The following is a 57,671-nucleotide window of genomic DNA, read 5'->3' on the forward strand; positions in this document are numbered from 1 at the left end:
CCGCCTAAATTTGGGCGGTTTTTGCATCTAAAGCACTCAGAGTAAGTTACTTAATTTCACCAAAGCGCTCTAGGTAAAGCACGGTTGCTGCAGTACGTGAAGGTACTTTCAGCTTTTTGAGTAGACTCTTCATGTGTACTTTTACCGTCGACTCAGAGATAAACAGGCGATCTGCGATCTGTTTATTACGGAAGCCACGTGCTACCTCTTGCAGGATCTGCGTCTCGCGATCGGTCAGCGAGTCAAACACATCCTCTTGTCCTGAACGCTCGTTCAAGTATTTCGCAACCGCTTGGCTGTAGGCCTTGTCACCTTCATGTGCTTGTTTTAGTAGCTCAACTAATTCATCTGGCTCGGTATCTTTTAGTAAGTATCCGTCTGCTCCGCTACGCACAATCGCTTCAATATCCGCAGGGCTATCAGAAACCGTCAGGATTACAATGCGAGCTTCACAACCATCGGCACGAAGTGCTTTAAGCGTGTCCAACCCAGACATGCCTTTCATATTCAGATCCAGAAGCACCAAATCCAGCTCGAGTTCGTGAGCTTTTGCGACCGCATCCGCACCACTACTGGCCTCTGCGATAACTTCAAAGTCTGACTCAAAACTTAGCAACTGATGAATACCACGTCTCATGAGTGGGTGATCGTCCACCAGCATTACTTTACACACTGTCAATGTTTACTTCCTTACTATGTTGGAATTCTAGTCTCACGATACAACCATCATTTTTTTCTGCCTCTATACTGAGGTCGGCGTGCAATCTTGCAGCACGTTCTTGCATGATACTCATACCATAATGATTTAATTTCTCGTTCTGTTGATCAAAGCCTATACCATCATCGGCTACGGTCACTGTGACTTTCCCACCAGAATCAAGACATTGGATCTTAATATTCTTAGCTTGAGCGTGTTTTATCGCATTTATTGTCGCTTCTCTGATCAACTGTAGTAGATGCACCTGTTGATGCGCGTCTAATTCCGTTGATGAAAGCTTATTATTCAAAGAGATTTCCGCTGTTGTTTGTTCGTCTAACGTCGCGACCATTTCTTGAAGCGCTTGCCCAAAACTGCCTTCTTTGATCGTAAGACGGAAGGTGGTCAAAAGTTCACGTAATTGGGTGTACGCGGCTGACAATCCGGTATCAAGCTCAGCAATCACCTGATTGGTTTGGGCTATCGCTTTCTCATCGGGAATATTCTTCACACTGCGTTTAAGCAACGAGACTTGTATTTTTAAATAAGACAAAGCCTGTGCTAAAGAGTCATGCAACTCTCGGGCAATGGTTGCTCGCTCTTCCATCAACAACAACTGCTCGGCTTGTCGCTGCGCACGATTGTAATATACCGCACGAGATAAGATTTGGACAAAGTTGCCAATCAATGTTTCATTTGGGCAAGGTAATCCGGCTTTCCAATGTAAATAACCAAGATGCTCACCATCTAACGTTAATGTCTCACTGTGACAATCGGTATCACAACCGTGTCGGCACTTTTCCCCTTCAGTCAGTATCCAATTTGGCTCACCAATTTGGTCAATTTCAAGCTTAACTGCACGAATTCCTTCCAAACTTGCAATATGTTGTAAAATCGCCTGAAAATTTTCTTGATGAATACGTGACGCCGTCAGCTCTTTTGACGAATCGTAGAGTACTTGGAGCGACTGATTTGCGTGTTGTAACTTGCGAGTTTTCTCATCAACCGCTTTTTCAAGACCACGATACAAATTGCCTAGATCCATCGCCATCCGATTGAATGTTCGGGTTAAAATGCCCATCTCATTGTCACTTGATACATTGAGAGACACATCAAATGAGCGGTTTTTAATCTGCTCACTTGCCGCTACCAAAGCGCGTAACGGCCTTACCACTTCTAACCGAATAAAATGCACAACAAACATGCTTGCGCACAGAATCCCGCCAAGCCCCAACCCACCAATCCATGCTAGGTTGATGAGTTTTTGCTCAGAATAGTTTTGTAGCTTAAAAACAAAGGCATCAATTTGTTGAACAAAACCAGCGACTAAAACCAAGTATTGAGTCCGATCTTGGCTCTTTAATACCGATTTAAGTTCATGCCAACGCAGAATCAGCCGGTAATAGTCTTTTGTGATGTCTTCGGGCACCGTCCAATGCTGAAGCGCTCTCATAGAATGTGAATAGATTGAAGCTTCAAATAAATCAATGTGTGAAGAATAATCAACAGATTCACTTTGAATATCATGAGCTAACCGATAACTCTGCATTCGCATTGAACCAGCAACGTTTACTGCCTCTGCATCGTTCAAGCTTGATGCTAAAGTGAAAATAGCAAAGCCAGTAGTCGCCACAGAAAGAAGTAAAATCAACATCATGGCAGATGCAATTGTACGTGTTACTGACTTTTTCACATTTTTAAACAACTCTGAACTCCGCTCATTTGATAACCATGTTTGCCTTTATACAACACGTATTATCTTTCAACTTTATCAATATGTGATCACCTGCGTCGGAATTTATTGATCCAAAACAATATTGCATTCGAATTACCCCCTAAGAGGTATTTATAGATATATGTCAAAAACTACAATTTCGTGTACTTAAATGACAGTTTATTAATGAAATTGTGGACTATGCTTAGTTTGGGTTTCAAATTTTGAGGTGACTAAGTGGTAGACCTTTCTCGAAGAAGACTTTTTGCTAGAAAAACGCAACAGGATAATTCCTTACGTCTTCCTTGGATAGCGAAGCCAACGCAGTTTACAGACGACTGCACTCGTTGCGGTAAATGCGTCGAGGCATGTGAAACCAAAATTATAATCAAAAGCGACGGTGGATTTCCTGCGGTCGACTTTTCTATCGATGAATGCACTTTTTGTTATCAATGCGCCAATGTTTGTCCTGAACCCTTGTTCTTATCAGAAACAGAACAGCCATGGCAGGCAAAAGCGAGCATCACCGATAGTTGTTTAGCTAAGCAAAATGTCGAGTGCCGAAGCTGCGGGGACATGTGTGACCCAATGGCAATCCGGTTCAAATTGGAACTGGGCAAGGTGGCACAACCAAATTTAGACCTTGATGAGTGTAACGGCTGCGGCGCATGCGTTTCAGTGTGCCCTACTTCATCCATCAATGTGAGCAATATAACAGCCTGAACCGTCAGTGGTCGGTGAAAGGCAATAAAACGAGAGAGACGTATGTCACTAAACGAAGTGCATATTTCAAGTCTGGTAGTGCATGTTCTGCCTGAACATTTAGCAGAGACGAAAACCCAGATCGAAACATATGAAAATGCGGAAATCTACGGCGACAGTCCTGAAGGCAAAATCATCGTTGTGCTTGAAACAGAGAACCAAGGTTTCATCACAGACACTATCGATGCGATTAATAATTTACCGAATGTCTTGAGCACGGTTTTGGTTTATCACCAAATCGAAACTGGGCTAGAAGAAACGGACGAAAAAGACACTGGAACACAACATTCCCAAATTGAGGGTGAAGTATGAAAATGACAAGACGTGCGTTTGTGAAAGCAAACGCGGCTGCATCAGCTGCTGCTGTCGCAGGTATTACACTACCAGCTTCTGCAACAAACCTGATTGCAAGCTCTGATCAAACCAAAATCACATGGGACAAAGCGCCTTGTCGTTTCTGTGGTACAGGCTGTTCTGTTCTTGTTGGTACTCAAAACGGTAAAGTAGTAGCAACACAGGGTGACCCTGAAGCGCCGGTAAACAAAGGCCTGAACTGTATCAAAGGTTACTTCCTTTCAAAAATCATGTATGGCCAAGATCGTCTGACTACGCCAATGCTGCGTATGACAGATGGTAAATATGATAAGAACGGTGATTTCGCACCGATCTCTTGGGACGCTGCTTTCGACATCATGGCAGAGAAATGGAAAGCATCTCTAGAGAAAAAAGGCCCAACCAGCGTGGGTATGTTCGGTTCTGGTCAATGGACAGTAATGGAAGGTTACGCTGCTGCAAAAATGATGAAAGCAGGTTTCCGCTCTAACAATATCGACCCTAACGCGCGTCACTGTATGGCATCTGCTGTAGTTGGCTTCATGCGTGCATTTGGTATCGATGAGCCAATGGGTTGTTACGATGACTTCGAGAACGCAGACGCATTCGTTCTTTGGGGTTCAAACATGGCAGAAATGCACCCTGTACTTTGGACTCGTATTACTGACCGTCGCCTAAGCCACCCTCACGTTAAAGTGAACGTGCTTTCTACTTACTACCACCGTTCATTTGAGTTGGCAGATCACGGCTACATTTTCAATCCTCAGTCTGACCTAGCGATTGCTAACTTCATCGCAAACTACATCATCGAAAATGATGCAGTGAACTGGGATTTTGTAAACAAGCATACTAACTTCACCCAAGCTGACACTGATATTGGTTACGGTCTACGTGACGACGACCCACTACAAAAGGCAGCGAAGAATCCGAACTCTGGCAAGCTAACTTCTATCTCATTCGAAGAATACAAAAAGTCTGTAGCACCATATACGGTTGAGAAAGCGTCAGAGATCTCTGGCGTTGAAAAAGAAAAACTGATTGAGCTTGCGAAGCAATACGCGGATCCAAACACAAAAGTGATGTCTCTATGGACGATGGGTATGAACCAACATACTCGTGGCGTATGGATGAACAACTTGGTTTACAACATCCACCTACTAACCGGCAAGATTGCGACTCCGGGTAACAGCCCATTCTCACTAACAGGCCAACCATCAGCGTGTGGTACGGCTCGTGAAGTTGGTACATTTGCTCACCGCTTACCAGCAGATATGGTCGTTGCTAACCCTAAACACCGTAAGATTGCAGAAAATATCTGGAAGCTACCGGAAGGCACTATCCCACCGAAACCGGGGTTCCACGCAGTACTGCAAGACCGTATGTTGCATGACGGCGTTCTAAACTGTTACTGGGTTCAATGTAACAACAACATGCAAGCTGGTCCGAACATCAACGCTGAGCGTCTTCCTGGTTACCGTAACCCAGAAAACTTCATCGTCGTATCTGACCCATACCCAACCGCAACCGCGCAAGCTGGAGACCTTATCCTTCCTACCGCGATGTGGATTGAGAAAGAAGGCGCATACGGTAATGCTGAGCGTCGTACTCAAGCATGGTACCAACAAGTTGGTACAATTGGTGATGCGAAGTCTGACCTATGGCAAGTAATGGAATTCTCGAAACGCTTCAAGATGGAAGAAGTGTGGCCAGAAGAGTTACTTGCTAAAGCACCGGAATACCGTGGCAAAACCATGTACGACATGCTGTTCAAGAATGGTCAAGTGGACAAGTTCCCTATCGAAGAAGCGCGTGAGATGAACGATGACGCGCACCACTTCGGTTACTACGTACAGAAAGGTCTGTTCGAAGAGTACGCGACGTTTGGTCGTGGTCACGGTCACGACTTAGCACCATATGATGTTTACCACACAGTACGCGGTCTACGCTGGCCGGTTGTTGATGGCAAAGAAACACAATGGCGCTTTAAAGAAGGCTCTGACCCGTACGCGAAAGCAGGTTCAGGTTGGGACTTCTACGGCAATGCAGATGGCAAAGCGAAGATCATCTCTGCACCATACGAAGCGCCACCAGAAGTGCCTAACGAAGAGTTCGATATGTGGCTATGTACAGGCCGAGTTCTTGAACATTGGCATACAGGTACAATGACGCGCCGTGTTCCAGAGCTATACAAAGCGGTTCCAGATGCGGTGTGTTACATGCACCCTGACGACGCTAAAGCTCGCAACGTTCGCCGCGGGGAAGAAGTTCTGATGGCAAACAAACGTGGTGAAGTACGCGTTCGTGTAGAAACTCGCGGCCGTAACCGTCCGCCAAAAGGCTTGGTATTCGTACCGTTCTTTGATGCTCGTATTTTGATCAACAAGCTGATCCTTGATGCGACGGACCCATTGTCTAAACAGACAGACTTTAAAAAGTGTCCAGTCAAAATCACTAAGATTGCTTAACCGTCAAATAACGAATGCACAGGCCGCCAGCGCGGCGGCCTAGAAAAGAATTTTAGCCTTAAAGGCGGAGATGAAATGATGAAAAAATTACTTGTCGCACTTTTATCTGTAGGTGCTTTGTTGACAGGCGTTGCGCAAGCTGAATTGGACAACCCTGGCGGCACAGGCGGTCTAGACTCGCTACGCGGCACTGCACAGCTTGAAGACACACGTCCTGCGGATGACTTTAAAGATTTTCCAAAAGATCAAATCGTTGAAGACAGCTTTGTTTATCAGCCACCGCTGATCCCACATAGCATTCGTAACTACGAGGTGTCTTTGAACGCAAACAAATGTCTAGCATGTCACAGCTGGAAAAACGCTAAAGACGCAGGCGCTACCAAAATCAGTGTAACGCACTACGTTAACCGAGAAGACGCGGTATTGGCAGACATGTCTCCACGTCGCTACTTCTGTTTGCAATGTCACGTTCCACAAACCAGTGCTACTCCGCTAGTGGAAAACGAGTTTAAGGCAGTCGATTCGCTTCAGTAATTGAAACGCGAGTACTAAGAGGTTACTTATGAAAATACTTAAAGCGTTTTGGAAGAGGCTATCACGCCCAAGTAAAGCTGCCGCTGGTGTTGTTTTATTTCTTGGCTTTGCCGGTGGTCTTCTCTTTTGGGGGGCATTCAACACAGGTATGGAAGCAACCAACACAGAGGAATTCTGTTCTGGCTGTCACGCACCAATCGTTGCTGAAATCCAAGAGACAATCCACTATTCTAACCGCTCTGGCGTTCGTGCTATCTGTTCAGACTGTCACGTACCACATGAATGGACAGATAAGATCGTCCGTAAAGTTCAAGCGTCAAAAGAGTTGTTTGCTCACTACGTGACGAAGACCATCGATACACCAGAGAAATTCCAAGCACGTCGCGAGCACTTAGCAGAACGTGAATGGGCACGAATGAAGAAGAACGACTCTCTTGAGTGTCGTAACTGTCATGAGTTCGATTTCATGGACTACTCACAACAGGGTAAACGTGCAGCAGAACAACACTCAACTGCGCTTGCTTCAGGCGAAAAAACGTGTGTAGATTGCCACAAAGGTATCGCACACAAACTGCCTGACATGCACGGTGTTGAAGGCTGGCAATAAGGAGAAACACAGACAATGAGCAATCTAGAATCCTTTATCTGGCATTTCCTTGGATATAGCGCAATGCCCGTGATTATTCTTTCCGGCTTTGTGGGGGTAGCAGCAGTCTCTCTATGGCTACTTTCACTAGGTAAGGATAAAGAGGTGTAATTTACCTCTAGTCAGTCAACATTTTTGCCTATTTTGTTGACGGAAAACGCCAAGCATTTACTTGGCGTTTTTTCTTTGTAGTTCTGACAATTCAATAGCACTGGCAAAGCTCGAAGAAGTTTTTTCTACCCACAACCGACTCAAACTCTGATTACCACGACTCACGCTTTATAGCTTCACTAAGCCTCCCAAGTTCCCTTAAGGTACGCCAGAAACAAAAAAGGCGACCCTATAGGCCGCCAAATAATACTGCTGTGAGGAGCAGTTTAGGACTCTTTAATAGGCAGAACTTGTCGAACGTATTGACCTGGAGCTTCATCAATAGCCGGATTTTTCTCAGAGCCAACTGGGAAAGGTTCGACCTGCTCTTCTGGGTTGAACTGCATTAACCATTGATGCCAGTGTGTCCACCAAGAACCCTCCTGATGGTTAGCATTGTTAAACCATTCATCAGCAGAATCATCAAGGTTGTCGTTTAACCAGTAGCCATACTTATTTTTAGCAGGATGGTTAACGATCCCCGCGATATGACCAGACTCACCCAACACAAAGGTCTTATTGCCGCCAGTATTGAGTGCACCACGATAGGTTCCTTGCCACAATGCGATATGGTCTTCTTTGGTCGATACAAAGTAGCTCGGGATCTTAATCTTATTCAGATCGATCCAGACGCCACCGATCTTCACGCCCTTGTCTTGAACAAGCTTGTTCTCTAGATAGAGTTCACGCAATAAGAAGTTGTGGGAAGCAGCGCTCACATTGGTGCTGTCGCTGTTCCAGTACAGAAGATCGAAGTCTACAGGGCTGTTGCCTTTGAGGTAATTGTCCACATAGTAGTTCCAGTACAGACTGTTCTCGCGTAATAGGCTGAAGGTAACACTGAGTGAGCGGCCATCCATGTAACCTTTCGCGTTGTTTTGCGTCTCAATTGCACTGATGATGGTATCGTTGATGTACGCCCCTACTTCGCCCGGCTGAGAGAAGTCCAGTAGAGTGGTAAAGAAGCTTGCAGATTTAATGCGTTTCTTCATACGTTTCGCAGCATAGTACGCCACGGTACTGGCCAAGACCGTACCACCAATACAGTAACCAGCCGCATTTATCTGCTCTTGGCCCGTTACGTCTTCGATGGCCGTAACTGCTTTGGCGACGCCTTCCGTCACGTAGTCACCAAACTCAACTTGAGCTTGCTCTTTACCTGGGTTGCGCCACGACATCATAAACACGCTATGACCTTGCTCTAACAACCAACGAACCATTGAGTTCTTCGCGGTTAGATCAAGGATGTAGTATTTGTTGATAAACGGCGGGACGATAAGCAGTGGCGTTGCATTGATTTTTTCTGTCAAAGGACGGTATTGAATGAGCTCAAACAACTCATTTTGAAACACAACATCGCCTGCGGTTGTCGCCACATCATCACCAACACGGAAAGCATTGTTGTTTGTCATTCGTACTTTCAGAATGTCTGCGCTTGACTCTACGTCCTCTTTCAGCTTTTCCAAACCCGTTAGAAGGTTCTCACCATTTTGCTCTAACGTCAGTTTAAGCAGCTCTGGGTTAGTCGCGATAAAGTTTGAAGGAGAGAGTGCATTGATGGCTTGGCGAGAGAAGAAGGTAATACGTTCTTTCGTCTTCTCATCCAACCCTTCTATAGAATCCAGAGTGTCGAGATAAGTCTTACTAAACAATAGGTAGGATTGTTTGATGAAGCTGTACATCGCTTCGTTTTGCCAAGCTTCGTTAGAGAAACGCTTATCGCCCTTCTCTGCTTCGATGATTTGTGCCTGATTACCAGCTAACGCCACGTTCTGCCATATTTGCAGTTGTTGCTCCCACCACTCAGCTTGGAGTTTTAAAATCGCAGCTGGTTGATTGGCGGCTTGTTCGAACAGTTTAGCCGTATCTTCGAAGTTCACTTCTTGCATGGCCTTATTCAAAGGAGAATTCACGACTGCCTTGTTGACTTCGAAATCATGCCACCACTGATGATTGGTTTCTTGAAGCTTAACAAGATAGTCCGAAAAGAAGTGCTGAAACATAGTCTTACTCCTATATTCGGAAAGAATAACGCCGCCCAAGAACTCGGGCGGCGAAAAGTGGACGTATTACGCAGGAGTAACAGTCTTTAGATTTTCCGAAGTCATTTGTTCAACGTCTTCTTTGAATTCTTTTGCGATAGATTGCAACTTGTTGCTGTCATCCATCATTTGTTGAGAAAGCTTTGTAAGCACGCTTAGTTGCTGGCTGTTAAACGCCGTTAAAGAAGTGACGTCTTTGATTTCTGACGCTGCTTTCATTTGGTTTAGGCCAACTTCGCTATATGTGCGGATTGCATTCAGTTGAAGCTCTGTAAGCACTTCTACATTCTTGGTCACTAGCTTGTTGAACTTCAAGTATGGTTCAAGGTTCTTTTCAGTTTGATCGCTAAAAGTTTTGAAGAAATCAGTGTACATGGTTTATCTCCTAGAGAAAGAATTAAAATATCCGTTTAAATAACTACTTAACTGCTTTTACAACCACAGCCGTGCCCATACCGCCGCCTACACAAAGTGAAGCAACACCGTACTGACCGTCTTGTTTGTGAAGTTCGTGTACTAACGTAACCAAAATGCGGTTACCTGATGCACCTAGAGGGTGGCCCAATGCGATTGCACCACCATTAAAGTTGGCTTTGTCTTGAATTGAGCTCACGGGAACTTGGTTGGTTTCTGCCAATTTATGAATCACACCCAAAGCTTGTGCAGCAAAGGCTTCATTCAACTCATAAACGTCAATATCGCTGGTTTTCAGGTCGGCTTTGTTCAACGCTTTGTTTACCGATTCAACCGGACCAAGACCCATAATTTTTGGATCCAGACCAGACTGCGCATAACTTACGATTTCAGCGATTGGCGTTAAGCCGAGTTCCTGAACTGCACTCTCAGAAGCAAGGATAATGGCACTAGCACCGTCATTAATGCCGGAAGCGTTGCCTGCTGTTACCGTACCTTCACGGTCAAAAGCTGGGCGCAGTTTACTCAAGCCTTCCAGTGTTGCGTTTGCTTTAGGGTATTCATCCGTATCAAACACGACGGTTTCACGACGTTGTTTAACTTCGACCGGCACAATTTCGTCTTTGAACTTACCCGCTTCAATCGCAGCGACAGCCTTTTGTTGGCTCGCTAGCGCATATTCGTCTTGCTGTTGGCGCGTCAAACCAACCTCTTTCGCAACATTTTCGGCGGTAACACCCATGTGGTATTGGTTGTAAACGTCCGTCAAACCGTCAGCAATGAGGAGATCTTTCAACTCCATGTTGCCCATCTTATTGCCATCACGTACAACGCTAGGCACGATGAATGGGATTTGTGACATTACCTCGACACCTGCAGCCACAACCACTTGTGCATCGCCACTGCGAATATGAGAAACGCCATCCATGGCAGTTTTCATACCACTGCCGCAAACCATGTTCACGCCATAAGCTGGCACAGACTCGGGAATACCGGCAAACATCGCGGCTTGACGACCAACGCCCATACCTTGCCCTGCTGCGATAACGTTACCAACGATCACTTCATCAACTTTATCGCCCGTTAGTGATGCCGCCTCAAGCGCACCTTTAATTGCAACCGCCGCTAGATTGCCCGCTGACGTGTTTTTTAAGCTTCCGCCAAACGCGCCAATCGGTGTACGTTTCGCTGCAATAACAAATACTTTTTCCATCATCTTCTCCTTAGCTCATGTATAGGCCGCCGTTCACCGAAAGTGTTTCACCGGTGATGTAAGCGCCTGCATCACTCACTAAGAAGCTTACGGATGATGCAATTTCTTCAGGCGTTGCTAAACGCTTCATTGGGATCTGGTTGGTGATAGACTCCAGCACTTCCGGTTTCATTTGTTCAACCATTGGTGTCCCTGTGTAACCCGGAGCAATAACGTTTACCGTTACGCCGGAGCGAGCCCCCTCATATGCTAATGCTTTAGAAAAACCAATCATGCCAGCCTTAGCCGCTGAATAGTTTGCTTGACCAAACTGGCCTTTCAGACCATTAACAGAAGAGATGTTAATAATACGACCACCACCTTTTTCGCACATGGTTGCAAAAAGCGGCTGTGTCACGTTGAACAAGCTATTTAGGTTGGTATTAATGACGTCGTTCCAAGCTTGTGCAGTCATCTTTTTAAACACGCCATCGCGTGTGATTCCTGCATTATTGACGACGACATCAACGGTTCCTTCTTCCTCAAGTAAAAGTGCTAGTTTTTCAGCACATTGAGCGGTGTTAGTTACATCTAGTTCAAAAAGACGTACCTGATCTTTATTGAACCCTTTTTCATTAAACCATTCCAACGCACACTCATAGTTACCAGTAAAGTAAGTAGCAATTACTCGGTAACCATCATTAACTAATTGAGAGGAAATAGCAGAACCAATTCCGCCTTTTGATCCAGTGATCAAAGCGACTTTCTTCATTGAAGACTCCATTCTTAACGGCATTAAAAAGCGAATTAAGACACTGGCGAAATATTTCGCCAACTGACATATAAATTTATTCTTGTGGCAACAAATCCTCTGCTGCCTTTTATTTTAAGTTAACCTAGAAATATTACATTTCAAATAAAAAACTCATTAATTTGCATAAGATTGATTTAGATCTCACTAGCAATGAAATGTTATAGAAAGGTTGAGTGCACTTAAGCAATTGATTCAAAAAGACTTAAATTATAGACAACTTAATCAACAATGATTAAAACCAACATTATTTCAGTCACTTATACGAATTTTTATGTTTATTGCATTTGCAAAGAGTGAAAGATCATCTTTGGTTTCTAAACTAATAATTCTCAATTAAATCATTGGAGTAATAGTTCCAATAGATGACCTTACAAATATTAAATACATCATTTATTTAGATGTCATCTTGCATTAAAACTTAAATTAGCATCAAACCTTTAATGACAATTAAATCAACGTAAAATAAATAAAAATCCTGAAACATTTTCCTTAATATAGGCTTATTTAAAAACCGATTTTTTATAAATGTCACCATTTGGTGCATGCAAGCACTAATATGTCGCAATCATTTAATTACTATTTTATTTTTATTAAATAGTTGAAAGGTAGATGGATGTCCAAGAAGGTAACGACTTTTATCTATGGCATCGAAGAGCACTTTGCACTATCTTTGTTGCCTGACTAGCTAATAATACAATAATCACTAATATGAATACCGCTTTGCTGACCATGTTTATCCCCACCTTTTTCTTTGTTTCTATCACGCCTGGCATGTGTATGACACTCGCGCTCACGTTAGGCATGAGCATCGGCTACCGAAGAACCCTGTGGATGATGGCAGGAGAATTAGTTGGGGTGGCGCTGGTTTCTGTCTCTGCAGTACTTGGTATTGCCGCAATCATGCTCAACTACCCATGGCTGTTTACTGCGCTCAAACTGATTGGCGCTAGCTACCTGCTCTATCTGGGAATTGAAATGTGGCGTTCACGAGGTAAGCTCGCAATCAATGTTGATAGTATTGATGTCCCGACTAGTGGTAACTGGGATTTGGTACTTCAAGGGTTTATTACAGCCATCGCAAATCCAAAGGGGTGGGCGTTCATGATTTCACTTCTCCCTCCGTTTATCGATCAAAGTGCAGCACTCACGCCTCAACTTGTTGTTCTCGTCTCTATTATTTTGCTATTTGAGTTCATCTGTATGTCTCTTTACGCTACTGGTGGCAAAGGACTTAAACGTTTACTAGGCCAATCAAAAAACGTGCGCTTGATGAACCGAATTGCAGGCACTTTGATGATGGGTGTCGGTGTTTGGTTGTTATTGAGCTAATTCAGCAAGCAATGACACACATCTTAGATAAGTTCAAACAGACCATTCGTGAGGCGCTCGATTTTCAGGCTCGCGTGTGGGTAGTAAACGTCTATACGGGAGAGCACAAAGGCGAGTCTTATGTGGTGAATGAGGACAGCTTTTCGGAACCATTACAGTGGATGAAGAAGAAAGGTTATCAAGATGCCATGCTCACCAAAGTTGAATCGATGAAGCGTTCCCAAATCATAGAGTTCGATCTTGGTTCAGTGAAGCATCGCCTAATGCGCGTTAAGTAACACCTTCTTTTATTTTATTTCTCGTTTCTCTAGATAAAAAAGCGCCACTCAAGTTGAGTGGCGCAAGCACTTTTACCTATACCAATCAGGGTAAGTAGATGGTCACATCATCGCGCAAGAAAAATCGCTTAGAGCAAGGCATAGATTGCAGCTAACTAGTTAACCTACCTACAAAATCTATAACGTAGCTATCAGCGATTTTAACCAGCAATGATGACCAAATATCTATTCTGATTGGTTTACACACCAAACATTATGGTGCAGTGTCGATCTCTACTGGTAGGTAGTGTTTTGGTTCTAGCTTCAACCATTCCGGAAGCACCGTACCAATCGAGATAGATGACCACGTACCCGATAGTACGCCGATAAACATTGCTGTTGAGAAACCAGCAAGAGCTGAGCCCCCCATTATCCATAGTGCTCCAACAGTGATAAGCGTTGTACCAGACGTCACCATAGTACGGGAGAACGTCGCCAGTACCGCTTCATCGTTAATTTGTTCCGTTTTCCAACTTTGCTTAGCAACCAGTAACTCACGAATTCGGTCTGCAATGATAATCGAGTCATTCAACGAGTAACCGAGAATAGCGAGAATCGCTGCGAACACCGTTAAATTGAATTCCATTTGGGTAATAGCAAAGAAACCCAGAACGAGAATAACGTCGTGCGCAAGAGCGAACAATGAACCACTTGCTAAACGCCACTCAAAGCGGAAACACAAGTAACCAAGAATTGTCAGTACTGAAACCAGTAGCGCTAAACCACCTTGATCGAACAAATCCTGACCTACTTGAGCCCCTACGATACTGTTACTTACAACTTTCACTTCATGTGAGATCGGCTTAAGCGTCTCTGCCACACTTGGTAAAGTTTGACCCTCTGTTGGTGCTGAATAGCGAATCACCCAACGACCATCCTCACCAGAACGAGTTACTGATGTCGAGTCACCCAACTTAGGTTGCAGTGCATTCAATAAATCGTGGTTCGTTAGTTGTTTATCGACTTTCACTTCGGTAACCATACCACCAGTGAAATCAAGACCTAAGTTTAGTCCCTTCATACCAAGGGCGACCAGCGCAATGACCGTTAGAACAACAGAAACAAACGTTGTGAAGTAACGAATCTTGCGGATATTTTGTTTTAGCATTTCAACCATGATTTAAACCCTTACATCACGACGGCCATCACGGCCCCAAATTAAATTAATCATTGCACGAGAAGCGAATACGCCAGTAAACATACTGGTCATCAGACCCAAGCCTAGTGTTAAAGCAAAGCCCTGAATTGGACCGTTACCGATCGCGTATAGAATCACTGCTGTGATCATGGTGGTGATGTTGGCATCAAGGATGGTTGCAAATGCACTGTCAAAACCGAGGTCAATCGCTTGAGCGAAGCTGCGACCCTCTCGCATTTTGTCCTTAATACGTTCAAAGATAATTACGTTGGTATCCACTGCCATACCTACGGTCAATACCAAACCGGCAATACCAGGCAATGTAAGTACCGCGCCTGGAAGCAGCGCGATTAAGCCAAGCAAGCAAAGCATATTTGCACAAAGTGCTACGTTTGCAACCCAACCTAAACGACGGTACCAAAGCGCCATAAAGGTGAGCGTTAAGCCCATACCTAGCGCAAGCGCAGCAAAGCCGTTTTGAATGTTTTCTGCACCAAGAGAAGCACCAATTGTGCGCTCTTCAACAATCGTTACTGGGGCAGTTAGAGAGCCTGCACGCAGAAGCAAAGCTAGTTGTTGCGCTTCATCCATGCTGCCAGCACCTGTGATGCGGAATTGGCTACCAAGTTGAGATTGAATCGTTGCAACACTGATGACACGTTCACTGCGCTCTGTCATGCCGCGTTCATTTGTATTGTACTCACGGTACACGGTCGCCATAGGCTTACCAATGTGAGTCGCGGAGAAGTCACTCATCTTCTTACCACCCGCGTGGTCTAGAGAGATGTTTACTTCTGACATGCCCATTTTATCCACGCCGGCACGTGCGTTTACAATGTGCTCACCAGTAAGGACAGGACGTTTAGCAAGAATAACGGTACGGCCATCGTTGTCTTTTAGAACAAGATCTTGGCTGCTTCGTGCTTGGCTTGCATCTTTCACTTCATAGAAAGCAAGACTCGCTGTTGCACCGATAACGTTTTTCGCTTGGGCAGGATCTTGAACACCAGGAAGTTCGATACGAATACTCTCTTTACCTTGACGTTGAACCATCGCCTCGGTAATACCGAGTTCTTCTATACGACCGCGCATGATCTTCAAGTTTTGTTGCAACGTAGTCGTTTGGAACTCTTGGATGTTTTGTTCACTTGGTTGAAGTTCAAAGCCTCGGTCTGTGCTTGTCATCGTCCAGCCAGGGTAGTTTTGGCGAAGGAATTGGCTTGCTGCTTTCAAGCCTTCCTCGTTTTCACTGTTTACCGCAATGTGGTTGCCCGCTTCGGCGCGAACCTGAACACCACGAACACGCTCTTCACGAAGGCTTGCTTTGATCTCGTCTACTAATGCGTCACGTTGTTCTTCGAATGCTTTATTTACATCTACGTTCAGTAGGAATTGCACACCACCACGTAAATCCAAACCTAGCTTGATTGGGCTAAAGCCCATTTCATTTAGCCACTCTGGTGCAACCGATACGTAAGAGAACGTAATGCTGTCGTCTTTGTTCAATTGTTCGTTTAACAGAGCCCTCGCTTTACTTTGTGCATCTTCGCCATCGAAAACGATTGTAGTTTGGCCGTCTTTCTCAATGATCTTCGACGCAGGAATGTGATGCGACTTTAATAGCTGATCCAATTGAACCACTGACATCGCACTGTTGTTTTGGTCAGCAAACGTAACCTGAATAGACGGCTGCTCGCCAAACCAAGTTGGGATTGCGCTCAAAGTTAAGATGATAACGGTCGTAATTAATACGACATATTTCCATGCTGAGTAATGGTTCAGCACTTTTCTGGTTTTTTGTGGTTTCGGTGTTTTCTTCATGTAAACATCATCCATTCACTAATCAGTGAATATTCAAATAGTTAAATTCAAGACACGACAAAACGATTACCCAACTAAAAGCAGGTATGGAATGCGCAGAACGATCACTCGCCCTGTAAAAATGTTGTCGTGTTAAGAATGCACAAGATGTGCAGAGTGATGGTGTTTAAGCTGAAAACTGACTATTGAGAGCGACGTACATGGCATTAGTGTCTTTCCAACCAGCAATGCGATGGTCACTAACAAAATGGTGAAAGGTAGATTGGTTTTGACGCCAACTGATGTCCATTAGGCTATAAGCATAACCAGCATCGGCGTAAAAAGGACTGGTTAGATCGCCAACGAAATCAACATGTTCGTCGTCGATATTCTCACGTAGGTGCGATGTCCAACGCTGAGAGTTAAAAATAGCGAATGAATCTTGGCTGGCATGCCCCTCTGAAACAGGAGACTGAGTAGACTCTTCTGTCAGCTCGGAGATATCAACCGGAGAGTTCGTTGCGGAGTTAGCAACCGTAAAAGGTTGTAACTTAGAGAAGTGAGGTAAATGCGATTTATGCTCTAACTGCGCAGCAGAAGCTTGCATTGGCGATAGCACCATTGCAAGTAGCAGCAAAAACAGTTTTCTAACGTAAATCCAAGGCATGATAGCTCACTTAAAACAAAACGAGCCGAGTTCTTCAACTCAGCTCGCAGATAGTATTCCTATTGCTTATAGTTAACAACTAAAAAGTTATAAATCTCTGTTTCCAACCTTGGAAAACAACATCCACCAGCGTTCAACAGACATTCATCGATAAAATATTTCACCTTTATCGACATCTAAATAGATTTTGTTTTCTTGTTCTAGCCCGCCGCAATATATGAAATACACATTGCGCTTTTTATACGTCACAGAGCGAACCCATCCTCCAAGCTCTTCGAAGTCACTAGGCGCACACGTTTCGTCATCAAGCAATTGCTGCGTTTTATTACGGAATATATCTAAGTGTACTTTCAAATCATCGGACTTTTGTAAGTAGCTGTCCAATATTTCCAAGCGCTCTTGTTCTTTAATCACCGGTTGTGAATCCGATAGCTCTTTCGCATCGACCCATTCTGCCGTTTCTTCCCCGCCCTCTTCATAAACAATGTAATCCGAGAGGCGAAACCAACCATCAGCTTTCTCCAGCACCGATACTTTCTCACCCTTATATAGAGCATCAACAATCAATGATTGGTTATCGGGTTTGTTATACACGTTGATGCGGCGTTCTGTGACATAGTATTCGGTGACCTCTGGAGCAGGCACTTCCAAATCCATGATAGGTTTTGGTTCCTCTTTTGGACCCACCTCTTTTTCAGGCTTAAGCGGCGCTTCAGCGACAGGCTCGTCTTTTTGCATAAAGAAGAAGTAGTACCCTGCCCCAGCGCCTCCAAGCAGAAATAAAATGACCAGTGCAATCAGTGCTTTCTTCATGTCCTATTCCTTTTCTTCTTTATATCAACGACGCCCATACAGCATCTATACTGATAGCAGATGCATAACTTACGTGACAACAATGATGAACAAGCTCAAATGGATATTGCTCCTAGTTCCGCTTCCAGCATTCGCCAATATTCAATGTGACCACGCTTCGTGGAATGACAATCTTACCCAATTCAGTCGTTTAGAGTCCAATTACAATGAACATGCTCGCTTGTTTAATGAGAGCCTAAAAGAATACAACGATAGTCAGATGTACTCACAAACATTTTCAACGAATGAGTTAAGCAAACTTTGGCGTACGCCTTCCAATAAAAACCGCTTGAAAAAGCAATTGTTGGAGTCAGAGGAACAACGAGAGGATTTCATCGAAATGTCACGCGCTATAAACGCCCTGATGCATCGCTCTCAAACCATCGCTGAAAATTGGAAACGCATTGTCTTTTATTGCCAGAAGGAAGGCGCTAAGTCGAACGAGATCACGGCGAACTGGTATCTGACCAATACATTAGAAATGCAAAATGACTTCCGAATTTTGGCAGGAAAGTACCTCACACTTGCCAATCAATATGGCATGGAAATCGACGCTATTAATTATGCACGAAACAGCTCTGAATGATTCTGTTCATATTGGGATTGTTCCCCCTTTCAAATTGAGCAATTAATAATCAAACAGGTCATTTTATAGAGACATCCGTCACAATAACGCTTTACTTACGACCAGTTTTTGGGTAATTTACCCATTAACAAAATTTAATATAAAGTCACATTTGGCTGGAGATGATGCTACAAAAATGGTTATCAATCGATTAAGTAACAGGGATTGTCCTAATGCTACCAAAGCCAAGTTTTTGTCAGTAGTTAGGCACGTTAAACAGTTCGGTTCAATCAGTGACTTGGACCTTTGTAAAATCTTCGGAGAGACAATTTGGAGCGATGGGAGGGAATACCATTCAGCCGCGTTCTCATTTAAGGTTGATAGACACACAGGCAACTGTGAGATCTCAAAATACAAATACCAATAAGGCTTAAAAGAATCACCAAGCGGAGTCAGGCAACTGACTCCGTTTTTTATTGCTCGCTAAACGAAAGGCGATTTAATGTTTTGGCATCACAATAGTGAAATCGTGCTCGGAATACCCTTCAACCAAATAACTGTCCTTACATAACAGTCGGCAATAACGCAGTATTCCCTCTTTGTTGTGCGATTCAAGCATCTTCATACTCGGTAACTTTGCCTCATCCAATAAGTTAAACGCACAGACTATCTTCGCCGCCCGATACATCTTCTCAATCATCTCGACAGTATGATTTGGATTAGCTGATTGATAATTCAAAGAGCCAGAAGCCAAGACATAGTCCGCACTCGGCAGCACAAGTTTGGAAAAGTCTCCTCGTATGTGATCCGCGTGTGTTTTAAAGGCTCTTTGCCTAGCCACAGAAATGAACTGCTTCTGCTGGTCAATTCCGATATAGCCAGATAAGCAGATATCTTTTTGCTCTAAATATTCAAGTAAATCAGCATAACCACATCCGATATCTACAAGGCTCGCACCATCAAGCGGCAAATCATGACACAAGACTTCAAAGCGACTTACTTGGCTAAACTTGTCCTGCCAACCTAATGTTTTTGCCTTGTCGTCACCAAATTGCTTATATCGTTTACGGTGATAATGAGCGATACGCAGCCTATCTAACCACTTCATGTTTACTTACCTTTCGAAACCACTTTATGATTTAGCATCAACTTAAGTCTGAGTATAAATAGGAAGATTACCATTACCCTTCACTTGTCGAATGGCTAAGTGCGTGTGGATGTCTTTTACATTTTCCAATCGTTGTAATTTTCGAGTAAACGACTCATAACCCATCAGATCTTTGCTTACGACTTCGAGCAGATAGTCGTACGCCCCAGAAACAACATGACAAGAGATGACCTCTTCCATATCACCGATGGCTTGTTCAAAATCATCAATAGAGGTTGCTTGGTGATTATTCAAACTGACCTCAACAAACACCGTCATCGCGATGCCCGCTTTATCACGTGAAATCATTGCCCTATAACCGCTAATGACCCCCTCCTGCTCTAGACGTTTGATCCTTCTTGCACAAGGTGAGGCAGAGAGTCCGACTTTATCTGCAAGCTCACTCGTCGTCATCGTCGCGTCTTGTTGAATCAAATGAAGTAATTGGCGATCTATTTTATCCATTTCATCATCCATGCCAAATTTCACTAACAAAAGCTTTCATTGAGATTAAAATCATCAATATCGAGCAATATAGCGCTATATTTTGCCACCATTAATCGTCACTTTCATCCGATAATTAACACATTATTCACAAAACATTGGACACATGATGGCTTTAGGATACGCCGCGATGCTCACCACCCTTTTTCTTTGGGCTGGTTTTTTTCTGTCCCTCAAAGGCGGGGCGATTTCTAATCTTGAGCCAGCAGACATTGCTCTCACCCGATTTCTCATCCCGGCCTTAGTCTTATTTCCATTCGTCATCAAATCGATGGATCACGTGCGCGCGGTCCCCAACAAATACCTCCTCGGTCTCCTTCTTGGCAGTGGCTTGCCTTACTTGTTGATTGTTGGCACTGCAATGCAGTTTGCCCCTGTCGCGCATGGCAGTGCTCTCGTCCCAGGAACCTTGCCTTTATTTGTATCTGCTATCGCGGTAATTTGCTTTCAACAACCACTCAGCCGGCATCGAATTATTGGTCTCTCGGCGGTGTTGTTTGGTATAGCTGTTTTTTTATTGTCCAACTTGGCAAGTGAATACAATTGGCCCCAACTTAAAGGGCATTTTTTGTTTTTGCTGGGTAGTTTGATGTGGGCCACGTTTACTATCAGTGCTCGTGTAGCAAATTTGAGTGCACAGGTTTGCGCTGGGTTTGTATCGATCATCTCGTTTGCGATGCTTATCGTTGCCATCGGTTTTGGTTGGACAGACAGTTACCTCGCCATCACTCCCTTAAACAAATGGCCATGGAGTGAACTCTTTGGACATATCTTACTGCAAGGTGTTGGCGCTGGGTTAGTTGCCTCTTTCACCTTCCTCTATGCCGTAAAAAACATTGGGGCAGAAGCGAGTGCAGCCTTCGGTTCCTTAACCCCGGTGCTCGCGACTTTGCTGGCGATACCGGTTTTCAACGAAAGACCAGATATTTTAACTTGGTGCGCACTCTTTTTGGTTACGTGTGGCAGCATTGTGGCAAGCAATGTTTTAATGAAACAAGACCCTGGTCAAAAATATCAGCCCCCCGTTCACAGATAAGAATAAAATTGCACGACTTTTGTCTCCGACTATTGAAAGCCAAAATGCCGTTTTGATAACCTGTTGGGCATAATAAATTACAACGTCAGATGTTATGCCTTCAACTCACAGCAAAGACGAATTACATCGATTTTTAAAAACAGGAATGCGCCTCTGGGTTAACTTCGAGTTCAGCTCGGAAGACAAATACAGTTACGCTGCGACTTATATTGGATTGAAAGAAAACGCTTATATCATTCTCGATATTCCAACACGGCTACTGGAAGAACAAGCACTCCGTAAGCTCAACAATGTCGATGTGGTCATTCGAGGCGTTTCAGATACGGATTTGGGACACGTGATTGCTTTTAAAACCAGCGTTCTGATGAATATTCTACGTCCATCTCCGTTGTTATTTATTCGTATTCCCGCCACATTCGCGACCAAGCCCGTGCGAGAACATGAACGCTACAAGCTACAGCTGGGTTGCGCTATCGACCATATGAACAATAAATACGAAGGCTGCTTGATTGATTTCTCGTTATCCGGTTGTGGGATCTCAACCATGATAGAACCAGAGTTCTTAGTAGGTGATAAGATCACGATAGACTCACCTCTAAGCGGTTATATTGATGATGACAATCGCTGCTCCGTTGCAAACATTAAGAAACTTGCCAAGGGTTGGATTATTGGAGTGCAATTTGCGGAGCCTTTGAATATGACGGAAGAACTCAAAACAGAGTTGCTTGAACAATCCTTTTCTGCAGCGACAATATAACGAATCAGTAGTGTCAACGATAAGAGGGGCCACTACGCCCCTCTGTTTCGGTTTTTAATTACGTTCTTTCTACTAAGAATCGCTGCTTGAAATCGACAAATGCCTCGTGCAATGCGTTCTCTTTGATCGGTTTGAGCAGCACATAGTTCGCCCCTGCTGCCATAAATGCGTCACTGGTTTCTTTTGCAGTATCTGCAGTACATGCGTAAATAGGCGTGCCCAGCCGTAAATTCTGGCGTATCTCGTGCGTCGTTTCGATACCACCAAGGTGCGGCAGTTGATTATCCATCAATATCAGATCGTAATTATTGTCAGACAGATATTCCATCGCCTCTAAACCGTCTTTCGACCAATCCACCTGCATTTTGTATTTCTTACAAAATGCTTGAAGGATAAAGGCATTGGTATGATTGTCTTCCACCAGCAAGACTTTTAAGCTTTCATCAAACAAGGCTTCTGGTTTTACACGCTGACTGGCATCCAAAGGACGAAGTACACGCGCTCGGTCTTTCACAGGTAGCGTGACGACAAATGTGGTGCCATGTCCTTTGCTACTACGAACTTGAACGTCACCTTCTAGCATGTCGACAAGGTTCTTCACGATGGTCAAACCTAGGCCACTACCGCCGTATTCACGAGTGGTTGTTGCCTCTTCTTGAACGAAAGGTTCGAACATTTGGTCAAGCTTATCCGATTCAATACCAATCCCTGTATCGATGATCTCAACAACCAAGACACTGTTCTCTGCGCCATAAAATTGCTCTAACTCTGCTTTTAGATGAACGCTTCCGGATGGCGTGAACTTCACCGCATTGCTGACTAAGTTAAACAAAATCTGATTGAGTCGAACTTGATCAGTAAAGATTTCGACATCTTGATCGAGCTTGTTCTCAATGATGAGTTCAACGCTCTTGTTATTACAAATTGGACGATAGATGTTGTCTAGCGTGCGAATGGTGTCATTAAACGAAAACGGGTGCTTTTGAATATTGAACTTACCTTGCTCAATCTTGGAAAAGTCTAAGATATCATTCAAAACTGCCAATAAATGCTCACCACTATGGCAAAGCACATCGATTTGATTCTTCTGTTCTTCGGTTTCCACCGTATCTTTTAATAACTGTGCGACACCCAAAATACCGTTAATTGGCGTTCGAATTTCATGGCTCATCTTTGCGAGAAAATCAGCACGAGCTTGCGCGGACTTTTCTGCCTCACGCCGTGCAATGTTACTCTGCTTTTCGGCTTCGATGAGGGTCGTGATATCTTGACCCTGAACGATAATACCGCTGATATCACCATCAACACGAATTGGCGATAAATTCCAACGGTATATCTTGTTGCCAATAGGTACGTTAACCCCTGTCAATGTCGCTCCTTGAGCAGCCATTTTCAGGTGTGGGGTCAGTTTCTCTTTGAAACCTTGGAAGACCGGATGCATAGTTTCATGATCGTCATCTATCACCAACTCTTTGCGTGCTGCTGGGTTCATCTGAATCAAGATACTTTCTTCCGACCAAACCATGATTGGCGATAACGCAAAATTAAACAGATCTCGGAAAGACTTCTTCTGCGCTTCTAGCTCTTCAAAGGTGCTTTCCAGCGTTGATCCTATATGATCAAACTCTTCAATATTTGAACCGTTAAATCGTTCAAACCCTTTTTCCTCACGCGCGGAACGCGTGTAAGACATCAATGATTCCAGTTGAGCCGAGACTTTACTCTCAATCCATTCCTTGGTCAGCAACGCAATCATAATCATGCCAACAATCGAAGCCAGCATGGCTAAAAGGTGCTGGATTTGCAGCGTCACGACACTGTGATTATCTTGCACCGTGAGCAAATACAATTCTGTCGTCACCGCATTAACTTCAATCGGAGTTTCTATGACGAGCAGCTTATCGAGTTTCTTTTGTGATCCTTTACGCTGCAATACGTCTGCAACACTGTATGCTTCATCCCCTATGAGAGAGTTTGCTAGCGGGACATTGTTGGCAACCATTACGACGTTATCCACGTTACTCTCGCTTTTAAGTTTTTCCATTAGTGCGAAATTGTTATCTAACACAACCACATTAAAGGAAAAACCCAAGACCTCTCCGGTCGGCGGGGCTATTACGGGTACACGGCGAAGCAACATATGTCGAGAACCAATCGAGGTCATCACATTAACGTAATACCAGTTGTTACTGAACGTGACGCGATTGGCGAGACTATCAAGGATAAGATCGTTCACGCCATAAAAGTGTGCATTGCCATCATCCCAAATGATGCCTTTATGGTCAGTCAGAAAACGAAATTCTGGTGTATGAGCAGGATCGCTTTGGTCAATACTGAGGAAGAAGTAATTCAACGCATCTGTATTTCTGTCGACGTAAAAATTACGAATCACTTCACTTTTTGTATTGCTATCGTGATGGATTTGAATCGCCGCGAAATGGCTATCGAAAATGTTGTGTATCAGAGCAGAAGTTTGTTGCTTGGTCCTGTCTACTTCTTGCCAAATGATCTGTTTAGAGAAGTAATAGCTCTGAATAAAAATCCCGAGAATGATCGGGGCGAGAACAAGAATGATGATCTTTGTAATGAGCGTCGCAAGAGAGCGACGCTTTTTGGCGTTTGAACGTATTGTCATCAATTATCTGAGTATCTAAATGCACGCTTCTTAAGCGCTTCGATTCTTTCCGGTGAATCCGCTTTCGTGACAATTTCAAAATCACCGGAATACACGGTAGGTACTGGCTTTCCTTCCAAGTCCCACTTAATGGCTTCTGCCATCGCAATCCCGGTGTCGTCATTCATACGCATGACAGTAATGTCGAGATCGCCTTTTTGGATGGCGTCTAACTCGGCAGAGCCCCCACCCCATCCGTTAATCATAATGTCTTCTCTTCCCAATTCAGAAAGCGCATCAACCACACCCAACGCCACATCAGTAGAGCAAGCATAAATAAAATCAACATCTGGGTATTTGGCTAAACTCGCTTTCGCAGCATCGTAACCAGACTGCTTTGTTGCTTTTGTATAGTAGGCTGATTGTAGCTCAAAGTTATTATCACGGTTAACTTGGTGAATAAAAGTATCACCTCTTACGTCACTAATGTAACCCTCAGAAAAATAAAGCACGCTGTAATAAGTGTGTTTTGGGAAGTACTTTCCGAATTCCGTTGCTAATTCTCGACTGCCCTCTGCATGGTCAAACCCAACATATAAAAACGGCTGATGTTTGTCCCACTCTCGTACTGGCGTAGTGATATTTTGTAAAATCAGCTTGGTATTTGTTGAATCCAATACATGTTCAACAAATTTACGATGTCTGGTGGTATCCAGAGTGAAGATTAAGTAATCAGATTTACTTTTTAATGCTTCCATTAAAGACAAACTCTGTTGCTTTATATCGGCATTCGGACGCGTAAACACTTGGTTAATTTGATAGTTAATATTCAACTTATCTAAACGCTTTTCAAAAGCAGCAATGTTTCGTACCCAGTAATCTGACACTTGTTGACCCGGATATACGACGGATATTTTAAGTGGACGTGTTCTGGTTTTAGAGAATGGCACAGGACGTTCGCGAACGGCTTCTGCTAAGGCATTGGTCAGCTTTCTTTGCTCAGGAAACTCATCAAGAAAATCTTGGTATGCCCAATAGCCATTAAGCACTTGTGTCGCATGTGAAATCGGTGAAAAACCGATCATAGAAATCAGAGAAAGTAGTACCGCTTTTTTCATGTGTTGCTCTTATAGTTTTTTATGGAGCATGTCGCTGCTCTATTTTATTACCTAGCCGAGTCATCCTTTACCCTATTTGCACATATCCATAAAAGCCCGCTTGTATACCCAAGTAACTTCAGATGCTTGAGTCTCTATAAATGTTTCTATTAAGCCTTGCGGGGCATTACCGTATTATGTGTTACTACCGACGGAAATGATACCCACCCCCGTCAAAAATAAACCGCCATTTGAAGGCGGTTTGTCTTTTTGAAAAAGAAGTGTTTGCTTGAGGTATCAAACCTTGGATTAGCAGCACAGTTTTGCATTTTCTGACTCATTCAACATCGCGTTTGAATGGCGTTATTTTTGCTCTTGTTTTTCCGTGCACGTTTGACTTACCGCATTTGAAAAGAAAGCGTTTGATTGTCATCGACGTTGATCTTCGCGACTTCTTCTACCAATTGCTCTTTCTTTGTTTTGGTCAGTTGTTTGATGAAATATTCCGCTTTCATCGCAACACTTTTACTTTCAAAACAAGATGACCACTCCAAAGTCAGTGGCCCCTTCCCTTTCAGTGCTTTCGCACCTTTTCCCGTTTGATGCTGTTTAAAGCGTCGCTGTACATCATTCGTCACACCACAATACAGTGCATCGCGGTTGTTTCGGATCAGATACACACTCCAGCTTTGCTCGGCAATGTCACTCATGAAAGCAGCGACGCGACCTGTTCTTTTAGTGCTTCTAATTCTTCACGAAGTTGCACTACTTCTTGTTCTAGCTGAGCAACGCGCTCGGCACCGGCAGAAGAAGGAGCAGATGACGCTACGGCCAGTTCGCTCATGTCAACTTCACCACAGAATAGGTGCATGTAACGAGACTCACGTTTACCTGCCTCACGAGGAAGTTTTACAACAAGCGGGCCTCTTTCTTCACCAGCTAAAAGCTCAAGTGCGTTTTCAACTTCTTTAACATCATTGAAAGTAGCAAGACGGTTTGTTCGCGTACGGATCTCACCCGGCGTTTGAGCACCACGTAACAGCATGCAACACACGATGCCTTTCTCTTGTACGCTAAGCTGTAAATCGCCGAACTCTGTATTACAGAATCGATGCTGATACTTACTCACTCGACTATTAAAACTGCTTTCATCACTTACAAGTCGACGCTCAATGAGCGCATCCACTGCATCTAAAACGTCAGCTTCAGATAAAGACATAACCGGCTCGCGGTTACTTTTTTGATTGCACGCATTCGTTAGCGCGTTAAGGCTCAGAGGGTATTGGTCGGGGGTAGTCACTTCTTTTTCGATCAAGCAACCAATTACTCGTGCTTCAATTGCCGTTAGCTCAACTTTCATAATGCATTTCCTTATTATTTTTGCATTTGAATTTGGGTATCAGGCTAAAGCATAGCGCATGGACCTGACACCCTTTGCGATTCGGGGTAGGTCTTAATGCTCTGATAAGATCGACACTTTGGTCATCTTTCCATTCTCATCAACCATCATTATCTTCGAACGGTTGAGTTCGACTTCTGTGATTTCGAGTTGTGTTCTTGCTGTAACGTAAGCCGCTTTAAGTTTATCTGCCAATGAGTCGGTGGTTGATTCCATTTCTTGGCTTTCGACTTGCTCCGCAGTATTACCAGAGTTCATTTCGAGCTTCATCATATTGTCTTTAATGAAGCTGATAATATAGCGTCAAAACTCCTATGACAACGAGTTGGGGCATTTCAGTGAACGATAATCCAAGCTTTTCAGTAACGAGTGTTAACAACACATCAGAATTGGTGGATAAATGTTCAACCCTACGCCACGTTTGATCTAAAGACTGTTATGCCACGAGATGTTGTGCTTTAATCGAGTCAGATATTCACAAATTAGGAAAGGGAACCATGAGTAGCGTATTTGAAATCGTGAACCAAGCTCGTCGTAAAAACAAACTAAAACGTGAGCTGCTTGATAACGAGAAAAAAGTTCGTGATAACCGTAAGCGTGTAGACCTTCTAGAGAACCTACTAGACTACATCAAACCTGAAATGACTCACGACGAAATCGTAGCGATCATCAAAAACATGAAAGCTGATTACGAAGACCGCGTTGACGATCACATCATCAAGAGTGCAGAAATCTCTAAAGCACGTCGTGACATCAGCCGTCGTATCCGCGAACTGACTGAAGAAGACAAGCAAACTAGCGGCAAAAAATAAGCCGAATTAGTTTCAGAATTCAACCCCGAGCAGGGATAACTTGCTCGGGGTTTCTTTTTGTCTCTTTGTTGTACACTGTGTACAATAAAATCAACTTCAGTTCCAAAAACATTCAACGTTCCTATGCCTTTAACTTCTTCTACCGCACAACCGACGCTAGCAAAACAACTATTTACTATGACATGGCCAATGCTCTTTGGTGTGTTGTCGTTGATGAGCTTTCAGCTAGTCGACAGCGCCTTCATAGGCCAACTAGGTGTGCTACCTCTCGCTGCACAGGGCTTTACTCTACCACTTCAAATGGTGGTTATCGGTATTCAAGTCGGCCTTGGCATTGCAACAACCGCTGTAATTTCAAAAGCATTAGGCGCAAACGATACCCGCTATGCAAAGCAATTAGGCGGTCTGGTTTTAATGATCGGATCGGTGGGCGTAGCAGTATTCGGCTTGCTCATTTGGTTGTTGCGCTACCCTATTCTCTCACTGTTGAGCGCACCTGATACCGTAATGCCAATTATCGACAGTTACTGGCCTTGGTGGCTGTTGAGTTCTTGGGTAGGTGCGGTGCTGTATTTCTACTACAGTATCTGCCGCGCAAATGGCAACACCATGCTACCTGGCACCATGATGATGGTCACCAGCGGCGTGAACTTAGTGCTCGATCCGTTGTTTATCTTCACGTTTGATTTGGGGATTAACGGCGCAGCAATTGCCACCGTCATCGCCTTTGGTTTCGGTATATTGGTCGTCGCTCCTCGTGTTCAAAAAAACCATTGGGCAACCTTCCAGTGGCAGGATTTGAATGTGGTTAAGAGCATCACGTCCATCGGTAATATCATGGGCCCAGCGATGATCAGCCAGCTTCTACCACCTCTATCATCTATGTTAGCGACCAAGCTACTTGCAGGCTTTGGTACGGCGGCAGTTGCATCTTGGGCTTTGGGCTCGCGCTATGAATTTTTTGCGATTGTATCGGTATTGGCGTTAACCATGTCAATGCCGCCGATGGTCGGACGCTTATTAGGAGCGAAAAACTACACCGACATTCGCGCATTGGTGTCTATTGCCGTTAAGTTCATCCTTGGTTTCCAGTTGTTGATTGCGCTAGTAACCTTTGCCGCAGCTAACCCACTCGCCTTACTTATGACAAGTGATACTCAAGTAGAACAAGTCTTGCACATGCACTTGATGATTGTCCCAATCAGTTTAGGTTCACTTGGGGTGTGCATGTTGATGGTGTCGATTTGTAACGCACTGGGGAAATCTTATACCGCACTAACCATCTCAGCCCTGCGCCTGTTTTTGTTCTTCCTACCGTGTCTATGGGTAGGGGCTCAGGTGGGAGGCATTCAAGGTCTACTGATTGGCGCTTGTATTGGTAACCTTATGGCTGGAATCGCGGCTTATATTACGTACCAAAAAACCATTAATAAGCTCTCAGCTCAACAAGTCTCAATGTAACGACGCTTTCGAGTAACGCCGAAAAACAAAGCCCTCACTTCAACGGCGAGGGCTTTGTTGTTTTAAAAACGAGAAGTTGAACGAACTAACCTCAACTAAGTAAAGACATCTTATCAGCAGGGAAAACCACGCCAGTTTGCCTTCTTACTTCGGTCAGTACTTTTGCAACGGTCAATGAACGCTGCTTCATTTGATCATCCATCACACCCAGTTTAAGTTGTTTAGCAAAGGCTTGAGCTTCATAGAACATGTGGTTCTCTTCTTGCGGCAGCGTTAGGACTTCTTTATCTTCACCGCGCGGAATGCGTTCAACACCACGACCTGTCGCAATCATATCGACAATCACACTGCCCCGCTCACCTTGAAATTCACTTGGAATGAGTGAATCACTCACCTTAGAGTGTAATAGGTTCACATTAAAGCCATCGTACGCCAGTGTTACGCTGCCACAACCATCTACGCCTGATGATAAGATGTGAGCACTTGCTTGAACACTATTCGGCTCACCAAACAGTTCAATCGCAGAACCAACACAGTAATAACCAATGTCCATGATTGAGCCATTAGAGAACTCTGGGTTGAAGGTATTTGGGTTTTCACCGTTTAGGTATTTCTGGTAACGAGAGGAGTATTGGCAGTAGCTAATCGTTGCATGACGAATAGGGGCAATCGTCGGTAGGCTGTCTTTCAACACTCGGAAGTTTGGTGTGTATGGCGACATGAAGGCCTCGAACAGCACCACGCCATTTGCTTCTGCAGCCTTAAACATGGCTTGTGCCAAAGGATAGTTAGACGCCATGGGCTTTTCACAAATGACATGCTTACCAGCGTTTAGCATTTGAATAGCTTGAGGCGCATGAAAAGAGTTAGGACTAGCAATGTAGACCGCATCGATATCTGAGTCTTTACTTAAGGATTCTAAACTATCGTAATAAGACGCTGCGCTATAAGGCTCACCAAACGAACGTGCCTTATCAATATCACGTGAATACACCGCTTGTAGGCAAAATTCTTTACTTTGAATGGCCGCTTCAACAAATTGTTGGGAGATCCAGTTAGTTCCAATAACAGCAAGTTTGAACATGTTACTTCCTTTTCATTATCGTTCGGTAGCCATAGGGCCCATCAGAGCGATTTAAGCAAGCTTTAGTTCATTAAACAACTCAAATAGTTGGTTCGATTTGTAAGGTTTCGGTAAGTATGCATCCATACCCGCCGCAAAGCAGTTCTGAATGTCTTCCTCTAGTACGCTCGCGGTCAAAGCGATAATGGTGATCTTATCGCTGCCCACTTCTTTTTCCCAACGACGTATCTCTTTTGTGGCGGTTAAGCCATCCATCACAGGCATCATGCAATCCATCAGAATCGCATCAAATTGCTCTCCTTTTGTAATGGCTTCTAATGCTTCTTGTCCATTACTGGCAATTAAATAATCGTAGCCCGCTTTATCAAGAAAGAAACTGGCAATCTTTTGGTTCATCAAATTGTCTTCTGCAATCAAAATCCGGCGATGAGTTCGAGATTGGTTAATGTTATGAATGACAGCCGACGCCGTGACATCGTAACTTTTATTATTCTGTTCGACTTGAGCAAGCTCATCAATGGCATGTCTGAAGCGATTACCAAGGAAGGGTTGAGTCAACACCGCATGAATGCGCTCTGAGTTGGTATAGGTCGTAGTGAGATGATGCTGACAAACAATGATTCGACTCACATCGACATATTTCTCTAGTTCATCGATGGCCGAGTCCAACGTACTTTTACCATCATGGCAGTAAAAAATGACTTCAGCTTCTCTTGAAGAAAAGGTCAAATCATCAATGCGCTTAACCTCTGAAAGTTGTATTCCTGCTAAACGGCATTCTTTAACGATTTGGTCGGTGTAAGGGTATTGGTCTGTGATGAGTATGCCCGTTCGAATTAATTCTGAACGCCAACCAACTATTGGTAGCACTTCTACCTCGATTGAGAATTCGAAATGGGTTCCTATCCCTTTCGATGATGTCGCGGTTAATTTGCCGCCCATCATGGCAACCAATTGACGACAAATCGCTAAGCCTAATCCAGTACCACCAAACTGACGCGAGATGCCTTCATCTTCTTGGGTAAAAGGTTCGAAGATGGTATTCAGTTTGTCTCGCTCAATGCCTACCCCTGTATCTGTCACTCTAAACGTTAAGAAAACGCTCTTTTGCGTCGTCGATTCTTGGTAATCAACATCGACAGAAATGTGTCCTTCATGAGTAAACTTCACCGCATTCGAGACTAGGTTCATGATGATCTGTTTGATGCGGTGATCGTCGACCATAATGCGCGGAGGAATACGTTCATCCAGGTTAATGTTTAGTTCCAGTTGCTTGGACGTTGCTTTAGATTGAAACAAAATCATTGACTGATAAACGACCTCGCGAATGTCAGTCTCGATTAAGGAAAGCTGTAAGTGACCAGATTCAATTTTCGATAAATCGAGAATGTCGTTCAGAAGAGTCAGCAACGTATGAGACGAAGTATCGATATCGGTTAAGACTTCTTTCTGATGAACTGAAAGGTCACTTTGGGACAGAATCTCCGTCATCCCAATAATGCCATTCAATGGAGTTCGTATTTCATGGGACATGCTGGCAAGGAAAACTGACTTTGCTCTGTTAGCCGAGATAGCTGACTCTTTGGTTTTTAGAATCTCTTCTGTCTGTCGGTTTTGCTCTTCCATCATACGATTGACTTGCTGCGCGAAAATGGTGAACTCATCATTACCATCAACGGCCACTTTCTCCCCTTTAACGTGTTCATGGATGAGCGTGTTGAGAGAGTGAATGATAGAGTCCAGTTTGCTGTGCACTCGATACCAAGTACCAAACCCCAGCCAACACAATAAGACGATGATGACCATGACTCCCGACGTCATCAGCGTGATGCTTTGTTTTTGCGAACTGACTTGTACTAACAATGCACTCTCGACTTCTTGAGTGAACCCTGCCGTCATTACTTGTAAGCGTTGTACGCGGTGGTCAAGGTCTCTAAGGTAAGTTACATAGTCCGATTGCGATAACTCACCTACCATCAAACGCCCACGAGCTTCAACGCTAGAAAGATAGCGCGGCGATGTGTACAGGCCCAGTAGTTTCTCAACTTGCTCATTTGAAGCCCCCAACTTTATGAACCCTTCCAAACTTTGCTGCTGCCGCTCAATTGATTGGAAAAACATGCCTTGATTGGGCTTACTCTCCGGCTCTAACACCAAGCGATAGGTCAGCCACGCCTCTTTTTGCGTCCAATAAGAAAGCTGTGCGAGGTAAGCTATGAAGTCTTGCATCCAATGCGCTTCGTCACTGTCAAATAGATGGTAATGCTGAACCAATGCCTCAGACATCTCCTGTAAGAGTCGAAATGACCAATCTCCTGCATCCACACTGTCCTTTATGTCGCCGGAGATCACATCTAGCATGGCTTGCTTTAAATCATTGGAATATTCCACTGTGTGACTGTTTTGCATGAACTTGTCGTAAATCGCGAGGACTTTGTCTCGTTGAACTTTGACTTCGATCGGAAGAGGTTGCTCTTCTCCATATTGATGACGTTCTTTCTCCATCTCATACACAAAGTGGGATGCTTCAGAAATCAACTTCAAGCCTTGAATATTACTGACGGTTTGGTTGAGTCTGGCGACTCGTTGAGAGTTAATAGAAAATTGGTGAACGGCGAACACAGAAATAACCACCGCAGGTAACAGTGCGAGTAGAGCTAAACGTAATTTTATAGAAAGTTTTATCATCCGTTCGCCCGAGTTAAGAAAAGGCCCTCGAATTAATACTAGACTACTTTCATAGATTGAATATGAACTTATGCGAAGGGTTTTATTGGCGCTTTTGCTTCGCTTATCTGCTCAAATAGGCAAAAACAACACTTAAAGCCCTTTGTTGCACCAAGGTTAACCGAACAAAAAGTGTGACTGCTTGCAAAATTTTGCAGCATCATTTTTAAACAGATTTGGTTAAATCGACATAGACCATTGGTGAACCCTAGACGGTCATTAAAAAGTTGATAAGACGTTTACCATTTTCGTGTTAAAGAATACAAACATCACAAATTCCAAATGGTAACTATCATTGTTGCAACCTTTCTATTTGAGATGATCCTTTATAGTCACGAATTAAGTTTTATATTTGTAAAAAGTCAATCCCCATAAGACCCTGCCTTAGTCACATTAATCAACTAATCAAAAGACGATTTGCCACACTTTAAGCTGGATTTATTTTTCCTAGCAGAATAAGACCTCAGCCCGTACAATCCGCACACATAATTATTACAACCCAATTACATAACACCCTCACTTCACGCTCTACCGTTGAGGTAACAGCTGAAAGTAAGGTCAGCCCCCAAAACGTGAAAGGTCCGAAACAACAATGAGTCCAGAGAAATATCTCCAAGACTGGCAAACAAGCCAAACGATTGCTGAATCTATTTCCCCTCTTATTGGTAAGCTATATCGTCAAAAAGGAATTGAAGTAGTTCTTTTTGGTAAGACACTTATCAACGCCACCACCATCGACATTCTCAAAACTCACCGCATTGCAAGACGTTACACTGGAAGTCCTCTATCTCTTGAACAAACCATGCCGATCATTCAAGCGTTGTGCGAAATGAGCATCTCATCTTGCCGTGTTGATGTTGGCCAGCTTGCTGGTATGTACTGGAAAGATCACGAAGACACCTCTGCCCTAAACGACTTCTTGCACACAGCTTTGCACGGTGCCCGTGATGCTGATTCTTCTTTAGCGGCTCGTGATGTGGTTCTTTATGGTTTCGGTCGCATTGGTCGCCTATTGACTCGCCTCTTGATTGAAAAGAGCGGCCCAGGTTACCCACTTCGTTTGCGTGCGATTGTGGTTCGTGGCGGTAAAAAAGGCGACCTTGAAAAACGTGCGAGCCTATTGCGCCGTGACTCTGTACACGGTCAATTCAATGGCAGCATCGTTATCGATGAAGAGCGCAAAGCCCTCATCATCAACGGCAACTACATTCAAATCATATACGCAAACAACCCAAGTGATGTGGACTACTCGGTTTACGGTATTAACGATGCACTTGTTGTTGATAACACCGGTGTTTGGCGTGATGCAGAGGGACTAAGCCAACACCTAGCATGTAGCGGGGCAGAAAAGGTGCTGCTTACTGCGCCAGGTAAAGGTGAAATCAAGAACGTCGTATTTGGTGTGAATGAATCTGTGATTCAAGAAGATGACACCATCATCTCTGCGGCGAGTTGTACAACCAACGCCATTACACCGGTCCTTAAAGCGTTAAATGACAAGTATGGTGTTCTTTCGGGTCATATTGAAACGGTACACTCTTATACCAACGACCAAAACCTCATCGACAACTTCCACTCTGGCGATCGTCGTGGTCGCAGTGCCTCTTTGAACATGGTTCTCACTTCAACAGGTGCTGCGAAAGCTGTCGCAAAAGCACTGCCTGAACTAGCTGGTAAGTTATCTGGAAACTCGATTCGCGTCCCTACTCCAAATGTATCAATGGCTGTTGCAAACCTAAACTTAGGTGAAGATGTAGACCGTGATTCACTGAACGACTACCTGCGTGAAATGGCGTTAAACTCAGAGCTTTCTGCTCAAATAGATTACACAGATTCGACAGAAATCGTATCAAGCGACCTAGTTGGATCTCGTCACGCAGGAGTGGTGGACGGACAAGCGACCATCGCACAAGACAAGCGTTGTGTATTGTACATCTGGTACGACAACGAATTCGGTTACAGCTGCCAAGTTGTGCACTGTATGGAACAAATGATGGGTGTTCGTTACCAAACATTCCCTCGATAAGGTGAAACCTTGCTCCACAACGTTAACCACAATAGGTAACGAGTAGCACCTCAGCATTTGTTTTTAATAATAAGCGCCCCGCGCATTACTAATAGCTCTTCCCCGTTTATACGCCTGATGACCTCAGGCGTTTTTTCGTTTTTAAGACTCTTTGACATTCCTCAGACATTAATTAACCAACTTGAACGCTATATTCATGTTTCGTTCATGTTCAGAGCACTAATATGAACCCATAGATTGAAAGAGAGGTCATGATTATGAATCGAATTATCGTTACTGCACTAGCACTGATTACTGGCTTTTTTACTTTGGTATTTAGCCTAATCATGGCGATTCCTTTGACCATCGCAGCCCTGATCACTGGTAAACGTATTGAAAAGCGCGTGAAGCAAATGCAGCAAGAAATGCATGAAGAATATGAATTCAATACGGGCAAATCCGACGCGATTGAAGGCGAGTTTGAAGAAGTTCGTCGCTAACGCTTCTGAAGGTTCCACACTCCCCCTATGTTCCTGAGCAACCTTCTTTGCTGACATCCTATCTCGTTAAGAGTTAGGATGTTTTTTTGTATGCCATATACAAAAAAGGCTACCATCGCGGTAGCCTTTTTACTTTTTATACAATGCGTTCGACTTGGTTAAATCGTCACAACCACTCGCACAGCTAATAGCATTAAGACGATGCCGGATAGTCGGTCAATCAGCACTGCCTTTGAGCGAATACGGTCAACAACGCGCGAATTAGACAACACCAAGGTAATAAAGGTGTACCACAAACCATCGACAACAAATGGCGTCGCGACGATGATCATTTGGTTGCTTAGATCGTTACCAAGTGCAACAAATTGGCTGAACAATGCAATAAAGAACAGTGCGATTTTCGGGCTTAGAATCGAAATAAGAAAACCTTCTCGCGCCGATTGTAAAACCGTCGTCTCTTCACCAGATTCTAGCTTCGCTGCTACACCACCTTTTGAACGTAAAGCATTGAAACCGAGATACGCCAAGTAAGCTGCACCTGCCAAACTGATCGTCTTAAATAGCAACGGGCTTTGTTGAAGTACCACTGCCAAACCTATCAAGGTAATGAACGCATAAATACCAATACCAAACGCGTGCGCCCATGCGGTAGCCAAACCATTCACGCGGCCACCAGCTAACGAGTGCTTAGCAACAATCGCTAAGCTTGGACCTGGCGACATTGCCCCTAATAAACACACGGTAAAAAGTGATAACCAAACTGTTAGTGTCATAAGAATCTCCCCTCTTTGACGCTAATCTATCAACGGAAAAGGTATAATTAGAAATCAAAGTTTTTCATACTAATCATGATTTCAAATCATAACCTAATAAGGCATTTATTATCGGATGGAATACTCTGAGATCTGCATGACCAAACGAATCTCTTCGCGCACCCATTTATGCGCTGGATCGGTATCGTATTTTGGATGCCACATTAACCAATACTGATGAATAGGCGTTTCGAGAGGCAGTGCTTTATGGGCTAAGTCCCAATGCTTCGCAAGATTGACCGCAATATGCTCTGGAACCACCATCAGATGTTCACTAGAAACTAAGCGATTGATGGCAGCAGAGAAGAAAGGCACTTTGAACGTAATATGACGTGTTTGCCCTAGTTCTCTTAATGCTAAGTCGGTGTACGAATCTTTGTCCCCACCACCCGTAACTTTAATGTGAGAGTAAGAAATTAAATCTTCAACACTGATACTGTCTTGCTTTGCTAACGGATGAGAAGCTTTCATCAAACAAACTGATGAGTCTTCACCAATCTTCACACTGGATACGCCCTGAGGCTTCTCTGGATACATGGAAGATGCGATATGGATGCCAGTCTCATGAAGCTTATCTAGAAAATCTGGCTGCCACAGTCGGTACGCCATATCTAAATGAGGAGCAAAGCCACTCAGATGAGAGGCAATATCAGGGAGGACGTATTGGGCGACATAATCACTCGATGCAAATACTAACTCCGCTTTCCAATCCTCAGGTTCAAAAGGCTTGTCATCAAGAAGGTGATCGAATTCTGCTAACAAGTCATCCAACTTCTCTTTAAGAAGTAGCGCTCTTGGTGTTGGAATCAGTTGGTTACCCTGTCGAACCAATAAAGGGTCGCCGCACAATTCACGTAACTGCGCTAATTGACGGCTTACCGCCGATTGGGTGATGTGCAAACGCTCAGCAGTTCTGCTCACATGGCACTCTTCAAGTAGGACATGTAAAGAGCGCAGTAGATTCAGGTTGATGTTATTCAGCACGCTCAACCCATTGAGCACGCCAATCTGCCGCGGCGTAATCTTCCGGCCAGTATTCCACTTGTTTGCAAATCAGGCCATCACGGACAGTATGAAAAGTAATTACCCTATCCGAACGTACACCATCGCTAACGATCACATCGGTAACGACTTGATCAGCATCAGCCACGATGCGTTCGATAGTAAAGGTCCATTTCCCGTCCGCAGGATAAGCTGAATTGAGCTCTGCAAAGTTTTTTCTACCTCGAATCACTTCTTTAGTTAATGGCCAAATCACGGCGCAGTCAGCTGACAAACACTCTGCCGCCGCATAGAAGTCATTGCTTGCCATTACGTTCCAAAAATTGAGGACGATGTCTTTTTCGTTCATTTTACAAACTTACTCCCTGTGGTATTGAAAAACTCCGTTAACACGGTATGTGTCATCACGTTACGAAGCTCTGGATAGCTTTGGATATAATCTCGAATCTCGTTGAGACGCGCGATATTAGGCACTTCGACAAACAGCATCATATCGGTTTCACCACTAATAGCGTGACACCATTTAACACCATCGATTTTATACAGGTCATTAGCGTAATTGTCGCAATGATGGCTAGAAGCGGAGGTATCAAATTTGAGTGCCATGTAAGCACAAATCGTCGACTCTTTAGATATCGCAATATCGGCATGATAGCCAAGGATGACTTGGTCATTTTCAAGCTTTTTGATCCGAGCTGTCACAGCTGAACGTGACAGGCTAACTTGCTCTGAGATTTCAGTAATAGAGAGACGGGCGTTCTGCCGTAATAGGTCTATGATCTGATGATCAAATTTGTCCATAACATCACCAAGCTTTCCTTAATTTTGCCATTCTACTCAATTACAACTTATTGAAAACCGACAATTTGCGGTTTATCGGCAAAACAACCGTCATTTTGACGGTCGACAACATCATTTTGCTGTGCAGAATTTAGATATGCTTGTGGCTCGCATTACCTAGACGTTCAGAGGTCGTTATGGAACAACTCAAAAAAGACATTACGCTGATATCCGGAATCGGTCAGCTCTCAACTACCTTAATGGGCACGGGTCTATTTATGATCCCAGCGATTGCCGCTGGCATTGCAGGTCACTTCTCACTTTGGGCTTGGATTATTTTATTCATTGCCATTTGCCCTATCGCGCTTACCTTCGCTCAGTTAGGCAAACGCTATCCAAGTGCTGGTGGTACAGCATTTTTCGTCCGTAAAGCCTTTAATAGTAAGCTAGAAAGCAGCGTGGCGTGGTTGTTCGTTAGCGTTATTCCTGTTGGTGTGCCTGCTGCTGTCGCACTTGCTGCAGGCTTTTTACAACAACTGTTACCAGAGTCCATTAGTAATCACCTTTTCGCTCAAATTCTCACGGTCGCTCTGTTAATGGTGGTCAACTTGCTCGGCACAAAATCTTCTGGTCGCTTACAAACCATTATCGCACTGAGCATTTTTGCTCTGGTCGGTGCATTTCTGTGGAAAGGCGATGTTGGTTCTGCCGATTTAACCATGCCTGTCATTACGATGGATTCAACTTGGTCGATTGCAGCGGCTTTGGGCGTGATGTTCTGGTGTTTTGTGGGAATAGAAGCTTTTGCTCATATGGGCGAAGAGTTTAAGAACCCACAACGGGACTTCCCGATTGCCATCATCGTTGGTTGTTTTGTTGCAGGAATCACTTACTGGACATGTTCGGTCGTCATTCTAAAATTTGGTGCTTACGGCAATGCCCAATTCGATAGTGCATCGATCCCTTGGCTGAGCGCCCACCTATTTGGTGAAAACGCTAAATGGATAATCAGCGTGGTTGGCTTTTCTGCATGCTTTGCCAGCGTAAACCTTTATACGCAAAGCCTTTCTCGAATGGTATGGGCGCAAGCAAGAGAACATAAACCAAATAGTGCGATTGCAAGAGTATCTGTGCGCGGTGTACCCGCAAATGCCACTCTCGTTGTTGGTGTTATTTTGCTAGTTTCGTGCGTTATTGGGTCACTATCTGGTTTAGAGCTGGAGTTTTTCCTCAAACTCGCGAATGGTATTTTTGTTCTGGTCTATCTATTGGCAATGCTTGCTGCTTACAAATTGCTACAAGGTTGGGGAAAGATCCTCGCGGGCATTTCTCTTGTGTTGTGCACCGCGGTATTCATTTGTTTAGGTTGGTCTATGCTTTACGCCGTTACTATTTTTGTCGTGCTCTCTTTACCGTGGAGGCAATGGCGAAAAAAGCACATTAGACGGATAACTGAATAAGACCCTACTCCTTATTCAAACAACTGAGAGAGTTGCTCAACCAACGCATCAATATCTACTAACGCGACATTGCCATAGCCTAGTACAGCGCCTTGCCAATCTCGCGTTCTAAAACCTGAATGCTCATAAAAACTCATCGGACGCAGCACAATACCTTTTGACTGAGCGCGCTGCGTCCATTCATGTTCATCAATTCCCTGCTGCCACTTTAAAGTAATATGGAGACCAGCAGCCTGACTGATCACCGCAACTCTATCGCCAAAGTGCTTTTCAACCGCCAAACACATTTGTTCATGCTTAATTTTGTACAGTCGGCGCATTTTTCGGATATGACGCAATAACCCACCTTCAGTGATAAAATCTGCCAACGCTTCTTGTGCGTGCGTAGGTGAATCACCACTTAACGCATCTTTAACCACCAAACATTGTTCCACTAAACGTTCAGGAACCACAAGGTAGCCAAGCCGCAATCCGTTAAACATCACTTTACTGAAAGAACCCACATACAACACGCGATCATCTCGACCCATTTGAGCCGCTAGCCCTTGTAGGCTGGTATAGGGGCGATGAGCAAACTGGAATTCGCTGTCATAATCGTCCTCGATGATCCAACGTGATTGCTCAACTGCCCAGTTGATGATCTTTCCTCTTTGCTCGGTATTGAGTGTGGTGCCCATCGGATATTGATTGCTTGGGGTGATATACAGCGCATCGGCATCACTTGTGATCACCGCTTCCACATCAAAACCTAGTTTCTCTCGTACGAACAAAGGCTCAAATTGATACTGCTGAAATTGAATCAACTTACGCATTTGTGCGTAGCCCGGTTGCTCCATCAGAACCTTATCACTTTGCTTGAGAACAACCATCGTCGCAATCGACAACGCTTGCTGAGCCCCAGAGGTAATAATGATGCGCTCTGGGGAGCAATTCACTGAGCGGCTTGATGCAAGGTAGTCAGCTAAAGCACAGCGTAATACCCAACTGCCCTGAATATCTTGATTGCCGAGCAAACAGGATCGGGAGAGATGGCGAGCAAGTAACTTTTGCCATTGCGCCATCGGAAACGCCTCCAAATCAGGCACCCCCGGAGCAAATGCACGGTTAATATCAAAGTTGGTTTTCGGTGATGAATCCATCTTCTTTAGACGCAGTTCAGGTAGGTATTGCTCAGGCAATTCTACGGCGACATAAAAGCCTGAACCTTTTTGACTATTCAAATACCCTTCCGCCACTAGCTGCTCGTAGGCAGAAATCACGGTATTCCTGCTGAGATTAAGCTCTTGTGATAGTTTTCGTGTAGAGGGTAGCTTGCCATTCTTCGCCCACAATCCTTGAACAATCTTCTCGCGGATAGCAAAAAACAACGCTTGCTGACGCGTTCCATCACTTTCTTTTAAATGCAGGTCACCGATATCAATCAAAGACAAACTGGATCCATCCATTAGTTAAAACTGGCTCTCTTTAAGCTACCAGTTAAACGCTACATTGCAATCAAAGATTGAGGAGCAAATAAGGAGAGAAAATGTTATCCAATACTAATAGAACGGAAATTAAGAAAGGCGTACATAAAGCCGTCTCTGATGTTAGCAAACTGCACGCCATCATAGATGAAAGCCTGATCGCTCATATTGCAATAACAAACGAGTCTGGCCCTGTAGTCATCCCCATGTTGGCATGGCGTGTCGATGATTACGTGTATATCCATGGTGCCAACAACAGTCGATTGTTACGCTCACTCAAACAAGGAGTGCAAACGTGCCTTACCTTTACTTTGTTTGATGGTTGGGTATTGGCTCGAAGTGCGTTTCACCATAGCGCGCATTATCGTAGTGCCGTGGTCTTTGGGCAATTTGAGATGGTGGAGAATAACCTAGAGAAAGACAGGTTACTGAATCACCTTATCGAACAGATCGCTCCGGGGAGAACGGAAGAAGTTCGTTTGAGTAATGAGAAAGAACTCAAAGCCACCATGCTACTGCGTATTCCACTGACCGAAGCATCGGTAAAAATAAGCAATTTTGGCGTCAACGACGATTCAGAAGACATGGATATTCCCGTTTGGGCTGGCGTATTACCGTACCGAACGGTTGTAGGCCCACTTGAACCGTGTAACGATTTATATGAGGGTATTCAATCGCCCGATTACCGCCAAGCCTACCCTAATCGCTGGTCGGAATAAGCACGGTAAATCGCGCGCCACCTAAGTGACTTTCTCCAACAGAAAGATCCCAGTGGAGCAGCCTCGCGGCGCTGGTTGTTATCGCGAGGCCCAACCCGAATCCTTTGATATCAGCGTTACGGCTTTTATCCAATCGAGAAAACGGCAAAAATATTTCCTCTCTTTTCTCTTCTGGTATACCAGGCCCATCATCTTCAATATCAACTATCCAAAAATGCTCAACCTGTCTCAGCGTCACAGTCACATTACCGTCACCATATCGCTTGGCGTTTTGCAGCAAGTTATCAATAACCAAATTTCCTAGCGTCGGTTGCAAACCAATCATAGGGTCTTCTTTTGCTTCTTCAGCCAACAACAGCACTGCCCCTAAATCATGATAGTGCAGTCGATGTTTTAGCCATTGAGGTAAGTGCACCAACTCATACGTTTCGTTCATCAAATGATTATTCGAATTCAATCGAGATAACATCACAATATCGGAGGTGAGATGGTTGACTACGTCGACATACCGTTCAATATCATCATGCAATTCAGCTTGCTGCGCCCCCTCACAACGTCGTGCTAAATCGGTCGCGAGCTGAATACGGCTTAATGGTGTACGCACTTCATGAGGAATAGCTTGAGTGAAAATCACACTCTGTCGAACCTGTCTTTCAATGTCTTCCGCCATGGTATTAAAACCACAAGCCAATTCGCGTATTGGAGCGGAGAAATCCTTTAGCTCAACGCGCTTACTCAGTTCTACCGCACCAAACTGTTGTTGAGTCGCAGTTAAATGACGAATCTGATTTTCCAACTTTCGAACCGGAATATAAACCATCACGCCTAAGCTAAGAATCACGGCGATAATCAATGTTACGACGAAGATGATCTCTGAATCCTCGTCCCAATCTATATCGGGACTGAAAAAATCACCTTTCTCTTTAAAGACTAAGCTTTCTGATGTGTTGGGCAGAGGAAAAACGGCGGCGTACAACGTATCATCAACCAAATAAACGGGAATACCTTGTAAGTGATACAACAATTCGCAATGGTGGCACGGTGCTGAGCCATCCCAATCATGAAGCAAAGTCAGGTCGAAGATAAAGAAATCTTGTTTTCCTTTTTCGGTGAGGTTTTTGTAAAGCGAGTCTTCTGTCCCACGTTGCTCTATGTACTGATCAACAAAGTAAGCGCCGTCTTCAAGGAATATCCCCACTTCCGTTTTACGCATGAACTCTTCGCCCATAAAAATAAACAAAGTGATCGTCAGAGCTAACCCAGAAATGATACCTACGTATAAACGAGTAAACGTCGAGAACATCGTTATTTACCCGTCAGCATGTAACCTCGGTTACGGACAGTTTTAATGGTAGCAGTATGAATATGGGCTTTGGAAAACTTCTTTCTTAAGGAAGAGATTCGCATATCAATCGAACGATCAGTAATGCAATACTCGATGCCTCTTGCTAATCGACAACAAGATTCCCGCGAGACAGGTTTATCAACGTTAAGCATTAACAGTTCGAGTATTTCAAACTCAGAGTCAGTTAAGTCTATATCTTGTTCCAAATAGAAAGCTTTAGAACGGCGAGTACACAAGTCAATTCCGTAACGGCTTAATTCCACGGTTTCAACCATGTCCACTTGACGACGATACCGACGCAGAGCAGCTTCAATGCGAGCGAGAAGGATATTGCCTTTAATCGGCTTGGTTAAGTAATCGTCAGCACCGAATTTGAGCAGGCTAACTTCACTCATTTCATCATCAGTTGCCGTCAACACAATAATAACACCCTGATAAAAACCGCGCGCTTCTTGGCAAATCATCGCGCCGTCTTTACCGGGAAGCATAAGATCGAGTAAGACTAAATCAGGTTTAAACGCTTTGATGCTGTCTAACGCATTCAAGCCATCATCAACAATAGTGACAAGATAGCCTTCTGCTTCTAGATACATCTTGGTTAGTCGAGCGATCTCAGAGTCATCCTCTACGAGCAAGATTTTATTGCTAACCATGATTTATTCACTCCATCTATAAAACAGAAGAAGTATATCGTCCGATTTGTAGGGTGCAACCCACTCTATTGACACTTTTTCCTACAAGAAATGCCTTACAAACACTTACAAACCATACATTTATAAAAACACGCACAGCTAATAAAACCAGAAATGGAATTACCAACCACACAATTAGAATTAAAAAGTTTTTTAAGCTAGAACTTAATACAAACTCAACACATAAATCCATTACTGTTTTAGATTAGTCGAATTAAAAACCTTACAAGAATTCATTCCTAACAGTTATGACTTCATTTGCCCATATAGACAGAAAATCCTGTTACTCATAGATTCTCGGGCGAACCTTCAGTCAGTGAGTAATACAAAAAATGAAATTCGCTCAATTATCCCCTTTGGCAATATTGTGCGCGGTAAGCCTTACGGCTTGCGGTGGTAGTGACTCCAGCTCGAAAACATCGAAAACGACTACGCCACCAGCCCCAGTATTGAGCACCGTTATCATCCCTAATGTCGTTTCTACAGCGTTTCCTACTGAGTTGAAGGTAGCTGCTGATGCTGGCTTCACCCACTATGTAAAAATCTCGCTTTCTGAAGCCAACAATGATGATGCATTTCATATTGTTGCGGTTGACGATGGTGTGAACAATGAAAAAATCTTTCGTGCCGCAAAAATTATCCAGCACCTACTCACAACCCAACCGAATTCTAAATACGGTACCGACAAATCTCGCATCGCTAAGACACTAGCAGCACGTGACGCGACATTGATGTTGACTAAAAACGACGATAAAAATGATGAGATGCTGACAAAAATTTTCGTCAGTGAGCTTATTCGTCAAGGCAAGTTGAACCACGCAATTGCTGATTCAGGTCTAACGCACACTTTTGATACCAGTTCTTTAGAAAAGTTTGTGGAAGACATGATGGCACTTAGCGAAGAGGACTTAGATTCACTTGTCGATTCGATTGCAACAACCTTAATGAACAGCGCAGACACACCAAACTGGTTGATGAACAGTCAATCTTTAATGTATCGCGAATTGACCGTTGAAGGCGATTGCCATTACATGAGCAACTTTGCCGATTACTGCGCTAATCTGGGTGAGCATGCTGACCGAGACGCTGCTTTTGAAGAGATTCTACATTTGGTTCAAGCGCAAGGCATTGCGCCTAACGCGTCGACTTCGTCACTGCAAAACGGCATTCAAGCACATGCACTGAGTATCTATTCCGATATGCAAGCTGGCAAGCCCACCGTGTGGCGTCCTACACAAAGAGACTGGGAAGATTGGGAGTCGGACGACTTCGACCCGGAGCGTGTTAAGAAAACCGGCCCTTCTTACTCTCATGAATATTTTGCTGCTGCTTTTGAAGCTTACATGGGTGTAGCAAAAGCAAACGGGCAAGGCCTAGACGGCTACCAAGCTTTAACGCGTGAGGAAATGCAAAGCCAAGACCCGCAAGCGGTTGATTGGATTAGCGGCTTATTCCACGGATATTTGCAATACACCGCGAACATCGACTCTGCTGGCGTCAAACTCTACACGGAGAAGACGAATCCAGGCACAGTGCCTACCTTCCGTATGGCACCAAACAAAGACGATTTGGTAGAAGCATACACCTACAAATCTCAGTGGCTCACAAAGGTAAAGATCGTTGGCGACCAAGCAATCAATGTCATCGGTAACGATCAAGACAACACCTTCGAAGGCAACAACAAAGATAACAGTATTTACGGTGAAGGAGGCATCAACACCTACATCGTGCCACACAAACTGGCGGAATGTATCGTTATCAAAGCGAAGAATGTAACTGTTGAGTGTCCTAGCACAGGCTCTGATGAGTTGTACGACATCCAAAATATCAAATTCACCGACCAAACTTTAGACGTAACGAAGCTATAAACAATGAAAAACATGAAGAAACTTACTCTACTTGCTCCCCTATTCCTTGTTGGCTGTGGTGGCCTTGCCGTCATGGATCGTACTGATGCAGTAAAAGTGCAACCAGAAATGTTAGTAAAAACCGACGGCGATTTTTGGGGATTCGGAGCCGATGGTCGATTTGATTTTGCCGGTAAGTACAAAGGCAAATACTCGCGCAGTGCTTCGAACTCAAGCTGGTTCAATCGCATCTCGTTCAAAGAAGGCGCAATGGGTGCAGAAGTGACTCGCGTAGACAGCGGCGAAACCTGGTTACTGAGCTGCACAGGTGGCGGTATGTCAGTGAACTACATGGGTGTTGATTTTGGTGGAAAGGACCCTTACACGTGCCAAATCACCCAAGACGGTGTCAAAGTCGGTGAGTTTGCAATGAAGCCAAAATCGGCACTGATCGATATCAGTCTAGAAAAGAAAGAGACTGGCAGGGTTCGCGTTGGCAACACGCATTTCAACGTAGAAACCGTGCACACAAGCCCTGATTCAATGATGGCGGTAGATATTCCATTGGGTTACAGCTTCAAGCAAGGCACACAAGAAATTGCTGCGGTACAAACCAACGGTACAATCGCAGTGCAAATGCTTCCCGAGCTTAGCGATCAACAAAAAGACGTGGTGGCTATTGGTGCCGTTGCGAGCGCACTGAGCTGGCGTCCCGAAGAATAAGCGCTTAACAACATAGAAGAACCAAAGCCCTCAACCTAGAGGGCTTTTTGTTAATACATGATTTGTCACGCTATTTTTCTAGGCGCGCCGCGTACTGCTTTGGCGTCAAACCACGATGTTTTTTGAACATGCGATTGAAACTCGCCACATTGGTATAACCAAGGCGTACAGAAATATCATCAATACTTACGCGTTTGCTCAATAACCCTGCCGCAACATTACTCAATACATAGCCTGATACCGTCGAGAAGTTGAGCCCTAATTTGTGCAAACGGCGTTGAAACTGCTGATCAGATAAACCAAGTAGAGAAGACACTCGCTCTAACGTTGGTAACCCGTAATGACTGCTGTAGTGCACCACTTCATATATCACTTTCAGTTCATCTTCTGGATCGGGCATATTGAGCAAGTCATCCAAGTCGGAAAAGCTCATCGCTAAACGGTTGTCTTCACGATGAGTTACCTGCCGAGAAGCAAGACGGTCATCACCGTTAATCCATATTTCTGTCTTGGGTTGGCTCCAATCGATATCGCACCCGAAATAATCTTTATACAAATCATGATTCTTCCTTGAACCAGAAACCAATACGCGAAGCGGTTTATAATCTTTACCTAGAAATTCTCGAAGAATTTTAATGATAAAAATGGCGCTACGAATACTATCGTGAACCTTTATGTTGGTATCAATAAAGGGATTGTCGTACGTCCACTTAATGATCTTGCCCGATTGTGCTCCAGCAAAGAACGCCCCAGACTGAAGGTTACTCACGCCATAGTTCACACGTCGAATCGTGCTGGCTAGATCATTACCAGAAAACAACCAACGCCCAACAGGTCCAAGTTTTTGCAAATCGATATCTCGGCTGACATTCAATATTACGTCTGGATCACCACTCATCCTTTCAATCCGTTGATACCATTCACTGACCGCTTTCAACGGAATCAAGGTCATAGGGTTATGGAAGACTGAAGACGGAATCCCAAGCTCATCAGACGTCAAATTGTATTTAGATAACGCAAGGTTATGCATGTTTAAAATGCCCATCGCGCGAATGAATCGAACCGTTTTCATAACCAATCACATCAAAATTCATCTTGTAGTGATTGAATGTGTCACAAAGACTCATCCATTTCAATTCCTGCTCAAAATAAGCCAACAGTTTGATAGAGGAGTGTTTAATGAGTTTACTGAGTGTCCCATTTGTCGGAACAGGCGCAGATACTGCGTTACATGTTGTCGCTGCCGTCGTTTTAATCGCGAGTGTTGCAGGCGCGTGTTACGGCTTTTGGAAAATCCATGAGTTGCCTATTAATAAGGCGCACAGCAAGGACCATCATCAGATAGGGCTTATCACTGCCCTCACCTGGATAGGATTTGTCTGGCACTGGGTATGGGTGCTAGCCGTGATCTTTGCATTCGTTGATATGGAAAAAGCCATCATCAATCTGCGTGATACATGGAAAAGTAAACCGCAAACAGAAACACAGCCACAAGAGGAGGCATAATGTTAGAAGGTTTAGCGGTATGGGCACTCTTCATCTATCTGCTCCGTTTAGTCGGTATGCCTTGGAACAAAGCGACCAAATCGTTCGCTTACCTTGGCGGTTTGGGTTGGCTGATGTTCGTATGGGTGGGCTTGATTAACTTCACTCCGATGGATTTGTCCGGCGGTTCAGTGGTGCAATCTCCTCATGTTCAATTGCGCCCAGATTCAACTAACGTGAAGGGCAAAGTTGACCACATATACATCAAGCCAAATCAACAAGTTGAGAAAGGTCAGCTCATTTACGAACTCGACCCAACGCAATATGAAATCGCACTGAATCAAGCACGTGTATCGGCGGACTCTGCCAAAGTGGCTCTGGCAACAGCGAAAGGTGACATCGCCATAGAAGAAGCGAACCATGAAGCGCTTGTTCAAGATTTAGAAACATCAAAGAGTCAGTTGGAAGCAGCGAAAGTTGACCACAAATTGCAGAAAAAGATGCTCGATCGTTATGTTGAGCAAAACCGAGTGGTGCAAAACACCATCACGGAAAGCGACATTGATAAACAATCGAGCACTGTCGATATGGCTCGCCATAACGTGTTGACGCTTGAATCTCAAATAAAGAAGAAACAAGTCGATATCTCACGTGCAAAGTTGGCGATTCATAAAGCGGAGTTAGCGGTTGAGACTAAGCAAGCAGAATTACGCCAAGCCAATGAGCAAATTGCAAAAGCACAATGGGACTTAAACAGCACCAAAGTGCACGCACCAAGCGATGGCTTTGTGACAAACTTTATCCTCCGTGAGGGTCAGCGTGTATCGGCGATGCCACGTATCAATATGTACACCAACGAGAAGTACGTACTGATGCGAGTAAATCACCAAGCGATTCGTAACGTCAAACCGGGTCAACCTGCGGAATTCTCCTCTTCGGTTTATCCAGGTAAGATCTTCTCAGCAACCGTTGAAGGTATTGTTGAGGCAACAGGTGAATCACAAGGTAACTTAATGGGTTTCGATGACTCTGTTCGCGTGACAACTGGTAAAAACTTGCAGAACAAACACCACTTTGTTCGTCTTAAGATTGATGAGTCAGAAGGCTACGACATCCCTGTGGGCTCTGTTGGCCTCGCATGGGTCAGCGGTGAAAAACCGATAGGCTTCATGGCCTTCTTAGATGTGATCCGCGGGATCATCATCCGAATGAAGTCTCAACTGTACTTCTTCTACTCTATCTAAACTCACAAACCGCCAGTTCCGCTGGCGGTTTTCTTTTCATTTGTATCCAAGCACGTACTTTTCCCGTATAACAATTGGTTAGTAAACAACGGAGAAGATTCATGTCGGCAAAGGAAAGAAGCCTACCCACCCATCGCATCTCAAGATTCAGCAAGTTCGCTTCACTTGCTACCCGTGTCGCAGGCAATGTGATTGCAGAAGGCACGAAGCAGATCGCCAAAGGCAACAAACCAAAAGCGAAAGACCTATTGCTGACGCCGCAGAACATCGCGCGCTTAACCGACCAACTAGCGCACTTACGTGGTGCTGCAATGAAGCTCGGTCAAATGCTGTCAATGGATGCTGGTGATGTTTTAGAACCTGAACTCGCCGATATTCTCTCCCGTCTTCGCTCCAACGCAGACCCAATGCCAGCAAAGCAACTGAACGGCGTCATGGAAGGTTCGCTTGGTGCTAACTGGAAAGCCGAGTTCCTCTCCTTTAACTTTAAGCCTATTGCCAGCGCCTCAATAGGACAAGTGCATCAGGCTTATAGCGATGCAGGTGATAATCTAGCCGTCAAAGTGCAATATCCGGGCATAAGAAAAAGTATCGATAGCGACGTCGATAATGTCGGCACACTACTCAAAGTCGTTGGGTTGATTCCGGAGTCCGTCGACTACAAAGGACTGCTCGAAGAAGCGAAAAAGCAACTGCATGATGAAGCCGATTACGCACGAGAAGCGCAATTTGCCATTCGTTATCATGACGCTTTGAAAGAGCACCCTCATTTTGTTGTGCCAAAGATCCATACTGAAAGTTGCTCCGATTCCGTTCTCGCGATGGAATTCATTGATGGTAGCCCGATTGAGCAAATTGAACATTATGATCAGAGCACGCGAGATTTTGTCATGCATAGCCTACTCGAATTACTGTTCAGAGAACTGTTCGAATTCAAGATGGTACAAACCGACCCAAACTTTGCTAACTACTTATATATCGAAAACACTCGTCAAATCGGCTTGCTAGACTTTGGGGCGACTCGCGAATACAGCGAACGGTTCAGTACTGGCTACCGCCAAGCCTTTGCATCTGTCGTGAATAATGACGAACAAGGCTTGAATGACGCGCTTGAACAGATTGGCTTCTTCAGCCAAACCATCCTGCCAGCACAGCGCCAAGCAATTCTCGACTTAGTTAAAATGGCGTGTGAACCCATGTTGGTTGATGAACCTTACGACTTCAAAGCCAGTGGCCTAGCTCAGAAACTCCGAGAAGCCGGCACCATTCTAAGCATGGAGCAAGAGTACTGGCACACCCCACCAGCGGATGCACTATTCCTGCACAGAAAAATCGGTGGTATGTACTTGCTCGCCGCTCGTATTGGCGCAAAAGTAAACATTCGCCAACTGGTCTCACCTTACCTACAGATTATTGACGAATAGGCTATTGTTTTTCTGCTACTTTCGAGTACCTTGATCCGCTGCCTATAAGAATAATCTGACTGTCGGGGTGCTCGTTGAGTAAGTTTCAAGACCTTTCCACTCTAATTGAACAAATTGTCCAAGCAGAAGAAGCGGAGCAAATCACCGCTCTCAATGATTCTATCGAATGCGGCCTCGAACCCGGTGCGGTTGCGCTGATTCTCGAAGCCTTTCCGATCGATGATCGTGTGAGATTGTGGCGCGCATTACCTATGGAGTTGCACATCGATGTACTAACAGAAATGCGTGCAGAAGTACGTCTTTCGATCATCGAAGCACTTTCTGAAGTTGAGCTAAAGCTTACCTTAGCCAAGCTAGATAACTTATCTCTGATCGAATGGGCGGATTCTCTGCCTGAAGAGTTTATCAATGAAGCGTTAGAGTTGATTGAGAAAGATGAACTCGACCTCTACGATCAAGCCAACGAATACGAAGACGAAGAACTTGGCCGCTGGGCTGAGCGTAAGATCATCACTCTCCCTTTTAATATCACGGTTGGCAAAGCTCGACGCCTAATGGAGCGTTACAGTTACGACACACCGCAGCAGGTGTATCTCATCAACCGTAAGAAACAGTTTCGTGGCGCGGTGAACTACTATGAAATCTTGCGTAGTGAGGAAGACGTTCGCCTTAAAACCTTAGCGATAGAAACCGTCACAGTACTCGACAGTAAAATGGAATTGTCTGAGGCCGTAGAAGCGTTGGAGCATAGCCCCCTGCCAGCGTTGCCAGTAACGGATACCGACCAAACCTTAATCGGTGAAGTGGATTGGCAATTTGCATTAAGCACGCAGCGTGAAATATACGAAGCGCGTTTAATGGCTGGTACGGGTATGGATGAAGGCGATGACTTATTTGCTCCGGTATTAAAAAGCTCTCAAAAGCGTGGGGTTTGGCTGGGCATCAACTTGCTAACCGCTATTTTAGCCTCTGTCACTATCGGGTTGTTTGAAGACGTTATTTCACAAGTGGTTGCTCTCGCCGTTCTCATGCCAATCGTTGCCTCTATGGGTGGTATCGCGGGCAGTCAGACACTTACTCTTATGATTCGCGCTATGGCGTTAAACCAGATCACTCCGGGTAACCGTTTTGCACTCTTGAAAAACGAGCTTGGTATTGGTTCTTTGAACGGCTTACTTTGGGCGCTGATCATCGGTGGGCTGGCGGGTTTATGGTTTCAATCAACCGTACTGGGCGGCACCATCGCATTAGCTATCATCGTAAATATCATAACAGCAGCCCTATTTGGTGTTTTGATCCCTATCGTACTTGATAAATTGAAACTTGATCCTGCTTTAGCTGGTTCCGTCATTTTGACTACCGTGACAGATGTAGTCGGCTTCTTCGCTTTTTTAGGAACAGCAAGCCTAGTAATGTTGTAAAAACGATTGCTCTAGTTAATTAATTCATCATTAGCATTATAATTACAAATTGCAAAACGAAATTGCATTTTGCAATAAGTGAGGGATTTTAGGCAACCTATGTCACAGAAACCGCGATTTTTAGGCGGTTATAAAGTTGGCACACTAACTGCATTAGTATGGATGACCCTTCTTAAGCCGAGGGTCACCTAGCCAACTGACGTTGTTAGTGAACTCAACTTGTTCACAAGTATATAAGCCAATCGCACTCTTTGCGGTTGGCTATTTTTTTATCTGTACTTTGTACATTCACCTTCACTTCCGCTCCAGCCTTTCAGAACTCAACTATCTCTCATAGAAAATACTTTCTAGGCGGGCATAAATGCTCATCAACCCAGTTCGTTTCCATTACTTTCTATCTTCTTTTGTATCAGAAAATCGCTATTTCACCATTCCACTATTGACCAACGCGTAACCAACAAAAAAATACAACCGATTACATGAAGGAAAATACAAACAAAAACCACTTAAAACAATCAACTCAGCAACATTTGAACGCTAAGGCATCATAATTACATTCAGCTTCCATAATTTAAGTTTGATTTATGGACAAAGTAGAACACCCACTAAAAGAAAACGGTTGCTTTTGATGCCAAAAAACCAACATTTCATACATTCATAAGCAAACATACAAAATCAACTTAAATACCACCACAAACCAAATGATACCGATTTCATTACATATTTACCCACCGTAGATTGTAGAAACTGGAATTTTTTCATTCCATAAATAAATTATAACCTCATGTTTATAAAGGAATTAAAATCATTAAAGCGTAAAGTAAACGTTTAAATGACAAAAAACTCATTGACTATGAGATTTACATCACGATAATACGCGCCGTTTGCCCAGAAATTGGGATCGATAATTAGTTTTAATTTTCTTTGCGGAGGTAAAAATGGCTGCAGACAATAACTACAGTCTAGGACCAGTTCCTAACAGTGCCAGAAAGGGCGTTGCTTCATTAACCATGGTTATGTTGGGACTCACTTTCTTCTCCGCAAGTATGTGGACGGGCGGTTCGCTCGGTACTGGCCTTTCTTTTGACGATTTCTTCCTCGCTGTTCTCATCGGTAACCTCATCCTCGGTATTTACACTTCCTTCCTCGGTTACATCGGCGCTTCTACTGGTCTCTCTACTCACCTCCTTGCTCGTTTCTCTTTTGGCTCTAAAGGCTCTTGGCTTCCTTCCGCACTTCTTGGCGGTACACAAGTTGGTTGGTTTGGTGTTGGCGTAGCGATGTTTGCGATTCCAGTGAACAAGGCAACAGGCATCGATACAAACACGCTTATCATCATTTCTGGTCTACTCATGACCGCAACGGTTTACTTTGGTATCTCTGCACTTATGGTGTTATCGGCGATTGCAGTACCAGCAATTGCCCTACTAGGCGGTTACTCGGTAGTGGAAGCAGTAAATAGCGTTGGTGGCGTAGCAGAACTTCAAAAAGTACAACCTTCGCAGCCAATCGATTTCTCTGTCGCTCTTGCTATGGTCGTAGGCTCATTTGTCAGTGCGGGTACGTTAACCGCAGACTTCGTTCGATTCGGCAAAAAGCCAAAAGGCGCAGTGATGGTCACCATGGTGGCGTTCTTTATCGGTAACTCACTGATGTTCATCTTTGGCGCAGCTGGTGCAGCGGTAACGGGTCAATCAGACATTTCGGAAGTAATGATTGCACAAGGCCTTCTTATCCCAGCCATCATCGTACTTGGCCTGAACATCTGGACAACTAACGACAACGCGCTTTACGCCTCAGGCCTGGGCTTCTCCAACATCACTGGTTTGCCAAGTAAATACATCTCAATGGCGAACGGTTTAGTAGGTACATTGTGTGCACTATGGTTGTACAATAACTTTGTAGGCTGGTTAACCTTCCTATCGGTTGCAATTCCACCAATTGGTGGCGTAATCATTGCGGATTTCTTCATGAACCGTAAACGTTACACAAATTTCGCAGCAGCAGAGTTCCAAACGGTTAACTGGGCTGGCATTATCGCTGTGGCGATTGGTGTTGCAGCAGGTCACTTCCTTCCGGGTATCGTGCCTGTGAATGCGGTACTAGGCGGCACAATCAGCTACCTGATTCTAAATCCTATTCTTAATAAAAAGACACTGGCACAGCAGCCAGCGTAAGGAACCATCATGACAACACTATTGATCAAGAACGCAACGCTAAAGGGACAGGAAGGTCTCCAGCAAATTTTGATTGAGGATGGTCAATTCAAGCGTATTGAAGACAATAATGTAGAGCTAAATTACACAGGTGAAGTGCTTGATGCAGAGGGCGGCATGGCTGTCGCTCCATTCTGTGAGCCTCACATTCACCTAGACACAACGCAAACAGCAGGTGAGCCAAGCTGGAACATTTCAGGTACGCTTTTCGAAGGCATTGAGCGTTGGGCTGAGCGCAAAGAGATGTTGTCGATTGAAGATGTGAAATCACGCGCGAAGCAAACGCTTAAGTGGCAAATTGCAAACGGCGTACAGCACGTTCGTACTCACGTTGACGTTTCTGACCCTACCCTAATTGCCCTAAAAGCGATGGTAGAAGTTCGTGAAGAAATGAAAGAGTGGGTAGACATTCAAATCGTTGCGTTTCCGCAAGAAGGTATTTTGTCTTACCCGAACGGCAAAGAACTGTTAGAAGAAGCGGTTCAGTTGGGTGCTGACGTTATTGGTGCGATTCCTCACTTTGAATTCACTCGTGAGTACGGTATTGAATCTCTACACTACGTTTTCGAACTGGCACAGAAATACGACCGTTTGATCGACGTACACTGTGATGAGATCGATGACGAGCAATCACGCTTTGTTGAAACGCTTGCTGCGCTAGCGCACAAGTTCAACATGGGCCACAAGGTAACCGCAAGCCATACAACGGCTATGGGCTCTTACAACGGTGCTTACGCCTCTCGCCTGTTCCGTCTGCTACGCATGTCTGGCATCAACTTCGTTGCAAACCCATTGGTGAACATCCACCTTCAAGGCCGCTTCGATGATTACCCGAAACGTCGTGGTGTGACTCGTGTGAAAGAAATGCTGAATGCAAACATCAACGTTTGTTTTGGTCACGATGATGTCTTCGATCCTTGGTACCCACTAGGCACTGCAAACATGCTACAAGTGCTGCATATGGGTCTGCACGTGTGTCAGGTGATGGGTTACGACCAAATCAACAACTCACTGGATCTGATCAGCACAAATTCAGCACGTACACTGAACATTCAAGACAAGCACGGCATTGAAACAGGTAAGCCAGGTAGTTTACTAATTCTTCCTGCAGAAAATGGTTTTGACGCAGTACGTCGTCAGGTGCCAGTTCGTTACTCTGTTCGTCACGGTAAAGTGATTGCAGAAACACAGCCTGCGACAACACACATTCACCTTGGTGAGCAAGAGCAAGTGACTTACAAACGCTAATCACTGAGCTTTTAAACAAAAAAAGGGTCTGATTGAATCAGACCCTTTTTTTATTTCTTCACGCGCTGTGTTAGGTGTCTACGGCAACTAATGACATTCCTTAGCAACGAAGGCGTATTCCCTAAATAAACAACCTTGCCATCTTCATCAACAATGGCAGGTACAACCTTTAAGCCTTTCATATCTGCGCCGTATTCCACCAACTTACGTTCTAGCTCATATAAATCCTGCATATCTCGGACTCAATTTATAATTATCAATTTTCGCGTGAATGCTATCCCTCTAAAGAGATATCAATACTGATCTGGATCATGAAAGATAGATCCTAATTATGGTGGGCTCAAACTTGAGACACTTCATGGTTTGAATGTGTTTTTGAATGTGGAATTTTGTGAACTGTATTCAAATTAAATTTCAGAATATAGACAATTTGCGTAATAAATATTTGCACTCCTTCGTAACAAACACTAGAGTTAGGGAGTTGATTGAGCTTTATACTAAAAAACCATAAATCGCCCAAACACAGATTTAACACTAACAACGTCAAAATTAGTGCTTATAAAATAAAGAATAAAATAAAACCTAGGGTCAGCAGCAATGTTGACCCTTTTCTTTACCTCCCTCAAATCGAGCCAAACAGAAAAATCTTGAGCCTTATAGTAAACAAAACTTTTGCGTGATAACTGTCGGTTATCAGCGAGATAAGTGGATTCCTAATCAAACAGCGTTCAATAATAGCTTCGAACCAAACATCTCGGAGTGAAATACATGAACATTTTCAACAAAACTACATTGGTCGCGGCGCTATCTCTTCCCCTACTTGCAGGATGCGTGACTCCGGGAGAAGATGATCCAAACGCATTAACAAAACAAGGCGCTGCAGGTGGTGCACTTTTAGGTCTGACGATGGGCGCTTTGACGGGGGATGCTGAGCTTGCCGTGAAAGGCGCAGTTGCGGGTGGTGTAGCCGGTGGTGTCGCAGGTGCTGGCGCGGATATTCACAATAACCGTGACAACATTCGCCACGACAGCCGCAATGACGCGATTAGTGGTATTAACGGTGGCCAAAACACGGCAGCAACCAATGCCCCGCAGCAGTGGCAAGAGATCGATAACTTTGTGGGTGATTGGAACGTAAATATCCAGAACCACAATCGTGACTTTAAAGGTTTAGAAGGTCTATCTGCACACGGCTCGCTAGCAAAAACAACAGAAGCAAATGTTAAGGTGACCAATTCGCAAGGCGTTGACCTTAATGCCGCGTTCACGTTCGATCCACAAGCAGGCTACCAACTGACGCTGACTAATGAAGCAAAAGATGTATCGGTTGCTTTTGCTGGTGAACAACAATCAAAAAACCATCGCTACAACTTCTACCCGATGAACATTAACGACGTCATTTACCAAGGTATTCCGACGGGTGATGTGCGTGTCGAGCTAGGTTTTGCAGGTCCAAACGTTTGGACCATCGATAGCTACGCTTACATCGACGGAGCAGAACAAAAAGTACAAACGTTCCGATTCACTCGCACCCTATAAAACAACCAGGCTTTCTTCGCAACATCTCAATAACAACGTCTCATTTGGCAATTTAATAAAGGCTTAGGCATACTCTGTCTAAGCCTTTATTTTTTAGAAGAAATCCATGTCTCAACTCAACCTAGCAGAGCTCAGCCAATTTGAGCCTCAGTTCCTACAGTTTATGCAGCAAGAGATGCAAACTGATGCCGCTCACGACCTCAGTCACGTACAACGCGTAGTCAAAACCGCCCGTCAGCTTGCAGACAAAGAAGGCGCGGATTTAGCCGTTGTATTGCCTGCTGCGTATCTGCATGATTGCTTCACTTATCCAAAAGATCACCCGAACCGCAAACAAAGCTCAACGATTGCGGCGACCAAAGCGATTTCGTTTCTAGAAAGCATCGACTACCCTGCTCAATACCATGACGCTATCGCCCACGCGATCGAATCTCACAGCTTTAGCGCCAACATTACACCTAATACTTTGGAAGCTCAGATCGTCCAAGACGCAGACCGCTTAGACGCGCTTGGCGCAATTGGTGTGACACGCTGTATTCAAGTGAGCACGTTATTTGATGCTGCCTTATATAACGAACAGGACATGTTTGCAGAGCATCGAGAATTGGAAGATAAACGATTCACCATCGATCATTTCCAAACCAAATTGTTTAAAATTGTCGAGACGATGAACACCA

The 57,671-nt window shown here is 44.3% G+C and carries 55 protein-coding genes (1 of these 55 only partly in view); 27 read left to right on the top strand and 28 right to left on the bottom strand.

The window, feature by feature from the left end; genetic code table 11:
• Nucleotides 1-46: 46 nt before the first annotated feature.
• Both OQJ86_RS09650 and narQ read right to left on the bottom strand, forming a co-directional pair.
• Nucleotides 47-679, bottom strand: a complete 633-nt coding sequence (locus OQJ86_RS09650) for a response regulator (protein WP_227740525.1) — start codon at nt 677-679, stop codon at nt 47-49.
• Entirely contained in the window at nt 666-2,402 is a 1,737-nt protein-coding gene (narQ, locus tag OQJ86_RS09655) for a nitrate/nitrite two-component system sensor histidine kinase NarQ (protein WP_045404610.1), read from the bottom strand. The genes OQJ86_RS09650 and narQ overlap by 14 nt, the downstream gene beginning before the upstream one ends.
• Nucleotides 2,403-2,648: 246 nt before the next feature.
• Between narQ and napF the strand changes: the two genes are divergently transcribed.
• The 6 genes from napF (at nt 2,649) to OQJ86_RS09685 (ending at nt 7,262) form a co-directional block, all read left to right on the top strand.
• Nucleotides 2,649-3,134 carry a ferredoxin-type protein NapF gene (gene napF / locus OQJ86_RS09660; RefSeq protein ID WP_081634951.1) on the top strand — a complete coding sequence of 162 codons (486 nt, stop codon included), beginning with the start codon at nt 2,649-2,651 and terminating at the stop codon, nt 3,132-3,134.
• 42 nt (nt 3,135-3,176) lie between these two features.
• The gene (locus tag OQJ86_RS09665; RefSeq protein WP_038877602.1) at nt 3,177-3,485 is read left to right on the top strand and encodes a chaperone NapD; all 309 of its coding nucleotides are present in this window, start codon (nt 3,177-3,179) and stop codon (nt 3,483-3,485) included.
• Entirely contained in the window at nt 3,482-5,971 is a 2,490-nt protein-coding gene (napA, locus tag OQJ86_RS09670; RefSeq protein WP_104026738.1) for a periplasmic nitrate reductase subunit alpha, read from the top strand. The genes OQJ86_RS09665 and napA overlap by 4 nt, the downstream gene beginning before the upstream one ends.
• A 78-nt stretch (nt 5,972-6,049) precedes the next feature.
• Nucleotides 6,050-6,505: a nitrate reductase cytochrome c-type subunit gene (locus tag OQJ86_RS09675; RefSeq protein ID WP_038867487.1), complete on the top strand. Its 456-nt coding sequence runs from the start codon at nt 6,050-6,052 to the stop codon at nt 6,503-6,505.
• 28 nt (nt 6,506-6,533) lie between these two features.
• Nucleotides 6,534-7,112 carry a NapC/NirT family cytochrome c gene (locus tag OQJ86_RS09680; protein WP_038867399.1) on the top strand — a complete coding sequence of 193 codons (579 nt, stop codon included), beginning with the start codon at nt 6,534-6,536 and terminating at the stop codon, nt 7,110-7,112.
• A gap of 15 nt (nt 7,113-7,127) precedes the next feature.
• Nucleotides 7,128-7,262, top strand: a complete 135-nt coding sequence (locus tag OQJ86_RS09685) for a TIGR02808 family protein (protein ID WP_009704753.1) — start codon at nt 7,128-7,130, stop codon at nt 7,260-7,262.
• Nucleotides 7,263-7,528: 266 nt separating this feature from the next.
• On the opposite strand, the gene phaC is transcribed toward OQJ86_RS09685, so the two are convergent.
• From phaC to OQJ86_RS09705, 4 genes are all read right to left on the bottom strand, one after another.
• A complete protein-coding gene (phaC, locus tag OQJ86_RS09690) occupies nt 7,529-9,304 on the bottom strand; it encodes a class I poly(R)-hydroxyalkanoic acid synthase (protein ID WP_265987592.1) in 1,776 nt (591 codons plus the stop codon).
• 66 nt (nt 9,305-9,370) lie between these two features.
• A complete protein-coding gene (locus tag OQJ86_RS09695; RefSeq protein WP_038867394.1) occupies nt 9,371-9,718 on the bottom strand; it encodes a phasin family protein in 348 nt (115 codons plus the stop codon).
• Between the two features lie 43 nt (nt 9,719-9,761).
• Entirely contained in the window at nt 9,762-10,970 is a 1,209-nt protein-coding gene (locus tag OQJ86_RS09700; RefSeq protein WP_265987593.1) for an acetyl-CoA C-acetyltransferase, read from the bottom strand.
• 10 nt (nt 10,971-10,980) lie between these two features.
• Nucleotides 10,981-11,721 carry an SDR family oxidoreductase gene (locus tag OQJ86_RS09705; RefSeq protein WP_038867388.1) on the bottom strand — a complete coding sequence of 247 codons (741 nt, stop codon included), beginning with the start codon at nt 11,719-11,721 and terminating at the stop codon, nt 10,981-10,983.
• 750 nt (nt 11,722-12,471) lie between these two features.
• On the opposite strand from OQJ86_RS09705, the gene OQJ86_RS09710 reads away from it, so the two are divergent.
• Together OQJ86_RS09710 and OQJ86_RS09715 are read left to right on the top strand one after the other, a co-directional pair.
• The gene (locus OQJ86_RS09710) at nt 12,472-13,092 is read left to right on the top strand and encodes a LysE family translocator (RefSeq protein ID WP_038867386.1); all 621 of its coding nucleotides are present in this window, start codon (nt 12,472-12,474) and stop codon (nt 13,090-13,092) included.
• Nucleotides 13,093-13,103: 11 nt separating this feature from the next.
• The gene (locus OQJ86_RS09715) at nt 13,104-13,370 is read left to right on the top strand and encodes a hypothetical protein (RefSeq protein WP_039974909.1); all 267 of its coding nucleotides are present in this window, start codon (nt 13,104-13,106) and stop codon (nt 13,368-13,370) included.
• A 253-nt stretch (nt 13,371-13,623) separates the two neighbouring features.
• Here the strand turns inward: OQJ86_RS09715 and secF are convergent, their stop codons facing one another.
• From secF to OQJ86_RS09735, 4 genes are all read right to left on the bottom strand, one after another.
• On the bottom strand, nt 13,624-14,526 hold the full coding sequence (gene secF, locus OQJ86_RS09720) for a protein translocase subunit SecF (RefSeq protein ID WP_038867383.1): 903 nt from the start codon (nt 14,524-14,526) through the stop codon (nt 13,624-13,626).
• A gap of 3 nt (nt 14,527-14,529) precedes the next feature.
• Nucleotides 14,530-16,368 carry a protein translocase subunit SecD gene (gene secD / locus OQJ86_RS09725; RefSeq protein WP_265987594.1) on the bottom strand — a complete coding sequence of 613 codons (1,839 nt, stop codon included), beginning with the start codon at nt 16,366-16,368 and terminating at the stop codon, nt 14,530-14,532.
• 166 nt (nt 16,369-16,534) lie between these two features.
• Entirely contained in the window at nt 16,535-17,014 is a 480-nt protein-coding gene (locus OQJ86_RS09730) for a hypothetical protein (RefSeq protein WP_038877615.1), read from the bottom strand.
• 144 nt (nt 17,015-17,158) lie between these two features.
• On the bottom strand, nt 17,159-17,827 hold the full coding sequence (locus OQJ86_RS09735) for an SH3 domain-containing protein (protein ID WP_265987595.1): 669 nt from the start codon (nt 17,825-17,827) through the stop codon (nt 17,159-17,161).
• Here OQJ86_RS09735 and OQJ86_RS09740 point away from each other — a divergent pair.
• Nucleotides 17,799-18,452 carry an ATPase gene (locus OQJ86_RS09740; protein WP_265987596.1) on the top strand — a complete coding sequence of 218 codons (654 nt, stop codon included), beginning with the start codon at nt 17,799-17,801 and terminating at the stop codon, nt 18,450-18,452. The two genes, OQJ86_RS09735 and OQJ86_RS09740, sit on opposite strands and share 29 nt — an antisense overlap.
• 478 nt (nt 18,453-18,930) lie before the next feature.
• On the opposite strand, the gene OQJ86_RS09745 is transcribed toward OQJ86_RS09740, so the two are convergent.
• Together OQJ86_RS09745 and OQJ86_RS09750 are read right to left on the bottom strand one after the other, a co-directional pair.
• Nucleotides 18,931-19,539, bottom strand: a complete 609-nt coding sequence (locus tag OQJ86_RS09745; protein WP_265987597.1) for a class I SAM-dependent methyltransferase — start codon at nt 19,537-19,539, stop codon at nt 18,931-18,933.
• Between the two features lie 42 nt (nt 19,540-19,581).
• Nucleotides 19,582-20,043 carry an Lrp/AsnC family transcriptional regulator gene (locus OQJ86_RS09750; protein WP_038867482.1) on the bottom strand — a complete coding sequence of 154 codons (462 nt, stop codon included), beginning with the start codon at nt 20,041-20,043 and terminating at the stop codon, nt 19,582-19,584.
• 148 nt (nt 20,044-20,191) lie between these two features.
• On the opposite strand from OQJ86_RS09750, the gene OQJ86_RS09755 reads away from it, so the two are divergent.
• Nucleotides 20,192-21,118 (top strand): DMT family transporter, encoded by a 927-nt coding sequence (locus tag OQJ86_RS09755; RefSeq protein WP_042604513.1) that lies wholly within the window; start codon nt 20,192-20,194, stop codon nt 21,116-21,118.
• Between the two features lie 94 nt (nt 21,119-21,212).
• Entirely contained in the window at nt 21,213-21,875 is a 663-nt protein-coding gene (locus OQJ86_RS09760) for a flagellar brake protein (protein WP_265987598.1), read from the top strand.
• A 58-nt stretch (nt 21,876-21,933) separates the two neighbouring features.
• On the opposite strand, the gene luxQ is transcribed toward OQJ86_RS09760, so the two are convergent.
• The 5 genes from luxQ to OQJ86_RS09785 form a co-directional block, all read right to left on the bottom strand.
• Complete coding sequence (gene luxQ / locus OQJ86_RS09765) at nt 21,934-24,510, bottom strand: quorum-sensing autoinducer 2 sensor kinase/phosphatase LuxQ (RefSeq protein WP_045404618.1); 2,577 nt, start codon at nt 24,508-24,510, stop codon at nt 21,934-21,936.
• Nucleotides 24,510-25,607, bottom strand: coding sequence for an autoinducer 2-binding periplasmic protein LuxP (locus OQJ86_RS09770; protein ID WP_265987599.1), 1,098 nt, complete (start codon nt 25,605-25,607; stop codon nt 24,510-24,512). Before OQJ86_RS09770 ends, luxQ begins: the two co-directional genes overlap by 1 nt.
• A gap of 377 nt (nt 25,608-25,984) precedes the next feature.
• Entirely contained in the window at nt 25,985-26,296 is a 312-nt protein-coding gene (locus OQJ86_RS09775) for a GIY-YIG nuclease family protein (protein ID WP_038877626.1), read from the bottom strand.
• Complete coding sequence (locus tag OQJ86_RS09780; protein ID WP_038867365.1) at nt 26,293-26,946, bottom strand: YceH family protein; 654 nt, start codon at nt 26,944-26,946, stop codon at nt 26,293-26,295. The genes OQJ86_RS09775 and OQJ86_RS09780 overlap by 4 nt, the downstream gene beginning before the upstream one ends.
• A 93-nt stretch (nt 26,947-27,039) precedes the next feature.
• Nucleotides 27,040-27,255, bottom strand: coding sequence for a hypothetical protein (locus OQJ86_RS09785; RefSeq protein ID WP_042604483.1), 216 nt, complete (start codon nt 27,253-27,255; stop codon nt 27,040-27,042).
• Between the two features lie 227 nt (nt 27,256-27,482).
• On the opposite strand from OQJ86_RS09785, the gene OQJ86_RS09790 reads away from it, so the two are divergent.
• A complete protein-coding gene (locus OQJ86_RS09790; RefSeq protein WP_005373603.1) occupies nt 27,483-27,797 on the top strand; it encodes a DUF496 family protein in 315 nt (104 codons plus the stop codon).
• A gap of 123 nt (nt 27,798-27,920) precedes the next feature.
• Nucleotides 27,921-29,258 carry an MATE family efflux transporter gene (locus OQJ86_RS09795; protein WP_042600205.1) on the top strand — a complete coding sequence of 446 codons (1,338 nt, stop codon included), beginning with the start codon at nt 27,921-27,923 and terminating at the stop codon, nt 29,256-29,258.
• Nucleotides 29,259-29,349: 91 nt separating this feature from the next.
• On the opposite strand, the gene OQJ86_RS09800 is transcribed toward OQJ86_RS09795, so the two are convergent.
• Together OQJ86_RS09800 and OQJ86_RS09805 are read right to left on the bottom strand one after the other, a co-directional pair.
• Nucleotides 29,350-30,342, bottom strand: a complete 993-nt coding sequence (locus OQJ86_RS09800; protein WP_171374532.1) for a Gfo/Idh/MocA family protein — start codon at nt 30,340-30,342, stop codon at nt 29,350-29,352.
• A gap of 51 nt (nt 30,343-30,393) precedes the next feature.
• Nucleotides 30,394-33,030, bottom strand: a complete 2,637-nt coding sequence (locus tag OQJ86_RS09805) for a hybrid sensor histidine kinase/response regulator (RefSeq protein WP_105067350.1) — start codon at nt 33,028-33,030, stop codon at nt 30,394-30,396.
• A 631-nt stretch (nt 33,031-33,661) separates the two neighbouring features.
• Between OQJ86_RS09805 and OQJ86_RS09810 the strand changes: the two genes are divergently transcribed.
• Entirely contained in the window at nt 33,662-35,095 is a 1,434-nt protein-coding gene (locus tag OQJ86_RS09810) for a glyceraldehyde-3-phosphate dehydrogenase (protein ID WP_039974968.1), read from the top strand.
• Nucleotides 35,096-35,352: 257 nt separating this feature from the next.
• Nucleotides 35,353-35,574, top strand: coding sequence for a hypothetical protein (locus OQJ86_RS09815; RefSeq protein WP_005442428.1), 222 nt, complete (start codon nt 35,353-35,355; stop codon nt 35,572-35,574).
• 158 nt (nt 35,575-35,732) lie between these two features.
• Here the strand turns inward: OQJ86_RS09815 and OQJ86_RS09820 are convergent, their stop codons facing one another.
• The 4 genes from OQJ86_RS09820 to OQJ86_RS09835 all read right to left on the bottom strand — a co-directional run bounded on the left by OQJ86_RS09820 (nt 35,733) and on the right by OQJ86_RS09835 (nt 38,189).
• A complete protein-coding gene (locus tag OQJ86_RS09820) occupies nt 35,733-36,347 on the bottom strand; it encodes a LysE family translocator (RefSeq protein WP_005433441.1) in 615 nt (204 codons plus the stop codon).
• 108 nt (nt 36,348-36,455) lie between these two features.
• Nucleotides 36,456-37,370, bottom strand: a complete 915-nt coding sequence (locus OQJ86_RS09825) for a LysR family transcriptional regulator (protein ID WP_265987605.1) — start codon at nt 37,368-37,370, stop codon at nt 36,456-36,458.
• On the bottom strand, nt 37,360-37,737 hold the full coding sequence (locus tag OQJ86_RS09830; RefSeq protein WP_038877641.1) for a nuclear transport factor 2 family protein: 378 nt from the start codon (nt 37,735-37,737) through the stop codon (nt 37,360-37,362). The genes OQJ86_RS09825 and OQJ86_RS09830 overlap by 11 nt, the downstream gene beginning before the upstream one ends.
• Complete coding sequence (locus tag OQJ86_RS09835) at nt 37,734-38,189, bottom strand: Lrp/AsnC family transcriptional regulator (RefSeq protein WP_038877644.1); 456 nt, start codon at nt 38,187-38,189, stop codon at nt 37,734-37,736. The genes OQJ86_RS09830 and OQJ86_RS09835 overlap by 4 nt, the downstream gene beginning before the upstream one ends.
• 176 nt (nt 38,190-38,365) lie before the next feature.
• On the opposite strand from OQJ86_RS09835, the gene yjeH reads away from it, so the two are divergent.
• Nucleotides 38,366-39,628: an L-methionine/branched-chain amino acid transporter gene (gene yjeH, locus OQJ86_RS09840; RefSeq protein WP_104037155.1), complete on the top strand. Its 1,263-nt coding sequence runs from the start codon at nt 38,366-38,368 to the stop codon at nt 39,626-39,628.
• Nucleotides 39,629-39,639: 11 nt separating this feature from the next.
• Here the strand turns inward: yjeH and OQJ86_RS09845 are convergent, their stop codons facing one another.
• Nucleotides 39,640-41,073: a PLP-dependent aminotransferase family protein gene (locus OQJ86_RS09845; protein ID WP_104037154.1), complete on the bottom strand. Its 1,434-nt coding sequence runs from the start codon at nt 41,071-41,073 to the stop codon at nt 39,640-39,642.
• An 80-nt stretch (nt 41,074-41,153) separates the two neighbouring features.
• On the opposite strand from OQJ86_RS09845, the gene OQJ86_RS09850 reads away from it, so the two are divergent.
• A complete protein-coding gene (locus OQJ86_RS09850; RefSeq protein WP_265987606.1) occupies nt 41,154-41,810 on the top strand; it encodes a pyridoxamine 5'-phosphate oxidase family protein in 657 nt (218 codons plus the stop codon).
• On the opposite strand, the gene OQJ86_RS09855 is transcribed toward OQJ86_RS09850, so the two are convergent.
• The gene (locus OQJ86_RS09855) at nt 41,791-43,113 is read right to left on the bottom strand and encodes an ATP-binding protein (protein WP_104037153.1); all 1,323 of its coding nucleotides are present in this window, start codon (nt 43,111-43,113) and stop codon (nt 41,791-41,793) included. The genes OQJ86_RS09850 and OQJ86_RS09855 overlap by 20 nt on opposite strands.
• Before the next feature lie 2 nt (nt 43,114-43,115).
• A complete protein-coding gene (locus OQJ86_RS09860; protein WP_039974976.1) occupies nt 43,116-43,808 on the bottom strand; it encodes a response regulator transcription factor in 693 nt (230 codons plus the stop codon).
• A 371-nt stretch (nt 43,809-44,179) separates the two neighbouring features.
• Here OQJ86_RS09860 and OQJ86_RS09865 point away from each other — a divergent pair, with 371 nt between their 5' ends.
• Together OQJ86_RS09865 and OQJ86_RS09870 are read left to right on the top strand one after the other, a co-directional pair.
• Nucleotides 44,180-45,715, top strand: a complete 1,536-nt coding sequence (locus OQJ86_RS09865; protein ID WP_104037152.1) for a hypothetical protein — start codon at nt 44,180-44,182, stop codon at nt 45,713-45,715.
• Nucleotides 45,716-45,727: 12 nt separating this feature from the next.
• The gene (locus OQJ86_RS09870) at nt 45,728-46,417 is read left to right on the top strand and encodes a hypothetical protein (RefSeq protein ID WP_104037163.1); all 690 of its coding nucleotides are present in this window, start codon (nt 45,728-45,730) and stop codon (nt 46,415-46,417) included.
• A 70-nt stretch (nt 46,418-46,487) separates the two neighbouring features.
• Here OQJ86_RS09870 and OQJ86_RS09875 read toward each other — a convergent pair whose 3' ends face one another.
• Nucleotides 46,488-47,489, bottom strand: coding sequence for an AraC family transcriptional regulator (locus tag OQJ86_RS09875; protein ID WP_104037151.1), 1,002 nt, complete (start codon nt 47,487-47,489; stop codon nt 46,488-46,490).
• Nucleotides 47,490-47,596: 107 nt separating this feature from the next.
• On the opposite strand from OQJ86_RS09875, the gene OQJ86_RS09880 reads away from it, so the two are divergent.
• The 6 genes from OQJ86_RS09880 (at nt 47,597) to OQJ86_RS09905 (ending at nt 55,455) form a co-directional block, all read left to right on the top strand.
• Nucleotides 47,597-47,923, top strand: coding sequence for an MFS transporter (locus tag OQJ86_RS09880; RefSeq protein ID WP_005433326.1), 327 nt, complete (start codon nt 47,597-47,599; stop codon nt 47,921-47,923).
• The gene (locus OQJ86_RS09885) at nt 47,923-49,146 is read left to right on the top strand and encodes an HlyD family secretion protein (protein WP_104037150.1); all 1,224 of its coding nucleotides are present in this window, start codon (nt 47,923-47,925) and stop codon (nt 49,144-49,146) included. Before OQJ86_RS09880 ends, OQJ86_RS09885 begins: the two co-directional genes overlap by 1 nt.
• Nucleotides 49,147-49,247: 101 nt before the next feature.
• Nucleotides 49,248-50,570: an ABC1 kinase family protein gene (locus OQJ86_RS09890; protein ID WP_045423681.1), complete on the top strand. Its 1,323-nt coding sequence runs from the start codon at nt 49,248-49,250 to the stop codon at nt 50,568-50,570.
• 74 nt (nt 50,571-50,644) lie between these two features.
• Nucleotides 50,645-51,991 (top strand): magnesium transporter, encoded by a 1,347-nt coding sequence (locus tag OQJ86_RS09895; RefSeq protein ID WP_038867331.1) that lies wholly within the window; start codon nt 50,645-50,647, stop codon nt 51,989-51,991.
• A gap of 938 nt (nt 51,992-52,929) precedes the next feature.
• Nucleotides 52,930-54,168, top strand: coding sequence for a cytosine permease (codB, locus tag OQJ86_RS09900; protein WP_038867329.1), 1,239 nt, complete (start codon nt 52,930-52,932; stop codon nt 54,166-54,168).
• Between the two features lie 9 nt (nt 54,169-54,177).
• Nucleotides 54,178-55,455, top strand: a complete 1,278-nt coding sequence (locus tag OQJ86_RS09905) for a cytosine deaminase (RefSeq protein WP_038877668.1) — start codon at nt 54,178-54,180, stop codon at nt 55,453-55,455.
• Between the two features lie 50 nt (nt 55,456-55,505).
• Here the strand turns inward: OQJ86_RS09905 and OQJ86_RS09910 are convergent, their stop codons facing one another.
• On the bottom strand, nt 55,506-55,688 hold the full coding sequence (locus tag OQJ86_RS09910) for a hypothetical protein (protein ID WP_009704791.1): 183 nt from the start codon (nt 55,686-55,688) through the stop codon (nt 55,506-55,508).
• Between the two features lie 535 nt (nt 55,689-56,223).
• On the opposite strand from OQJ86_RS09910, the gene OQJ86_RS09915 reads away from it, so the two are divergent.
• Together OQJ86_RS09915 and OQJ86_RS09920 are read left to right on the top strand one after the other, a co-directional pair.
• The gene (locus tag OQJ86_RS09915; RefSeq protein WP_104037148.1) at nt 56,224-56,994 is read left to right on the top strand and encodes a hypothetical protein; all 771 of its coding nucleotides are present in this window, start codon (nt 56,224-56,226) and stop codon (nt 56,992-56,994) included.
• A gap of 106 nt (nt 56,995-57,100) precedes the next feature.
• Nucleotides 57,101-57,671, top strand: the 5' portion of a protein-coding gene (locus OQJ86_RS09920; RefSeq protein ID WP_104037147.1) for an HD domain-containing protein. It continues 83 nt past the right edge of the window; the window shows 571 of its 654 coding nt (coding positions 1-571); it begins with the start codon at nt 57,101-57,103; the stop codon falls past the right edge of the window.

Source organism: Vibrio sp. Sgm 5 (assembly GCF_026241575.1).
GTDB lineage: Bacteria > Pseudomonadota > Gammaproteobacteria > Enterobacterales > Vibrionaceae > Vibrio > Vibrio jasicida.

What these genes read in the sequence shown, in the direction of transcription:
- OQJ86_RS09810 (WP_039974968.1), top strand. Translation starts at nt 33,662, where the DNA reads ATGAGTCCAGAGAAATATCTCCAAGACTGGCAAACAAGCCAAACGATT.
- OQJ86_RS09905 (WP_038877668.1), top strand. Translation starts at nt 54,178, where the DNA reads ATGACAACACTATTGATCAAGAACGCAACGCTAAAGGGACAGGAAGGT.
- OQJ86_RS09910 (WP_009704791.1), bottom strand. Translation starts at nt 55,688, where the DNA reads ATGCAGGATTTATATGAGCTAGAACGTAAGTTGGTGGAATACGGCGCA.
- OQJ86_RS09770 (WP_265987599.1), bottom strand. Translation starts at nt 25,607, where the DNA reads ATGAAAAAAGCGGTACTACTTTCTCTGATTTCTATGATCGGTTTTTCA.
- OQJ86_RS09815 (WP_005442428.1), top strand. Translation starts at nt 35,353, where the DNA reads ATGAATCGAATTATCGTTACTGCACTAGCACTGATTACTGGCTTTTTT.
- OQJ86_RS09665 (WP_038877602.1), top strand. Translation starts at nt 3,177, where the DNA reads ATGTCACTAAACGAAGTGCATATTTCAAGTCTGGTAGTGCATGTTCTG.
- OQJ86_RS09755 (WP_042604513.1), top strand. Translation starts at nt 20,192, where the DNA reads ATGGCTTTAGGATACGCCGCGATGCTCACCACCCTTTTTCTTTGGGCT.
- napA (WP_104026738.1), top strand. Translation starts at nt 3,482, where the DNA reads ATGAAAATGACAAGACGTGCGTTTGTGAAAGCAAACGCGGCTGCATCA.
- codB (WP_038867329.1), top strand. Translation starts at nt 52,930, where the DNA reads ATGGCTGCAGACAATAACTACAGTCTAGGACCAGTTCCTAACAGTGCC.
- OQJ86_RS09850 (WP_265987606.1), top strand. Translation starts at nt 41,154, where the DNA reads ATGTTATCCAATACTAATAGAACGGAAATTAAGAAAGGCGTACATAAA.
- OQJ86_RS09760 (WP_265987598.1), top strand. Translation starts at nt 21,213, where the DNA reads ATGCCTTCAACTCACAGCAAAGACGAATTACATCGATTTTTAAAAACA.
- OQJ86_RS09875 (WP_104037151.1), bottom strand. Translation starts at nt 47,489, where the DNA reads ATGAAAACGGTTCGATTCATTCGCGCGATGGGCATTTTAAACATGCAT.
- OQJ86_RS09915 (WP_104037148.1), top strand. Translation starts at nt 56,224, where the DNA reads ATGAACATTTTCAACAAAACTACATTGGTCGCGGCGCTATCTCTTCCC.
- OQJ86_RS09880 (WP_005433326.1), top strand. Translation starts at nt 47,597, where the DNA reads ATGAGTTTACTGAGTGTCCCATTTGTCGGAACAGGCGCAGATACTGCG.
- OQJ86_RS09710 (WP_038867386.1), top strand. Translation starts at nt 12,472, where the DNA reads ATGAATACCGCTTTGCTGACCATGTTTATCCCCACCTTTTTCTTTGTT.
- OQJ86_RS09735 (WP_265987595.1), bottom strand. Translation starts at nt 17,827, where the DNA reads ATGAAGAAAGCACTGATTGCACTGGTCATTTTATTTCTGCTTGGAGGC.
- secD (WP_265987594.1), bottom strand. Translation starts at nt 16,368, where the DNA reads ATGAAGAAAACACCGAAACCACAAAAAACCAGAAAAGTGCTGAACCAT.
- OQJ86_RS09885 (WP_104037150.1), top strand. Translation starts at nt 47,923, where the DNA reads ATGTTAGAAGGTTTAGCGGTATGGGCACTCTTCATCTATCTGCTCCGT.
- OQJ86_RS09845 (WP_104037154.1), bottom strand. Translation starts at nt 41,073, where the DNA reads ATGGATGGATCCAGTTTGTCTTTGATTGATATCGGTGACCTGCATTTA.
- OQJ86_RS09750 (WP_038867482.1), bottom strand. Translation starts at nt 20,043, where the DNA reads ATGGATAAAATAGATCGCCAATTACTTCATTTGATTCAACAAGACGCG.
- OQJ86_RS09855 (WP_104037153.1), bottom strand. Translation starts at nt 43,113, where the DNA reads ATGTTCTCGACGTTTACTCGTTTATACGTAGGTATCATTTCTGGGTTA.
- OQJ86_RS09745 (WP_265987597.1), bottom strand. Translation starts at nt 19,539, where the DNA reads ATGAAGTGGTTAGATAGGCTGCGTATCGCTCATTATCACCGTAAACGA.
- OQJ86_RS09775 (WP_038877626.1), bottom strand. Translation starts at nt 26,296, where the DNA reads ATGAGTGACATTGCCGAGCAAAGCTGGAGTGTGTATCTGATCCGAAAC.
- secF (WP_038867383.1), bottom strand. Translation starts at nt 14,526, where the DNA reads ATGGTTGAAATGCTAAAACAAAATATCCGCAAGATTCGTTACTTCACA.
- phaC (WP_265987592.1), bottom strand. Translation starts at nt 9,304, where the DNA reads ATGTTTCAGCACTTCTTTTCGGACTATCTTGTTAAGCTTCAAGAAACC.
- OQJ86_RS09700 (WP_265987593.1), bottom strand. Translation starts at nt 10,970, where the DNA reads ATGGAAAAAGTATTTGTTATTGCAGCGAAACGTACACCGATTGGCGCG.
- OQJ86_RS09835 (WP_038877644.1), bottom strand. Translation starts at nt 38,189, where the DNA reads ATGGACAAATTTGATCATCAGATCATAGACCTATTACGGCAGAACGCC.
- OQJ86_RS09830 (WP_038877641.1), bottom strand. Translation starts at nt 37,737, where the DNA reads ATGAACGAAAAAGACATCGTCCTCAATTTTTGGAACGTAATGGCAAGC.
- OQJ86_RS09860 (WP_039974976.1), bottom strand. Translation starts at nt 43,808, where the DNA reads ATGGTTAGCAATAAAATCTTGCTCGTAGAGGATGACTCTGAGATCGCT.
- OQJ86_RS09695 (WP_038867394.1), bottom strand. Translation starts at nt 9,718, where the DNA reads ATGTACACTGATTTCTTCAAAACTTTTAGCGATCAAACTGAAAAGAAC.
- OQJ86_RS09740 (WP_265987596.1), top strand. Translation starts at nt 17,799, where the DNA reads ATGACCAGTGCAATCAGTGCTTTCTTCATGTCCTATTCCTTTTCTTCT.
- OQJ86_RS09675 (WP_038867487.1), top strand. Translation starts at nt 6,050, where the DNA reads ATGAAAAAATTACTTGTCGCACTTTTATCTGTAGGTGCTTTGTTGACA.
- OQJ86_RS09790 (WP_005373603.1), top strand. Translation starts at nt 27,483, where the DNA reads ATGAGTAGCGTATTTGAAATCGTGAACCAAGCTCGTCGTAAAAACAAA.
- OQJ86_RS09800 (WP_171374532.1), bottom strand. Translation starts at nt 30,342, where the DNA reads ATGTTCAAACTTGCTGTTATTGGAACTAACTGGATCTCCCAACAATTT.
- OQJ86_RS09890 (WP_045423681.1), top strand. Translation starts at nt 49,248, where the DNA reads ATGTCGGCAAAGGAAAGAAGCCTACCCACCCATCGCATCTCAAGATTC.
- OQJ86_RS09865 (WP_104037152.1), top strand. Translation starts at nt 44,180, where the DNA reads ATGAAATTCGCTCAATTATCCCCTTTGGCAATATTGTGCGCGGTAAGC.
- OQJ86_RS09870 (WP_104037163.1), top strand. Translation starts at nt 45,728, where the DNA reads ATGAAGAAACTTACTCTACTTGCTCCCCTATTCCTTGTTGGCTGTGGT.
- OQJ86_RS09705 (WP_038867388.1), bottom strand. Translation starts at nt 11,721, where the DNA reads ATGAAGAAAGTCGCTTTGATCACTGGATCAAAAGGCGGAATTGGTTCT.
- OQJ86_RS09795 (WP_042600205.1), top strand. Translation starts at nt 27,921, where the DNA reads ATGCCTTTAACTTCTTCTACCGCACAACCGACGCTAGCAAAACAACTA.
- OQJ86_RS09785 (WP_042604483.1), bottom strand. Translation starts at nt 27,255, where the DNA reads ATGAAGCTCGAAATGAACTCTGGTAATACTGCGGAGCAAGTCGAAAGC.
- OQJ86_RS09730 (WP_038877615.1), bottom strand. Translation starts at nt 17,014, where the DNA reads ATGCCTTGGATTTACGTTAGAAAACTGTTTTTGCTGCTACTTGCAATG.
- luxQ (WP_045404618.1), bottom strand. Translation starts at nt 24,510, where the DNA reads ATGACAATACGTTCAAACGCCAAAAAGCGTCGCTCTCTTGCGACGCTC.
- OQJ86_RS09680 (WP_038867399.1), top strand. Translation starts at nt 6,534, where the DNA reads ATGAAAATACTTAAAGCGTTTTGGAAGAGGCTATCACGCCCAAGTAAA.
- OQJ86_RS09715 (WP_039974909.1), top strand. Translation starts at nt 13,104, where the DNA reads ATGACACACATCTTAGATAAGTTCAAACAGACCATTCGTGAGGCGCTC.
- yjeH (WP_104037155.1), top strand. Translation starts at nt 38,366, where the DNA reads ATGGAACAACTCAAAAAAGACATTACGCTGATATCCGGAATCGGTCAG.
- OQJ86_RS09820 (WP_005433441.1), bottom strand. Translation starts at nt 36,347, where the DNA reads ATGACACTAACAGTTTGGTTATCACTTTTTACCGTGTGTTTATTAGGG.
- OQJ86_RS09685 (WP_009704753.1), top strand. Translation starts at nt 7,128, where the DNA reads ATGAGCAATCTAGAATCCTTTATCTGGCATTTCCTTGGATATAGCGCA.
- OQJ86_RS09805 (WP_105067350.1), bottom strand. Translation starts at nt 33,030, where the DNA reads ATGATAAAACTTTCTATAAAATTACGTTTAGCTCTACTCGCACTGTTA.
- OQJ86_RS09780 (WP_038867365.1), bottom strand. Translation starts at nt 26,946, where the DNA reads ATGAAAGTTGAGCTAACGGCAATTGAAGCACGAGTAATTGGTTGCTTG.